Here is a 57,671-nt window from a genome sequence, read left to right on the forward strand (position 1 = left end):
GTAAGCCATAAGGATCCAGATTTCTACTTCGGTCTGTCGGCAATCCGCAAGGCATTTCCAGACGTAAAAATCGTTGCTACTCCGGCAACCGTGGAAGGAATTAAGGCAACCATCAAGATTAAGAATGACTTCTGGAGCCCAATCCTGAAAGAAAACGCTCCGACAGAGCTGATTGTCCCTGATGTCCTAGACGGTGATAAGCTGACAGTCGATGGTGAAACCGTGCAGATAGTCGGTCTCAATGGTTCTGATCCGTCCCATACTGTGCTTTGGGTTCCATCGAAAAAAACAATCTTGGGCGGCGTACCTATCTACGAGAACCTGCATGTCTGGATGGCAGACAACCAGACTCCAGAGAGCCGTGACCACTGGCGGGAAATTTTGAAGCAGATTCTTGATCTGAAGCCGGAACGGGTTATCCCTGGCCATTACCTAGGCAAGAGCTCCGAGAATACGTCCAGCGTCACCTTCACTCGTGACTATATTGCAAAATTTGAAGAAGCGGCTAAACAGTCCAAAAATTCAACTGAGCTGATTGCAGCGATGAAGAAAGACTATCCGAACTTCAAGAATACAAGTGATCTGGAAATGGGCGCACAAGTAATGAAAGGCGAGCGTTCATGGCCTTGATTTAACGTTTGTTTCATATAATATAAGGCCGTCATGCCGTCTTCATTCGGAGTACTCCACACCATCAGGTTAGCTCCATTGCAGCGGTATGGCGGCCCTTTTTTATGTAGTCTATTCACGATTCTGTCAGTTCAAAATACCACTCGAGGAAGGAATTAAAGCTTTTCCATTGCGAATCCAGTTTACCAGCATAAAAATCCTCCATTTGCTGACCCAATCCTAAGCCTATCACTTCGTCTGTGTTCTTATTATAAAAAAAACCGTATTCCCCTTCAAAGCTATCTAACGGAATATATTCTTCAGGCAGTTTTAAAACGGCATGAGCATTCTCCATTGCTAACATATAATCCGAAGAATTGATCATAAACCAACAAATCTGATAGATTTCATATCGTCTATTATAGAAAGTCGGCCCTTCCTCTGCATGCAAATAAAAAGCAGCAAAATCAGAACCCAGATCAATGCCTAACTTTACTAATGCGTTTTTATACTCCTCATCAATGTCTTCAAACCACCAGTTTTTGCTTCTGCAATAATTGACCACTTTTTCCGACAGCATCTCGATTGCTCCTCCGATATATTTATAAACTATCTAAATTATTCCCCTGAGTATATCACATCTCCTTTCGTTATCGTTGTTCGCGGCTTACCTAATTGTGCTTCAAAAGCAAGGCAGGTATGGTCGATAAAATGTTAACTGTTAAAAAGTTTATCGGAATGGGATATTTTCGAGCTCCCGATCGTGTTGTATATAGGAGGCGAAAAAATGGAAAGCAATTCTTTATTGCGTACGGATAAGGAATTGGCCGAACTCTATCAACGGCATGTAGATGTAGTTTACAGGCTGAGCTATATCTATTTGAAAAATCCCGCTGATGCAGAAGACGCTGTTCAATCTGTATTTATAAAACTTATTCAATCTCAGGTGGTATTCAATGACCATGAGCACGAAAAAGCTTGGTTTTTGGTAACCACCCGAAATTACTGTAAAGACGTATTAAAGCATTGGTGGAAATCCCGGCGCGTCGATGCAAAGTCCCTACCGGAGATTTCCTCTTGGAATGGTCAGGAGGCATCTGGCAAAATGCTCGCAAGGCTGCTGTCACTTCCCGAAAAGTATAAAACCGTGCTGTACCTTTATTATTACGAGACGTACTCGATAAAGGAAATATCAGAGATGATAGGATACAAGGAAAGCACGATTCAAACACAGCTAGCCAGAGGCCGGCAGCTCCTTAAAGCGGACTTGGGAGGGAATTATCTTGAGCGACAAACAGATTAATCGGCTATTTGAGGCTCTTACGCCTACATCGGAGCAAAAAGAAAAAATGTTTCATAACATTGTCGTACATAGCCAGAACGAAGCGAAAAGACAGAGCAGGGTTACTCCCGCGAGACGTTTAAGACCCGCGCTGCTGTTTGCCATCCTGTTAGGCTGCTTGACGACAACAGCTTTGGCAGCGGCCTATATCGGGTTAGATGAAGCATTTATAAAATTTCTGAAGCCCGCAAACCAGGAGCAGGCACAATTTTTATCAAATGGCGCCTATATCATCGATAAGCAAATAAAAAATGAAAATGGTACGCTTACGATGAAGCAAGTCGTCGGCGACAGTAATCGAACCTATATCCTCATGAACTTTACTGCTCCAAATGGGACTGTGTTAGATGCAGATGAATACCGTTTTGAAAGTACCTATCTTCGCTATGATAGGGCGGGGAAAGATAGGTTCGGATATAGTTGGGGGTTCGATGTGCTAGATGATGGACATCCGAATGACAATAACATCAGCTTGATCATGAAGATTACGACTAAACATTCATTAGCCGGACGTACATTTGATTTTGAATTCGAGAACTTGCAAATCAGAAATCCCGTTACAAAAGATTTTGAAACGATCATACCAGGAACTTGGAAAACCACTGTTCAGCTAGATTTCAAAGAATACTCTAGCGTGTATCAGATCAACCAAGACATCGACATGTATGGTTATAAGGCCGTGTTAAAAACGATCTCCATCTCGCCAATTTCAATTACGTTAAAGCTTGAGAGCAATTCGCTACGTGAGATTTCCAATACCGCTGACAGAGGGAAAATTGACGGTAAGTCATTGGATAACTTCCCTATCACAATAAACTATAAAGATGGATCCTCAGAGACGACAAACTTTTTTAGTGGATCAGATAATATGGATCTTATAACTGGGCAAATGTTTACGAACAAAACTTTTAAAAATGTTATAAATGATAAGGAAATCAAATCTATTGTATTCTTTAATAAAGAATTTCCAATCAACGACTAAAATTCCCTATTGGTTCAGTTCATAAAATTAACCCCCTTGACATTCAAGGGGGTCATTTTTTAATGATATGAATTTCGCAATATTGCAATCAATCCGACTTTGCATGTGTATTTGGCTAAGACCTAATTAGGAAGTGACGCTTGATACTGTGACCAAAGCGTCTGCACGTCTGTTCCGGTAATCAATTTAATTTGACGTTCCTTCCACAATCTTTTTTCATTTTCTCCTCCAATGTTGTAAGGGATCTGGGTCGCATTTAATTCACGAATGAAGCCTCGTTTTTTCGTATCCTCTATCCAGCGAAGGAAATTCGCTGTCCCCTGCTTCTCCCAGCTTCCTCCCTTTCTCGCGCTATAACGGTCATGGTAGCCCGCTCTATAGCGCAAGCTATCGGCTATTGCCTCTACATCAAAATTGCTATATTGATAAACATGACCGATTTCATGATAAAGGATTCCAATTATTTCGTCGCGCAGCGATTTGGCAGGGCTCTCTACAAACTTTTGCAGATACTGCGCACTGAAGCCTACTGTCTTCAGCGTGGCATCTCCCGATGTCCAAGCCACCCCAGGAGCGTCTACTATCGTAACTAATATTTTTTTGACATCTACAGGCGCATCGGCCGGACTCATGTATAACATCTCATGTACTTTACGTGCGACCGCCAATATTTCTTTCTCTGCATTGGGAAGAGCTTTCTTAAATAATTTACCTTTACTCGTTGAATCAAGGATCTGTACTTCGATTTTTGGGTTGATGGCATGCCCGACATCATTCGTACGCGAGAATTCGACTTCACCCAATTGCATGGAGTTTCCGCTGTGATTTTTCATATTGCTGAGTCTATAGTATTGATACGCTGCGGTATTGTTATCTAAAAGATAATACATGCGCTGATGTCGGACCTTGAAAACCTCATTGCTTTTCTTGTCTATACTAGTCCAGTTCTTATTATCGTTCGATCCTTGAAGAACCCAACTTTTAGGGTCGCGTTCAGGTCTATCATCAGCTGCCGTAAGCGAGTAACCATCAATCGTTACCGGTTCGCCGAAGTCGAATGTGAGCCATGCCGTATTATCTTTTGTAAACCATTTCGTAACGCTAGTCCCGTCCACCAGATTCTCTTTGGTTTGGTTAGGCTTTTTTTCTCCACTGGCCGCAACCTCGGGCTTGGTCGTACTCCATTTCTTTGAGCTGCCATCATATAGCTTGATTTCGGAGACCTGCAGCATTCCGCTTCCATTTTGATTATGAAAGTTATCGAATTTCACAAATTTATACGCTGTGTTATTGGAAAATGAATAGGTTTTCGTTTGATGCCGAGAGGTGAAGCTTTGATTCTGCTGTACGTCCAGTTGAGTCCAGCTAGAGCCGTCATTAGAACCTTTTAACACCCAGCTTTTCGGGTCTCGATATGGCTCGTCCTCCGCAGAAGTAATCGAGTATGAGGTTACGACTTTCGCGTCAGGAAACTCGTATTGCAGCCATGCCGGGCTGTTAAACGTCAACCATTTTGAAAAAATATCTTGATCGAATGCCTTATCCTTCCCTTGATCCGGCGCGAACTCCCCGCTTGCCGTTGCCTTCCCACCTGTAGCTAAATTCGTTGGGATTTTGATTGAAGTTTGTTCCGCTGCCGCTGCCTGAATATGTACGCTGTTGCTGAAGCCTGCTCCTAAGGTAGCAGCTAAAATAAGAATGCCAAATCTCTTCATGCTTCGCCATCTCCTCTTTACTTTGCATTGGGATTGGACCGAATTTAGATGGTTATAATTGCTAATTATACATCAAAAACACATACTGGTAAAATATACAATTCAGCCATTTACATAACCACACCTATTACATTTCACATGACGCAACTATCATGAACAAAATAAAAGAGAGCATAAAATAACCCCCTTAGCATTTAAGGGGGCTCCATCATACATGATATTATTTTCGCCAAAAGGTTGAGCAGTTTGCCTTATCCAAAATATTGAACGCAATCATTTCCTCAAGTAATGAGAAATGAACCGGACTACTCCACGGAATACGAAACAGCTGCTTCGTCTGTTCATAGCCAGCCTGCTCAATTTCATCAGAAAAATGAATAATCCCAGCTCTTTCGGGGCCAACAGCCAAATGATTTTTGGATACACTAAAGCCAATAATAAATGTGCCATGATCGGTAAACATAGGCTGATTCCACGCGATTTTAGGCATTAAGTTCGGAAATTTCTGAATGATCCAAGCCAAAACCTCTTCTGTTCGATCCCGATGCTGTGGGTGCTCAATTTTTTCTAAATATTCTGAAAAAACTTCCATGTCGCTCTCTCCTAAAATGAAAACTTATTTTTACATAACATTATTGTCAGTACACCAATTCCTATCCTTCAGTGCTTTGGTGACGTCCATTTATCAACTGTAGGGATTATTGTTCTATTACACTAGAAACGCTTTGCTGGATAATCATATCCAACAAGTTTTGATGTTGCAAATGTATGTCAAAATGCTTTCAGGGGATCTTTTCCATTCGACTGGTTGTATAGTATTCTAGCCATAGAAAGGAGTGAGGAAAAATCCATGGTAAAACAATTAATCGTCGGAGATGCCTTGCAAGAACTGGCCATTACACGCCGCATACTGGAGCGCTTACCCGAAGAGCATTTGACGTGGAAGCCGCATGTGAAATCGATGTCGTTAGGCGGGCTAGCCACGCACCTGATTAACCTGCTGAATTGGCAAATCGCAATTTTTCGTTACCCGGAATTCGATCTTTCAACCGTGCCGAATCGGCGAGAAGCTTTGGAAAGACGTGAAGACGTGCTGAAAGAATTCGATGCGAACGTCGTGGAGCTTGAAAGGTTGTTAGCTGAATGTGACGAGAACGCCCTTAGCGAGGAATGGACTTTGCGAAACGGTGACCATATCATCCTGCGCCAGCCGCGGGCGATCGCGCTTCGCACATTCGGAATAAGCCACATGATCCATCATCGAGCACAGCTCGGGGTTTATTTGCGGTTACTCGATATTCCGCTGCCAGGCCTCTATGGTCCCTCGGCAGATGAGGAAGGAAAATAAACGAAAATGTACCGAAAAGTCGCAGAGCATCGGCAAACCGCCGGGTAGCTCTGCGACTTTTTTTTGAGAATAGAGTTTTTGCCGGGCAGGTGTAAATAAAAAATATTTTTTCAGCCCAAAGCCGCATCCCTATTAGGATTGACCTTTAATTCTGGAAAATTTTCTTAAAAAAGGGGCTTTTCATTTTTAAAAGCTCTGTTATAATACAGATCAACGAATGACAAATCTGTATTATAACAGATAACCTAAATGACTCAGGAGGCGTTTGGAATGGACTGCTACTACTGTCATGGCAATGGAGAAATGGAATGTTTGGAATGCGAAGGACACGGAAAACAGGAGAGCGGCCACCAATGTGGCTCATGCCAAGGGCATGGCATCACGCCTTGCCTGCGCTGCAACGGAAGCGGCAGCCTGGATTACGAATTCAATGAACAAGACTCGATCACGAATATTTTGCAAGCCGCCTATTTGAGTCCGGCTTTCAGCAGAGGGAGGTAATTAGTCATGTCCAAAATGCCCGCTAACAATTGCAAGGAAATTGTTGTACTCGGTCACATGCCTGAACCGTACGCCGAGATTTTGACGCCTGGGGCACTCGAGTTCCTCGGAAAGCTCCATGAACGGTTCAGTGCCCGCAGATTAGAGCTTCTCTCTGACCGTGCCGAGCGCCAACGCCGACTGGATGCCGGCGAACTCCCCGACTTCCTGCCGGAAACGAGGCACATTCGGGACGGTGAGTGGAGCGTCGCCCCAGTGCCTTCCGATCTCCAAGACCGACGGGTGGAAATAACTGGCCCCTCCGGGGATGCAAAAATGGTCATCAATGCGCTCAATTCCGGCGCCAAAGGCTTCATGGCCGACTTCGAAGATGCCAATTCCCCGACATGGGACAATTCGATCCGCGGCCAAATCAATATGCGCGATGCCATTCGTCGTACAATCACCTTTACGAGCCCAGAGGGCAAAGCCTACCGCCTGAACGAACAAACCGCTTACCTGTTAATTCGCCCTCGTGGCTGGCATTTGGAGGAGAAACACATTCGCATAGGCGAAGAAAACGCCTCAGGCAGCCTTGTCGACTTCGGACTCTATTTCTACCACAATGCCCGTACCCTCATCGAGAATCAATCCGGACCTTATTTCTATCTTCCCAAGCTGGAGTCCCACCAAGAAGCAAAACTATGGAACGATGTATTCGTGTTCGCCCAACAGGAGCTGGGCATCCCTCAAGGAACGATTAAAGCAACCGTGCTCATCGAGACGATTCTGGCCACATTTGAGGCAGATGAAATTTTATACGAGCTGCGGGAGCATAGCGCTGGCTTGAACTGCGGTCGCTGGGACTATATCTTCAGCTTCATTAAGCGGCTGAACCGTCATAGACATGCGCTGCTCCCCGATCGTTCACAGGTCACGATGACCGTGCCGTTCATGCGGGCGTACACGCAGTACGTCATCCGTACCTGTCACAAACGCGATGCGCATGCCATGGGCGGCATGGCAGCCCAGATTCCAATTCGGCATGACGCCGAGGCTAACGCGAAGGCAATGGAGCAAGTGCGCGCCGATAAGCAACGCGAAGCAAATGACGGCCATGATGGAACTTGGGTCGCCCATCCTGGACTCGTTCCGATCGCAATGGAAATATTCAATGAACAGATGAAGGGGCCGAACCAGCTTCAGAAAAAACGCGAAGATGTCCGTGTCACGGCAAGCGACCTGCTCGCTATACCAGAAGGCACAATTACCGAGCAGGGACTGCGGACGAATATCAGTGTCGGTCTGCAATATATCGAAGCATGGCTGAGGGGATTCGGCGCCGTACCGATCTTCAATCTTATGGAGGATGCGGCGACGGCCGAGATATCGCGCACTCAGGTGTGGCAATGGATTCGTCATCCGGAAGGCCGGCTTACGAATGGAAACGACATCACGCTTGAGCTTGTGTTGAAGCTGACGGAAGAAGAAATGTCCAAGATTGAAGAGTCAATCGGCCAAGATGACTTCGCGGGCCGCAGATTCACTGAGGCGAAGCAATTGTTCGTAAATTTGATTAGCGAAGAAACTTGCAGCGAGTTTTTGACGGTGATGGGCTATGAATTGCTGGGATGAAATCATTGAATATGAGGAGATGGCTGCCGTGAAGGATAAGCATACGATTCAACAATTGGAGACGAAATGGAAAGGAGAACGGTGGGAAGGCGTAACGCGTACCTATTCTGCCGATGAAGTGATCCGGCTTCGCGGTTCTGTCCAGGTGGAGCATACGTTAGCCCAGATGGGAGCCGAACGGCTCTGGCATCTGCTGCATACCGAAGAATTCGTGCCCGCGCTTGGAGCATTGACGGGGAATCAAGCCGTGCAGCAGGTAAAAGCCGGCTTGCCCGCCATATACTTAAGCGGATGGCAGGTAGCCGCAGACGCCAACCTGTCGGGTCATATGTATCCCGATCAGAGCTTATATCCGGCCAACAGTGTGCCGCAGGTCGTAAAGCGGATTAATCAAGCCCTGCAGCGGGCCGATCAAATCCAACATGCGGAAGGTAAAAATGAAACCTACTTTTTTGCCCCGATCGTAGCAGATGCCGAAGCTGGATTCGGAGGGTCGCTCAATGTATTCGAACTAATGAAGGCGATGATTGAAGCAGGAGCCGCAGGCGTACACTTCGAAGATCAACTATCTTCGGAGAAAAAGTGCGGGCATCTCGGCGGCAAGGTGCTCCTCCCTACGCAGCAAGCCATTCGTCATTTGATCGCCGCTCGATTGGCTGCCGACGTTATGGGTACGGACACCTTGATTATCGCACGTACGGACGCCAATGCGGCCCAACTGCTGACGAGCGACGTCGATCCGTACGATCGGCCATTCCTGACGGGGCAACGTTCTCCGGAGGGCTTCTATTATACCCGTGCTGGGATTGAACAAGCGATTGCGCGCGGTCTCGCCTATGCGCCTTATGCAGATCTCGTCTGGTGCGAGACGTCCGAGCCGAACATCGATGAAGCACGGCAATTCGCCGAGGCGATCCATGCCAAATATCCAGGCAAGCTGCTCGCTTATAATTGCTCGCCTTCCTTCAACTGGAAGAAGAAGCTGGACGATAAGGCAATCGCGGGCTTCCAGCGCGAGCTTGGACGTATGGGATACAAGTTCCAGTTCGTGACACTAGCCGGTTTCCACGCGCTCAATTACAGCATGTTCGAGCTGGCGCAAGGCTACAAGGAGCGCGGCATGGCCGCCTACTCCGACCTGCAGCAGGCTGAATTCGCCTTGGAACAGCTCGGCTATGAAGCGGTTAAGCATCAGCGCGAGGTCGGCACAGGCTACTTCGACGAGGTGGCACAAGCGATTTCGGGCGGAATTTCATCTACAACCGCCTACACAGACTCGACGGAGGCAGAGCAGTTCACGTAAGGGGAACCGTTTCAAACCCATTTTTGAACATAGAGCTAAATTAACTAAACGCCCCGGTTTGCAATCACTCCCCTTTGCTGCCCGCTGCTCTGCAACCTCACCTTCGCTGCTATAAGCAGCTTTCGTAACACGAAGCTCGCTACGGAAGCGCAAAACCTCAGTTCCACCGCAACCTCCCCGGGGCATACAAGGATGGAGCCGTCTCACAGGTCATTGAACAATGACGCAGAGACGGCTCCATTTTTTCATTCAGCAGCCCCTTTCCCAAACGCATTTGTACCGTTTCCCTATCGTTGCTAGTGGATTCAGCCCATTCTTTACTCCCTTTTATATCTGCTTCTTTCGCACTCCTCGCTAATCAACTCTCCAAAACTATCACTGGATGACAAATGCTTCAAAAAGCTACTTACTAGCAAATATTTAATTTACATAGTTGTAAATAATAGGTTTATATGGTAAATGTAAAAGTATAACATCTTGCTAGCTGTCCCCCTCAACACGCCATTCCGTCAACACACCACAAAAATCTCCTTTTGTATCTTCATGAATTCAGCAATGCTAGAACAGAAAGAATAGCGGAATTTTGAGAGCAACTGTATTTGAAAGCGATTACAAAATTAGATAGGAGGCATTTTATGATCCGTAAACTGTCAAGCTGCATTTTGCTACTCTTTATTCTTTTTTACTCTATTCTTCCTAACAACTTGCCGTCTGTTCACGCGCAGGCCGACGATGCCATTGTCAACAATGCCATTGCTAACAATGACTTCCCTATCGTGCTGGTTCATGGATTTGGAGGCTGGGGAAGAGACGAAATGTTTTCGTTTAAATACTGGGGCGGATTGGGCGATATTCAAGAACAATTAAGGAAACACGGTCATTCCGTATATACAGCTGCGATAGGGACGGTATCGAGCAATTGGGATCGTGCCTGTGAGTTGTATGCACAAATTAAAGGGGGAACCGTAGATTACGGTCAAGCCCACTCGGAACTGTACGGTCACGAGCGATATGGCAGATCGTATAAAGGGATGTATCCATCATGGGGAGAGATCGACCCGAATACGGGGCGTCCGAAGCAAATTCATGTAATTGGACACAGCATGGGAGGACAAACTGCACGCATGCTGATTCATCTATTGGAAAAAGGAGATGCTGCTGAACGTGCTGTCACCGATGCATCTGATCTATCCCCGTTGTTCAGTGATCAACCACTTCCGTATGTTAGCAGCCTCGTTTCCCTCGCCGCGCCGCATGATGGCACCAGCTTTACGCATTTTGTAGAGGGAGTCATACCCTTCATCCACCAGCTGATTGGCTTGATTGCCGCAGCTTCTGGCAATGCCGAGCACCCCCTATATGATTTCAAATTGGATCAATGGGGATTGAAGCGAATGCCCGATGATTCCTTTTTCGATTATTTCCAACGGGTAATAAACAGTAAATTTTGGAGAATATCAAAAGACAGCTCACTGTGGGATTTAAGTCCTGACGGGGCCAAACAGTTCAACGAGCAAATACAGGCAAATCCGAGCGTCTATTATTTCTCGATCGCCACCAACAAATCATATCGTATCCCGCTATCGGGATGGCATGCGCCAAAGCTGCTCATGAATCCGTTATTGCTGCCGCCGAGCTATTTTGTCGGTTCCTTCTCGTACGAATCCCCAGGGCATGTAGTCATCGATGAGGAATGGTGGCCAAATGATGGGCTGGTAAATACGATTTCCATGGACGGCCCAAAAAACGGATCAAACGATCAAATCATTACTTACCAAGGAAAGCCGCAGATTGGAAAATGGAACTACTTAGGACTCATGGATTCCTGGGATCATCTCGATATCGTTGGATTGGGCCTAAAAAATACGGGAGATTTTTTTCTCGACTTAGCGGATATGCTGACCGAGCTGCCTCCGGCAGGCTGATGAAACAGATGTCTATAGGAAATAAAGTGTTACCTTGACTTCAATATAAAACCAGCGGCAGTCTCCAACTGAAAAATACAGTCTTAGGCTGCCGCTATTGCTTTTTAACACTTATCTTCCCCACAACCGCCAACGATCTCAGCTGGCTCCCTTGGAGTCGTAAAGCCCCCAAGCAATTCTGGACATACTGTTATCACTTGGTCTGCTTCTAACAATTGGAGTATCTTTGAATCTAAACAATGTGTACCATTATATCTCACCTCTAAGCCTGCTAAGCAAGAGCTCACTAATATCATTTATATCACCTCTATATATCGCGGAAAATAAGATTTCTGCATCCACGATTACTCCAACGATGTGTGGTTCGAAATTGCTTGAATAATCGTATCCCAATCGTCGAAGTGTATTTCGTGCCCCGTTCCATCAAGCGTTAATAAGGATGCATTCGGTATTTCCTCAGCAAGTGCAACACCATGTTCTAATGGAAGAATCGTGTCATCCGTACCGTGAATAACCAAAGCAGGCACAATGATTTCTTTTAACTTCCCTTCGTAGGCGTCATCACCTGTAAGCAGTGCGTGATTAAACATACTGAGCAGATTATTAGCTCGTTTGATCTCGCGCATTACTTGCTTATTCACTCTATTCTCATCGAAGTCATGCTTGGAACCACAAAGCAGGCTAGAGCCTTTGACCAGGTATTTTGCAACCGCCTCTTCATCCGACCAATCCAGTGCTGCTCCATCCGCATGATAAGCAAGTATCTTTTCATCCAACGGAGGCAAGCCCCTGTCGTTGTCATCAGATCCAAAAATAGATGAGGCAATCAAAGTCATGCTTAGAACTCTTTGAGGATATTTGACAGCGATTATCTGTGCAATCATGCCACCCAGTGACAATCCGACGAGATGCGCTCGGTCAATTCCGTATGAATCAAGCACCCCAACTGCATCATCAGCCATGTCTACCACGGAATATTGGGATCTCCCTGGCGGATAGGTCGTTGTACGTCCCACATCTCGGTTATCAAATCGAATCACATAACGGCCCGAGTCTGCCAAACCTTGGCAGAACTCATCATCCCAATAAACCATAGAACACATGGCTCCCATAATCAACAGGACGGGTGGATGAGTTGGATTGCCAAAACTTTCTGTGCATATCTCAATTCCATTGATTTTTCTTATCTTTTCACTCATGAGATACTCCTCATTTCATTCGAATAATTTAAAAAGATACACTCAAATAAACCCATACATTTTTCAATAAAATGATGAGAGTAGTTGAACTGTGCTTCAAATTAACGCAAACGAATGAACTCGATAATCATGAGAAGCTCTCTCCTTTATAAAAATTGGTTTTTGATACCAGTTTCGATTTTACCATATCCGCTGCAATATTTTCAGTATTTTTATCAAATAAGCACATGGACAATACCGATTATCATTTATAAAGAAGAACCTTCTGCCATAGGATACGCCTTATATGGATTGCTGAGTGTCGGCTTCGCAGTAGTGAGCTCAACCCGAACAATAGTTACGAACTATGGAACAATCTCAAACACAGTTCCTTGGTGACGATCAGCCACTTTTACAGAGCCATAAACCCCTAAATACAGTCTGGATTGACTCAGACTCGTTCCCAAACTAACATAATAAGCGGATTGAGACCCAAAATCATAATCGGTTTCAATCACACTAAAATCACTTTGTTTACAATCCGTTCTTACCCTGGTATAAGCTAAAACTCCTCTAACTGGAGGGGGAGATCCTTCATTTCTGGCGAGATCCGTAAACACAACACTTCCCGTTAAACCGGGGATTGCATTTCCCATATAGGTCTGAACCCCAGTCAGGGCAGTTCCTCCAAACTTATCGGCTCGGGGATCTTTATGAAAATAACTAATGAGAGGCGGAAGACGCCGCACTGAAGTCGTGATCGCTTCATCGTAATAAGAAATTGTCTTCTCAGCCAAAGCCGGATCTGCAGAACAGCCTGTAATGAACGAAGTAGGAAAAACGCCTTCCCACCCTCGCCAGCCAAAGTTAATAAATCCTTCTTGGTCAAGGACAGAATTCGTCAAAGTCGAAGAAGCTTGAACAAGCTGAGTAACCGGTATGGGTTTATAATGAATGAATGCAAAAATCGACTCTACGAGATCCTGTCCGACACTTCCTACGTATTTGATGTACTGATTATAAGATAACCTTTGAAATGCAATGCCTGGCAGATTGCGGCCCCCTTTGGCCATTACCGCAAGTGTTTCCTGAATAGACACAGGCAGCTCATTAAAACGTGTAACTACGGGCGGATTATCGATAAATGTAGGTTTGGAAATATTAATTTCAATGATTTTACCCGCGATTTCCATATCCGTTTGGCTTAAATTAAATGGATCATAGCCTGATCCGCCATCTCCGGTTGTCAAAATAAGTTTTCCTGTTTCAGGTGAGAAGTTTAAGCTATTGACGCCATTATGATTTAAAAATGGTCTTCTTATATTCAGTAATGTCCGCCGTTTTTGAGGTTGTCCATTCGCATGTAGAATCCATTCCTCAACGGTATCAATATGATCATAATACGTTTCTCGATTTAACCACTTCAAGTTTAAGGTTTTAGGATCACACGGGCTCGGCTTAAAAGATTCAAATTCACCTGGAAGAGAACCAGGGCCTTGGGTTCCAGCCACTGAATAATGGAGATAAAACAGACCATTAAAATAAAAATCAGGATGAAAGGCTAGCCCTATCAATCCCCGTTCATCATACCCACCATTAGAGGCACCTAGTGTTATGATTCTTGAGCGAATATCTAAAAAGGTTCTTATATCCCCGTCCCCTATGTAAAAGATCTCACCTACTTGAGTTGCAATAAATAATCTTTCAATTGATTCACCCGGAAGGATCGCTGTTTTCAAAACAGTGGGCATATTTAACTTGCTTACAATGGGCCGTAAGCCAACTTTAACTTTCATCAAATAGCTGTGCGCCCCCTTTTTATTGTTTTACTTTTGATATGAATATGTTTCGATCTGTTCTATTAGTACCGACTTAGGGCCTGGCATCTGACAAGGCATTGCACCACTTTCCGAGCCTGGCCGCGGCGTATACAAAAAGGGCTCTGCCTCCATTACGGAAAGCAAAGCCCTTCTCACTATCTGTGCTTACACATATGCCCTCTACTTAACCAAACTCCGGATATCCCCTTACTTAAGCTGTTCATTCAACACACTATCTTCTAAAACAGCAAACTTATCTCCATATACTCTCGTTAAATGCTTTTCACCCCATGCACATAGTGCACTTAGAATCCCTTCTAAGCTCTGTCCATATTCACTAAGCTCGTATTCCACTCTTGGTGGAACTTGATTGTACACGATGCGATTGATAACCCCATCCTCTTCTAGCTCGCGCAGCTGTTGGGTAAGCATTTTTTGTGTGATATTTGGCATGAGGCGCTTTAATTCGCTTGTCCGTTTTTTCCCGTGAGTCAGATGGCATAGAATCACACATTTCCACTTGCCACCTAAGACTTCTAATGTCGCTTCAACAGAGATATTGTATTTCTTTTTTTGCATCTTGGTTCTCCTCCTTCTTTATAGGCACTAAAAAGTACCTATATTACTTTTAGGTTTCTATATAACTTAAAAGTGCGTACTTTTCTTTATGGACGATATATCTCATAATAACATTTGCCGGCCGATGAATACCATACTTTCTTAAAAATCAATATAACATTTTGAGACGGATGCACTTCAAAATTTATTATTCGCTGGAAAGAAAGTTCCCATTTATATAACAGAAAAAAGGAGGAGATAATATGGAACTAAGTAAAAAGCAAAGCATGTTAGCATTGCTTGCCTTGGCTGTAAGTGCTTTTGCCATCGGAACAACTGAATTCATCAGTGTCGGGTTGCTGCCGCTTATTGCAAATGATTTACGTATTCCCGTAACAACGGCCGGATTAACGGTGTCCTTATATGCGTTAGGAGCAACGTTTGGAGCTCCGATTTTGACAGCTTTGACATCAAGTATGTCACGTAAGAAGTTATTACTTTGGATCATGATTGTCTTTATTATCGGCAATACTGTTGCTGCACTCTCCACGACAATCGGGATATTGCTAGTAGCACGTGTGATCTCAGCATTCTCTCATGGGGTCTTCATGTCAATTGGATCGACAATTGCAGCCGATTTAGTTCCAGAAGACCGCAGAGCTAGTGCGATTTCCATTATGTTTACCGGTCTTACTGTCGCTACGGTAACTGGTGTTCCATTTGGGACATTTATTGGACAGCAGCTAGGTTGGAGAACCGCCTTTATTACTATTGTTATCATTGGTGTTATTGCCATAATTGCAAATAGCATTCTTGTTCCATCTAATTTGCGTCAAGGAGTAAAAACTTCTTTTCGTGATCAGCTTAAACTAGTGACAAATGGTCGGTTATTGCTTTTGTTCATCATTACAGCATTAGGATATGGCGGAACATTTGTCGTCTTTACCTACTTATCACCTTTGCTTCAAGACATCACTGGGTTTAAAGAAGGAACGGTAGCTGTCATTTTGTTAGCTTACGGTATCGCGATTGCGATTGGGAATATGATTGGAGGTAAGTTATCGAATCAAAACCCAATTGGTGCATTGTTCTATATGTTTATCGTACAAGCAGTCGTCTTATTTATTTTGATGTTTACAGCACCATTTAAAGTGGCTGGATTGATAACGATTCTGTTGATGGGGCTGTTAGCATTTATGAATGTGCCGGGCTTGCAAGTCTATGTTGTGATACTGGCTGAGCGCTTTGTTCCTAGTGCAGTTGATGTGGCATCGGCAATTAATATTGCTGCATTTAATGCCGGGATTGCGATAGGTTCCTTTGTTGGCGGAATTGTTACAGACTCGATAGGACTTATTCATACAACTTGGATTGGTGCACTTATGGTATTAGCAGCTACAGTCTTAACTGGGTTTAGCAGAGCTATGGAACGAAAAGATCAAACAAGCAAAATCTAATAAAAATTTTTGGAGGTTTTCATTATGGTGGCAAAAAATTTGCAAGATACAACAACTTTGAATAACGGTGTGAAAATGCCTTGGTTTGGACTTGGAGTTTTCAAAGTCGAAGAAGGCCCTGAATTGGTTAACGCAGTAAAAACAGCGATTAAACATGGATACCGCAGTGTAGATACAGCAGCGATTTATGGCAATGAAGAAGGCGTTGGCCAAGGGATCCAAGATGGCTTAAAAGAAGCAGGCATTTCAAGAGAAGAGCTATTTGTCACTTCCAAGGTTTGGAACGCAGATTTGGGATACGAATCTACGATTGCTGCTTATGAAACAAGCTTGAAGAAACTCGGTTTAGAGTATTTGGATTTATATTTGATTCATTGGCCAGTTGAAGGAAAATATAAAGATGCTTGGAGAGCTTTGGAGACTCTTTATAAAGAAGGCCGCGTAAATGCAATTGGCGTAAGTAATTTCCAAATTCATCATTTGGAAGACTTGATGAAGGATGCTGAGATTAAGCCGATGATCAACCAAGTAGAATACCATCCGCGCTTAACTCAAAAAGAGCTTCAAGCATTTTGCCAAGCCAACGATATTCAGTTCGAAGCATGGTCACCTCTCATGCAAGGTCAGTTGCTGGACAACGAAGTTATTCAGGAAATTGCGAACAAGCATAATAAATCTATTGCCCAAGTTATTTTGCGTTGGGACTTGCAAAACGGGGTTGTTACTATTCCAAAATCAACAAAAGAGCATCGTATTGTTGAAAATGCAAATGTGTTTGACTTTGAACTGACGAAAGAGGAAATGGAGATCATTGATGGATTAAATCAGAACCATCGTGTAGGTCCAGACCCAGATAATTTTGATTTTTAATGAATAAGAACTCGGAGTCTGAGTTCTCAGAGTGTAGAGAAAGAGGTATTCTTTCTCTACACTTTTTTATGTTGATCAATGAAACAGCGACAGTCTAATACTTTATTTTCTGCTGACAGTAGCGCTCCCGCTTAAGGCGTAAGAGAAAAGGAATAAAATTCCCCTTCCTTATTGATCTTGCCCACGATTGTAGGCTGTTTGTCTTTCTTGAATGTATATTCATTAAATTTAACGGTAACTTTATATCCGGCCAAATTGACATTGAATATAGATTTAACTTTACCGCTTGCTGCAGAAATCGCTTGTTTTGGAGTATATTTGGGTTTGGCAAAGGATTTGGCAAAATCTTTGTCGCTCGTCCAATCCCTATAAATCGTATCGACTTCCAACACTTGATTTGTTATTGCGTCAATCTTGACTCTATGATGATCGTAGTAATCTTCAAAATGCCAAAAATAGCTGCTGGCGACTTCATCCTTTACCCGCTCCGCGTGAACAAGATTTACTTTTTCTCTACTTAATTGGTTAATTGCGTTAGCAGCTTTATTCAACAATTTTTTATCTACTTGGGCTGAGGAATAGCTTTGTCTGGCGATGATTTTGTTCCCTTTGTCGAGATCGATATCCAGCGATGCTGTCCCCCAGAATACCCAGTAATTTCGCGGCTCATTATCTCGATATGGCGATTTTACTCTCCATAATGCGTTGAACGTTAATGGATATTTCTTATCCTCGAACTTCGCGATGAAGGAATTCACCTTCTTAAGAACGGCTGGCTCCAACGCAAGATCCTTATCTTTGATTTGATAATAGATGGTTGTACTATACACTCGTTGTTTTTCCTTGTCGTAACCAACATTGAACCTTGCAGCAGGCTGGGACAACTCTCCTTCTAGATGAATATTGTCACTAGCATTCGCCATTACTTTGAGATCCGATTTCATCTCATTGCCTTTTGCAATATCCCCTAGAGCTGCTTTGACCTTCTATCTCCTTATTCAACAAAAAACAGGCGTCTTTGCACCGCTTATCTGTGCGAAAGACACCTGTTTAATTTTCTAACACTCTTTCAGTGACCTTTCCTATCAATCTGAGGTTCCACTGCGTTTATCCCACATTGTAACGCGGTTTTAGCACTTCTTGGTTCACTACTGGTTTCACTTCTTGGTTCTTCTTCGACTGATTACGTTGACTAGGTACGGAGATAAAGATCGCAATCAGGAACGAGAGCATACACAAGACTGCAATGACGGTAAAGGTAATATGGAAACCACCGAACAAAGCACTAAGGAACGAACCAGCCAAGGCACCTAACCCGAATCCTTGATAAATGATTCCATAGTTTTTGCTCTGGTTCTTCAAGCCGAAATAGTCAGCCACAATCGCCGGGAAGACCGTGATATTGCCGCCAAAACAGAATGCGATCACCGCGACACAGGTGAAGAAGATGCCCAGGTTCAAAGGTACGAAGTTTAAAGCCATGACTGACAATGCCGTCGCAAAAAGCGCTCCCGCTACAACTTTCATACGTCCTACTTTATCGGACAATGCACCGAGAATGATCCGGCCGGCCGTATTGAAAATCGCTACCATAGCTACCGCATTCGCTGCTGTGCTGACATCAAGACCGGCAAGCTGCACCCCGATGTCTTTGACGATACCAATCAGGTACAATCCACTCATACAAGCTGTGAATAAAATAAGGAAGAGCATATACGCTTCTTTCGTACGCAGCATTTCTTTCACTGTATAATTCCGTCCACTCTGCGACCCCGTATTTGCGTTCGCAGGTGCTTCCGTAATTACGGCTTCTTTGATTAAGAACGAACCGGCAATTACCATCACCATCACGATCAATCCCCAGACCAGAAATGCATAGGAGACACCCATCGTATTGATGAAATTCGCATTGATATATTTAAAAACCAAGCTGCCTGTCCCAAAAGCTCCTACCGAGATTCCCGATATTAATCCTTTGCGTTCAGGAAACCATTTAATTAAATTCGATAGTGATGTGATATATGCTGTGCCATCCGCAAAACCAACAACCACACCAGCAAGTAAGTATAACATCCACAACGATGAAACCTGAGAGCTAGCGATTAGCCCTGCACCGAGAACAGCACCTGCAATCATTGTCATACGCCGAATTCCGATACGATCCTGAATTTTACCGGCAAACAATGTCGAGAAAGCCAGTGCAAAACTAGTGATGGAAAATGTAATTGATACGGAGCTAAGCTCCCATCCAAACTTGTCAGCTAACGGCTGATTGAATAAACTCCACGTATATATGGTTCCTAATCCCATTTGTACAATGATTGTTCCAAGGACGATCATCCATCGATTTACTTGTGACCCAGTTGCTTGATGCGTTCTCATGATAGATCCCCTCTTTCCATTCTGCTATGATCAAGAGTTGTGTTTTATCTGCAGGGAAGTGAAAGCTCTTACGCTTTGCTTTTTACACCCTTATCTTACAAGATAAAACGCTTTCTCGAGCTATAAGCGACATGAAATGACGGGATTGCGGAATGAACTGCATTTATATATGCATCAACTGCCTAAATTCTTTAACTTTACTTCTGCTGACGGGCACTTTGGCATCCATATCACGTAGACGCAGCAGGTAGGTATTGTTGAACCATGGAACGATTTCATGAATTTGAGACAAATTGACGGTATAGGAACGATGACAACGATAGAATCGATCTTGAGGCAGCATGGCATGAAAGTCTGAAATACTCATCGGCATCGTGTAGGTACCGCTCTTCGTGAATACGTTCGTCACTTTCTCTTGTGCTTCCGCGTAGTAAATGTCATCGCTATCCGTTACGATATACTTATCATTTTTCAACAGATTAATGCGTTTCTCCTCAGATCTCTGCCTGCTGTCCGGAGGGTTTGAACTTCCACCTTGCTGCACATCCCGTTCGAAGGCGGTCTCCAGCTTACGCAGCATCGCGGCAATCCGGTTCTCGTCGTAGGGTTTCAAGATATAATCAAAAGCTTCCAGTTCAAAAGCTTGGGCTGCATGTTCCTTATACGCTGTTGTAAAAATAACATACGGTTTATGCGCGAACTTACTGATATTCGTCGCGAGCAGCATCCCATCCAGGGATGGAATGTTAATATCGAGAAAAATCGCATCGACTTCCTTCTCCTGCAGAAATTTGAGCACATCAAGGCCATCTTCGAATCGCTCCACGATTTCAATGCGGCTATGTTTGGTAATCAAATACTCCAGCTCTTCACTGGCCAAAACTTCATCTTCCACAATTATTGCTCTCATCGTGTCTCCTTCTGTATGTCAAAAAAGATATTCGTTCCTTGATCTAGCCGCTCCATTGTAACACCATGCCCGAAAATGAGCTTCACACGCTTATACACATTGAACAGACCAATATGATTCGGTGGAACGCGCTCCTCTATCACCTGATTGATGATATCTTCACGGATACCCACGCCAGTATCCCGCACGCCAATCCGAATGTACTCTTCTGTATCTTTGACATAGATAGTGACCGTTCCAGGTCCTCTCTCCTTCAATATGCCGTGGACAATCGCATTCTCCACTAACGGTTGAATGATGAGACTCGGAATCTTCACGGCGACTTCATCCACATCATAAACGACATGCAGCCGATTTCCGAAGCGTGCTTTTTCAATCTCTACGTAATTCCGAACCTGCTCTAGCTCCTTATGGATATCGATCAATTCATCCGTTAGCTCCAAATTATAACGTAAGTATCCTGATAAATTGACGATCAGTTCCCTCGCTTGATCCGGTCTAGTTCGGATCGAGGATCCAATCGCATTTAGCGCATTGAACAAAAAGTGAGGCTGAATCGTTGTCTGCAGCGCCTTGAGCTCCGCTTTATTCGCCATCTCCTTAATCTCTTCCACACGAGAAACTTCCATTAATGTCGAGATGATCTGGGACAAACCGACGGCCATAGTCTGCAGCGGATAGGTAATTTTATGCGCTTTCCGATAATAAATCTTCAAGGTCCCCGTCACTTCTTCCCGCTCTTTCAGCGGAATAATAAGCAAGGATTGAATGCCGGGCATCGCATCGTCCAACGCATGGTTGCTTATCATGAACTCCCCGCTCCGTATCGTCTGTTTGGTCATATCACTGATGATTTCATGCCGGAATTGATAGCGGTCTTCCCCAAAACCGACATAAGCGAGCACGCTCGAGGCATCCGTAATCGCCACTGCATCAGCTTGAATGTCTTCTTTAATAATGGAGCAGATCTTGTGCAAGGATTCGGTATTGATGGAACGGAAATAGGGTAAGGTCTTATTTGCAATGTCCAACGCCAACTTCGCTTGCTGCGCAGCGATTCCTTCCCGCTCACTTTCTACATTCTGAATCAACAAAATGATCAATCCCACATTCAATTGCCCGAGAATCATCGGTGTTGCAATTCTGGATACAATCTCGATCCCTAATGCTGCAGGCTGCGCCATGAAGATGATCAACAGCATCGTTAAAGCTTCGCAAGCCATTCCGGCAACAATCCCGATAAACCAACGCTTCGCTCTCGGTGTTCGAAGATGAATATACCCTGATACCAGACCCGCAATAATACTCGTAATAAGACATGGAATCGAGGTGACCCCGCCGATATCGATCAAATAACGATGGATTCCGGACACCACGCCCACAACAAGACCGACCCAAGGCCCGAACAAGATGCCCCCTGCCGTAATCACGATGATCCGTACGTTGACAAGCGATCCTTCCACATCAATGCCTGAGTAGGTACCGAATAATGCAAAGGTGCAGAACAGAAGCGTTACAACGGCGAACTCCTTCGTTGTCAGCGATTCTTTTTGCAAAATCTGCTTAAAGCTCGGAATACGAGTTAAGAAAAACAAAATAATGAGCAATAATGCTGCCCGCTCAAAGAGCTGAAGCAGCATTGTGAAATCTCCGTTTATTGGAAACTACCTCCCGTTATCTCAAGCTGTTGTTTGTTTATTTTATCAAAGTTTGCTCTGTTTTCACGTTCCAAATCCATACATCAAACAATCTACATACCCCATTAATCTTAATAACCTTAACCACAAAGAAAGAGCGTGTTTTGAAAAAGATTGATCAAAACACGCTCTTAACATACTCTATTGAATTATTCTTTTATTTAAGGTTTAAAGGATTACTACACAATATTAAATCACTTATTGTTCGTTATTTTCCATCCACTGAAAGTGAAAGCTTCCCTTTTGATCAAGCCGCTCGAACGTATGCGCCCCAAAATAATCCCTCTGTGCCTGCAGCAAATTAGCTGGCAGTCTCTCTGTCCGATAGCTGTCATAATAAGCTAAAGCGGAAGCGAAAGCAGGAACCGGAATCCCTCTGGTTACGGCGATCGATACGACTTTTCTCCAGGCTTCCTGATAGTTAGCAATAATCCCACTGAAGTATTCGTCCAACAACAGGTTTTTCAAATCCGGGTTCCGGTCATATGCATCCTTAATATTTTGTAGAAACCTTGCGCGGATAATACATCCTCCGCGGAAGATCATCGCAATGCCGCCATAGTTCAAATTCCAATTATACGCGTCGGAAGCAGCTCTCATTTGCGCAAAGCCTTGCGCATACGAAGCGATTTTGCTGGCATACAAAGCTTTGCGAACGGCTTCGATGAATTCATTGGGATCGCCGTCGTAGCTTGACGCCGCGGGGCCTTTCAGCTGCTTGCTTGCTGCCACGCGTTCTTCTTTCATAGCGGAGATAAATCGTGCAAAGACAGATTCAGTAATAATGGACAATGGAACTCCTAAATCCAATGCACTTTGGCTCGTCCATTTCCCCGTTCCTTTCTGTCCTGCCGAATCGAGGATGACATCCACCATTGGCTTGCCGGTCTCCGGATCAGTCTTCGAGAAAATATCGGCTGTTATTTCAATCAAATAACTATCCAGTTCGCCTTTGTTCCATTCGGAGAAAATGTCATGCAGCTGCTCGGTATTTACGTTCAATACATCTTTGAGCAGATGATACGCTTCGCCGATGAGCTGCATATCGCCGTATTCAATGCCGTTGTGCACCATTTTGACATAATGGCCGGCACCGTCTTCTCCGATATAAGTCGAGCAGGGATCGCCGTTCACTTTGGCCGAAATGGCGGTCAGAATTGGCTCTACCAGTTCATACGCCTCTTTTTGCCCGCCCGGCATAATCGCGGGGCCGTTTAGCGCTCCCTCTTCGCCGCCCGAGACACCTGCGCCAATAAAACGGAACCCCTTGGCTTGCAGCTCTTTATTTCTTCTTTGCGTATCAGGGAAATAGGCGTTCCCGCCGTCGATAAGAATATCCCCTTGACTCAGGTAAGGAACTAGCTGATTGATGGTATCGTCTGTCGGTTGTCCCGCTTTGACCATAATTAGAATTTTCCGCGGCGTCTCGAGCGATTGGACGAATTCTTCGACACTGTACGTGCCGACGAAATTCTTTCCTTGCGCCTCCTCCAGAAGCTCATTCGTTTTCTCTGGCGAACGATTGTATACCGCAACCGAGAACCCTTTGTTTTCTATATTTAAGGCCAGGTTTTTCCCCATAACGGCCAAGCCGACCACGCCGATTTGCTGTTTTTTCATTGCAATTCCCTCCCTGTCATTTCTCTCTCTTTGTAGATAAACGTTTGATGAGCCCGGCTTTCTGCGCTTCGAAACCAGGCTTACCCAGCAGCGCAAACATATTGATCTTGTTTATTTTAAGCGTAACTTAAAGCTTAGCTGTTTTTTTTCCAATCGGCAGCGAATTTATCCATACCTTGATCCGTCAACGGATGCTTGGAAATTTGTTCGATCACCGCAAATGGAATCGTGGCAATATGCGCGCCTGCCATTGCTACGCGAGTCACATGATCCGGATGGCGGACAGATGCCGCGATAATTTGCGTATCCAGGTTATGCACTCGGAACAATTCAGCGACTTTCGTGACGAGTTGGACGCCGTCTTCCGATATATCATCCAAGCGGCCAAGGAATGGCGAGACATAGGTCGCACCTGCACGAGCGGCCAGCAAAGCTTGATTCACAGTGAAAATCAGCGTCACGTTCGTTTTCACGCCTTTGTCGCTCAAGTAGCGGCAAGCTTCAAGTCCAGCGAGCGTCATCGGAAGCTTGATCGTGATGTTTTTGTCATTATTGTTGATTTTGATTAGTTCGTTCGCTTGCGCGATCATCTCTTCAGCTGTCATCGCATCAGGCGTTACTTCAGCGGAAACCGATTCAACTCCGGGTACTTCCCGCAGAATCTCGGCGATTCGATCTTCAAATTTCACACCTTCCTTGGCGACCAACGACGGATTCGTCGTAACACCGGATAAGATGCCGATTTTATATGCTTTTTTGATGTCTTCCACATTTGCAGTATCGATAAAGAATTTCATAGGTAAGTACCTCCTCCATTATTTTGTTGCTAATTTATTATTAATTCATTAATTCCTTCGCAAGGCGAACCACTTGATTGACGGAGAAACCAAAGTATTCCATAACATCCGTACCAGATCCGGATGCGCCAAATGTATCGATCGACAGTACTTTTCCGCCTTGCCCCGTGTAACGATCCCAGCCTAACGAAATGCCCGCTTCAATGGCCACCCGCTTCGTAACGGAATTAGGAAGAACACTCTGCTTGTACTCATCGGGTTGACGATCGAACAGCTCTCTGCTCGGCATGGCAACGACGCGTACGGAAATATTGCCCCGCTCCAACTCCGCCTTGGCGTTCATGGCCAGAGAAACCTCGGAGCCGGTTCCGATTAGGAGGACATCCGGCTGACCGCCCGTTTCGCTCAAGACATAAGCGCCTTTGGCTACCCCTTCAACATTGGCCTTGGTCGCTTCATATACAGGCAGATTTTGTCTGCTTAGCACCAAGGCTACCGGGCCTTCATTTTGCTGTAGAGCATACGCCCATGCGCTTGCCGTTTCATTGGCATCGGTCGGACGAATGACCGTAAGTCCTGGAATGGTGCGCAGCGCAGCCAAGTGCTCGACGGGTTCATGCGTAGGTCCATCTTCCCCAACAGCAATGGAATCATGGGTAAACACATAAATCACAGGCAGTTTTTGCAGTGCAGCCAAACGAATAGACGGGCGCAAATAATCGCTGAATACGAAGAAGGTGCTTACGAATGGTTTTACACCTCCATGCAGGGCCATGCCATTGCCGGCTGCACCCATAGCGTGCTCACGGACGCCAAAGTAGATATTGCGTCCCGAGTAAGACTCCACCGCAAACTTTTGCTCTCCTTTGATGTCCGTCATCGTCGAATGCGATAAATCCGCACTTCCTCCAAAAATCGAAGGAACGGTTTTTACGTAATGATTTATCGCTTCGCCACTTGCTACACGGGTAGAAATCGATTTGGAAGTGTCGAACGTAAGGATATCCGCGGCCTCAATCGACACGGAGCCGTCGATGACTTGCTCAAGCTCCTTACCCTCCGCAGGATATTGCGCTTTATAGGCAGTGACCAATTTGTTCCACGCTTCTTCTTTGGCCTCGCCCTTGCGTTTCAACTGCTCGAAATGCGCTTTGACTTCTTCCGGAACAGCGAACTCTTCCTCATACTTCCAGCCGTAAGCTTCCTTGGTCGCCTTCGCCTCTTCTTTGCCCAGTGGATTGCCGTGTACTTTGTTCGTTCCCGCTACCTTGCTGCCGTAACCGATAATCGTCCGAATTTCGATAAGCGTCGGCTGGGCATCATTTTGCTTAGCTGCCGCGATCGCTTCGGTAATCTGGGAAATATCATTGCCGTCCTCGACCCGGATATATTCCCAACTGGCCGATTCCGCTCTTTTTTGCATATTTTCGCCGAAGGAGAGATTAAGCTCTCCGTCCAACGAGATGTCGTTGGAATCATACAATACGACTAACTTTCCAAGCTTCATATGTCCTGCCATGGACATCGCCTCGTAAGAGATTCCTTCCATCAAGCAGCCGTCTCCCACAAGCGCATACGTATAATGATCGATTACTGGGAATCCGTCTTGATTGAATTTCGAGGCCAAATGTGCTTCAGCCATCGCCATCCCCACTGCCATCGCCAACCCTTGTCCCAGAGGTCCAGTTGTCGCTTCTACGCCATCTGTATGCCCATATTCGGGATGCCCTGGCGTTTTGCTGTTCAGCTTGCGAAACTGTTTTAAATCGTCAAGCGACACCTGATATCCCGACAAATGCAGCAGGCTGTAGAGTAAGGCAGATCCGTGACCCGCAGAAAGAACGAAGCGGTCGCGGTTAAACCATTTGGCATGGCTGGGATTGTGATTTAACAGTCTGGACCAAAGGGCGTATGCCATCGGCGCCGCTCCCATCGGCAGCCCCGGATGACCGGAATTGGCACGGTTGATAGCATCGATAGACAATGTTCGGATCGTATCGATGGATAATTGATCAATGGTTTCCTTGGTAAGCATATTGTTCTCCTTCTTCCGCTTTAATATTTCCTTCTGATTTGTCATCGAACCACCAATGATAGCCGTCCTGCGCCAACAACGCATCGGATTCGGCAGGTCCATAAGTACCCGCTTCATACCGATGAAGTGGAACCAGATTCTCTTCGAATGCTTCCAGGATCGGTTGAACCCATTGCCACGACAATTCGACTTCATCCCAATGTGCGAAGAACGTAGGATCTCCTTGCAATGCATCGTAAATCAAATTTTCGTAAGCCTCGGGAACATCGCCCTTGCTCTCATGAAAGTTCATCTGAAGGGGCTTGAACTCCCCTTTATGCAAAGGATCTCTTGTATTTAATTGCAGCGTAATGCCCTCGTTAGGACTAATTTCAAATACCAGAAGGTTAGGCGATTTTCCTTCTGTATTTGCCTGTGAGGACTTCGTCAACAGATCCTTGAACTCAATTACAATCCGCGTTGATTTCTCTTTCATTCGTTTGCCTGTACGGATATAAAAAGGAACGCCGCGCCAAAAGAAATCATTGATCTCCAATTTAGCGGCTATAAACGTATCGTTCATAGAAGTAGATGCGATACCTGGTTCGGAGATATAGCCAATTACCGGCTTACCTTGAATGGTTCCTGCTTTGTACTGCCCGCGGATAATGCTCGCGCTCACTTCCTCTTTTCGCAACGGCTCGACAGCTTCCATCACCTTTTTCTTCTTATAGGCCACCATTTCCGAGTCGCTGTTGATTGGAAGATGACTTGTCAGCATCATCAGTAATTGCAGCATATGGTTTTGGAACATGTCTCTTACGGCACCTACATGATCGTAATAACCCGCTCTTTCTTCTACGCCGACGGTCTCGTTTGCCGTAATTTGCACGTTGGCAATATAACGATTCGTCCATAAGGCATTAAGAACCGGATTTTGCTGCAAAATCTCAAGCTTCTGGATTAGCGGCTTGCCGAGATAATGATCGATTCGGAAAATTTCATGATCCGAAAAAGATTTGCTCAGTTGCTGATTTAATTCGCGAGCAGATTTCAAATCATGGCCGAAAGGCTTCTCGATCACGAGACGCTTCCAGCCATTCGCGGAACCAAGCCCGCTTTCCTTAATGCTCGCTGTGATCGTTTCAAAAAATTCAGGTCCGACAGATAAATAAAACAGGCGATTCGGTGGAATCTGCAGCTCTTCTTCCCTCTGTTCAATCAGTTGCAGCAGCTTCCTATAATCTTCTTTGCGATCTATATGAAGAACGCTGTAACGGAATAAGCTCACAAATTCTTTGATTAGCGCAGAATTGTTCGCTTCGCGTCTGGAAAAAGTACGGATAGACTGCTCGACATTTGCCTGAAACGATTCATCAGACAGTTCTCTTCTCCCAAGACCAAATAAGGAGAATGATTGTGGCAGCTTCCGATCGATATACAAGTTGTAAAGGGCAGGGTATATTTTTCTTTTGGCTAAATCCCCTGTCGCTCCAAACAAAACAAAAGTGGTCGGCTCCATGTTTCTCTCTCCTTCAAGCAGCGCTCTCTTAATCAAGCTCTGGTTTCTATTTCGTAGTTCCACTATAATACGAATATCATCTATACAAGTAATAAATATATTTCACAGGAGCTATAGACCACATCTATGAGTATAAATTACGAATTGTACAAGGTTTTTTATTGGGCTGCGAAGACAGGCAGCTTGACTCAGGCTGCCAAAGCCTTATACCTAACCCAACCTAGCGTCAGCCACGCCATCAAACAGCTTGAAAACAGCTTCGGCGTCACTTTGTTTTACCGGAATTCCAAGGGCGTTGGGCTGACGAGAGAGGGCACCATCCTGTATTCCTATATTGAGCAGTCACAGATCTTAATATCGCTGGCCGAAGAAAAAATGGAAGCACTTAAAAATCTGGACAGCGGCGAGCTGCGGATTGGCGGAAGCGATTCGCTGTTCAAGCATTATTTGCTCCCGTACTTGGAGGACTTTCATGAGAAGCATCCCGGGATCAGACTTCACCTGAATCATGGAACTACGCCGGAAATCATCTCCTTCTTAAAAGAAGGGAAAATTGATTTAGGCGTCATCCGTATGCCTATCGTCGATACCCAACTTGAAGTGAGGGAGACTTTCCAGTTGCAGGAATGCTTCGTAGCGGGGACACGTTATGCCGAGCTCAAGGATGCGGTTTTAACGCTGGATATGCTGCTCCAGTACCCAATTATCCTGTTCTCGCGCAATAGCAGGGCACGAATGACCATTACGGAATTATTTCAAAGCTACGGCTATAAGCTCGCACCTAAAATTGAGGTCGGAAGCGTGGATCTTCTCATCGAGTTTGCTCGAAAAGGACTCGGAATTTCATACGTGACGAGAGAATTTGTGTCGAAAGAGCTGGAGGAGGGTACCCTCTTCGAGATTCAATTGGACGTGCGGCTGCCGCCATCTCACGTGGGGATTATGATTATGCGCAACATGCCGCTTTCCATGGCAGCATGCGGGTTTATTGAGATGATTCAAACGTGTCCGCTATCAAAATAGGCACATTCAGATGCTGCTTTGCTTTGCAAGGTCTTCATCATCTGGCCCATGGCATGAACCAACGGTCTCTACCACTTTTAAAGAAAGAATAGAGAGTAAGGGAGAAGGAAAAATGAAAATATGTATATTGGGATCAACTGGGAGAGTTGGATCAGAGCTGCTGAAACTAGCATTACACGATTCGCATGATATTACGGTCTTAGTGCGTGATCAGAATAAGCTTGCAGTTTCGCATAGGAATCTACAGATCATCGAGGGAAATGTATTAGATGAACATGATGTGAAGAAGGCGTTAAAGGAAGTTGATATCGTTATAAGTGCTCTTGGAACAGATGGGAATGGCACGTTGTCGAAAAGTATGCAAACCATTATTACACATATGAAAAAAGAGGGGATAAGCCGAATCGTTACAATTGGAACAGCGGGTATTTTACAAGCTCGCACTAATCCGAAGATCTATCGGTTCCAATCGGAAGAATCAAAAAGAAGAAGTACCACAGCTGCCGAAGATCATTTAGCTGCTTATCTAGCCTTAAAAAATAGTGGGCTATGCTGGACGATTATTTGTCCTACCCATTTAATCAATGGCGAAAGAACGGGCATGTACCGAACAGAGGTAGATGTGCTGCCATTGAACGGATCGAAAATTACAGTGGGGGATACTGCTCATTTTGCCTGGTCTTTGATAAATAAAGAAGGATATGAGAATAGCCGTGTCGGCATCGCTTATTAAATACCGTCCCAAAGCCGTTGACTAGTTTTTTTATGGTAGTAATAGGTTTCCACAAGAAAAAAATTGTGCCGATCTGTAATTTTATTTGGTCGGCACAATTATATGGTTCCACTCTTTTTTACCAATGTTAATTTTGTCTCCGTATTCACTTTAGTTCCAGATCCATAAACACATCCGCTCTTACATAGGGCATGGGTCCGATCTGCTCGACAGGAACGCGCTTGAACCCAACCGATTCGTAAAGATGAATGGCGTCCGGCAGCTTGGTGCTGCTGCCCAAAAAGATCGATGTTGCGCCAAGTACGCGAGCACGGTTAATGGCGGCATGGATGATTCTCCGTCCGTATCCACGTCCTCGTAACTCGGGTATAACGCTCATCTTTGAGAGCTCGAACACCCCAGCACCAGTCGGCACAAGTGCAACGCATCCGACGATCGAATCGCTATCGCGTGCGATGAGCACGTCTCCTCCTCTATTCACGATGTTCTCCACCGGGTTATCGAGGATTGCCCGATCCGCCTCTTCGATGGTGAAGATTCGGGCAATCCATTCTTCGTTAAGTGTTTTGAAGGCCCGAGCTTCTTCGGGAGTCTGCATTGAAGTAAGCGTGAGCACTGTTTCAAGCATGCTAAGTTCCCTCCTCTTGTAAAGGTTCGTCGCCTACTGCACCTATCCTGTCATCAGATACACAGCGAGTCATTAAAGCCATCGCTTCTCATTTCATGGGCATGTCTTGTGGCCTACCTGCCTTGCGCCTTATCGCCCCTTAACGTCATACAAGTGCTTGAGGCATGAGCGATAAGTTTACCGTTCTCGTCAGTAATATCGCAGTGGATAAACCCGATGGTCTGTCCTCGCTTATACAGCGTAGCATGAGCCTTTATTTTGGATTTCCATACAGGTTTAAAAAAGTTTACTTTCATCTCGATCGTGGTAAAGGTTTCGTCTTCTTGCAAGGTAGAGCCGTAGGCAATCCCCATGGCCATGTCGGCAAGAATGCCGATGATGCCGCCGTTGCATGTGCCTTGCGGATTCGCGTGTTGTTTCGAAGCCTGCATTTCATACGTGGCCTCGCCCTCTTCTACGCTAATTAACTTCAGTCCCATAAGGCTCTCAACGGGAGACTGCTCCAATTCTCCGTTCAGCACTCTCCGATAATGCTCAAGAATGGTCATTTTGCATATTCACCCGCTTCTTTCCTCTGTCTCTGGAACAAATTATTCATCACTAGAGCGATGATCACGATGAATATCCCTGCCAACTGCAATCTTCCGACTTCAACTCCCTGGAGGGCACTGATCGTGACTGTCGTAACAGGGACGATATTCATAAATAACATGCCGTTCTCCGGCTTCAACATTTTATTGCCGACGTTCCATGTGAGCACGGCAAGTACGCCTGCGATCAGGATCATATACAGCAGTTCCGCCCCTGCGCTTCCGATCATCTTCGCGCTTGGCATCGTCAAGGCTCCGAAAACCGTTGCCGACAGCACGATTAAAATATTCATCAAGGCTCCGAAGCATGTTGTCATAGCAGTGTAACGAAGCGGCGACCAGCCTACAAATTTACTGCCACCCAACGTATAAATGACCCAGCATAGAGCACCGAGCATAATCAGCAGACTGGCGCCAATGTGCTCTTTGGTCTGTACGATTAGGGAGGAATCTCCATTCGTTATGACCAGCAGCGCGCCTGAAAGCGCAATGATAATTGAAACAAAAGTAGATAGCTTGGGTTTGCTTTTATGCACAGCCCAATTTACGCATGTCGTCATTAGTGGCATTAACGCCATGATAACGGAGGCAATGATTGCGCCTGACGATCCGCTGAGCTGTTGTCCGACAAAGGTAAGAAAGCCGAATCCTGAAAACCCTACAGCGCCAAAAAATAATAATTTCCACGATTGTCCCTCCAATCGGAGCACGTCCTTCCCTTCGAAAACGATCAGCATTCCCAAAAGAATGAGGCCAGCCCAAATGTAGCGAATCGTCGTGAAATAGAACGGATCGAGAACCTTCAAGGCAACTTGCATGACGGGAAACATGCCTCCCCACGCCAGCACAGGAATCAAACAATAGGTGATACCCGTTAATATAGTGTTTCTGTTCATTCCTAGAACCTTCTTTCATGAGCGTCGTGGTTTTTCCAGCAGAATTGATTAGTCTCCTCTTTTTTCATCATAAACGAAGGTGAACAGAACAGATCGATAAGACCAGAACAGAAGGAAGGAATTCCCTGTATAATAGAGACACACGCGCAAGTGCGAATTTCGGGTTAATGGGCCTGGGGGCAAAACATATGGGAAAAAAAGTTCTTTCAAGCGGATATGCAGGCAAACTGTTTGAACAAATCTATGACTATATTCTGGATCGAATCCGTCGCGGAGAATGGAAGCCGCATGAGAAACTCCCCTCCATCCGCTCGCTGGCGATGGAATTCAATGTACATCGACTGACAGTCTATAAAGCCTATCAGCTATTAAAGGAAAATCGGATCGTTGAAGCGAAGGACAAATCCGGCTATTATGTGAGACTGAACGGCAGTCTTCCTACGGATTCGCTGCATAATCCGATCATATCCGCTTACGTGCATGAGAGCCATCTTTCTGAAATTCATCAGGTGCAAGCCGAATATGTACTGTCAAAATCGCTGCTCGATCCGAACCTGCTCCCTAATCTTTATTTTTCGGAATATGTGAAGCAAGTGTTCGATTTGTATCCCAAAATGCTCGGCACCTACTTTACCGTGCAAGGAGACCAGGAGCTGCGGGTTGCATTGTGCCGTTACTTTACCGATTGCCACCGGTTTCACTTGTCAGCAGACGAATTGTTGATCACTTGTGGATCGCAGGAGGCCATGGATTTGGTTGCCCGAGCACTGGTCAAGCCGAGAGATGCCGTTATGTTGGAGCGTCCTACCTACAGCACGGCAATTGATATTTTCAGAAGACAAGGCGCAGCTATCGTTCCGGTTGAGATTCACCCGTACGGCTACGATTTGGAGCAGGTAGAGAAACTGATGCAAGCCTACAAGCCGCGGCTGTTTTATCTGAATCCCACTTTTCAAAGTCCAACAGGCTATGTCGTACCCGCCGAACAAAGGAAAAGGCTCGTTGAGCTTGCCGAGCGGTATCAATGTTTGCTACTAGAGGACGATCCTTACCGCGACATTTATTTTGGCGAAGAACCTCCACGGCCTCTTTTTGCTTACGATACGGCAGGATGGGTCATCTATCTTCGCAGCTTCAGCAAATATATCGCTCCGGGCCTCGGCATCGCCATCGTTGCGTGCCGCCCTTCCATCATGAACTACCTGATAAAAGCCAAATTGTTGTCGGACAGCGGGACGCCTTTGGTGAATCAGAAAATTTTCCTGCATTATTTTTTCTCCGAGCGGCTGCAGCAGCATATGGAGAAGCTTCGCATTGCGCTTGCGGTTCGCAAGGATATCGTAGAACAGGAGTTGTCCGCTACCGACTGGCAATGGAACTCCCCTGCAGGCGGATTCAACTTATGGGTGAAGCTTCCGGAAACGGTGGAGATTGAACGTTTACTCCGTACATGCATAAACCAATCAATCACCTTTGTACCCGGAGCGATTTGCGATCCGCTCAAGGAGTACAAATCATGGATACGCCTCAGCTATTCCTATCTGAATGAGCAGCTATTGAGAGAAGGCATCCAGAAGATTGTCGAATTATCACACGGGGATAGCCGTTCATCTAAGAAACAATAACAAAATAATTACCTTAATCATTATTTAACAACAAAGCAAAAACTCCATTTTGAAAAAGATTGATCAAAATGGAGTTGCTCTTTTTAGTTAACGATGAGATTTTTCCACACTATATCCAGTTTATCATTTAAAACTACTCAAATTATCTCCTAAAGCTACAACATGCCATTCGACCTTAGGACAAATGAGAGACGTTCAACTGATTAATATTATGCATAATTGCACTGTATAGAAAATCTGCTAAATCCTCATTGCTATATTGATTAATGTAGTTTTTGAATCGTGTATCGAATTTGTATGTATTGGCAATGCAAGCCAGTAACTCCGAATCACATGTCATGACTTGCATTAGACTTTTCTTCCACTCTTCGATTAATCGTTGCACCTCAACGGAGGAAGGAGACTGATTGATACAAGACGCAATTTTTTTGAATATTTCTTCCATGGATTGTTCAAATTCATAAGACCATTTCTCTTTTTCATCTAGTGATAATTTTTCCAACTTTTCATTAAACACTTTGTATGCCTCTGTTTCACCATAAATGAATCTCGCCTCATTTGCGTATTGTTCTTTCAATGGCAAAACGGAAGAATTGTTGAAAATATGCAAATTACTAACATCATTCCCCGAAACGTATTCTTCGAGAGCATCCATGATTGTTTCTAGTCTTTGTTTTCTCGATAATAAGATTTGTCTCTGTTTCTTTAGTAACTGTTTCTGTTCTTCCTTGGTCAGCTTTAAAATATCCGCTATTTCTTTCAAAGATAAATCCATTTCCTTTAAGAACAAAATGGTTTGAAGTTTTTCTAAACTGCTTCGATCATATAGGCGATACCCGTTTTCCGTCAGGTGTGACGGTTTAAATAAATGGATTCTATCGTAATAATGCAGAGTCCGAGCTGTAATGCCTGTAATCTGAACAATATCTTTAACAGCTAATAATGGTTTCTTCATCCCAAAATCCTTTTATTTCGTCTAGTATTTGAGCAGCTGGCGTTATTGTTGCCTCAAAGATCGTTTTTCCTGTTTCTCTTAAATAATATTGGATTAGATAATATCCGCAAGCGTAGCCAGCGCTATAAGGCATATTGACCGGTTTAAAGTTTTGAAGCTTTGCGATCTCGTCACCATAAAGATACGGAGCAAATTGATCAAACCCAGTTAATTGCAATTGCTCTCTAAGCACAGGCTTTATACGCCTGTTAAGTGTTTCTGCGTTTGTTTTCGTTACCCAAGGGCCGAGCAATTCTTCTCCAAACAAGAACGTAGCATAGTTTTCAGCCAATCCTTCACTTACAATTAGTTCGCCCAAATTAATGGTGTGATCCCACTGAATAAATTGATATCGCACATTATGGTTGCATTCGTGCGCCAGCGCAGCCTTCATTCGAGGAATCGTGTACTCATTTGGCACAAGTGTACACATGATAAAACCAGGAATCCCCCCATCGCCGCTATATCCTTCGCTTAACATTAAGGAACGACTTCCCGGATTCCCTAGCTGAATGGTAAACAAATAATCGGATACGGGGAGGCTTATTTCATGTTCTATAAATAGACGAAGGCTTTTCTTAACAGCGTGCTCACACTCTAACCAAAAAGAATCTGACGAAATCAACTCTATCTCAGGTAAAATCTGATGAGTAATCTGATCTGGGGATCGATTCATCATACTATTCAACATAATAACATCAAACCCATGCGGTTCATCAGCTTTAAAAGGAATCTGTTGGATTTCCCATTTTCTCATAAAGGGAGCCATCATTTCGTTTCTGAATAATTCAAGCTTTTCCTCGGGCGATGCTTGAGCAACTTTTTGATAAATATAATCTGAACGCATTGATTTTATGTTCATATCTCTCACCCCTAGTTATTTATAGTGAGAATTATGCACTATGACGTAACGTCATAGTCAAGTATTTTGGATCAAATATATTTATCAAACTATCCTGGTATTGCTTAGTGAGGCCAAGGCAGTCTAACACTTTATTTTTTCAGTTCCTTCGGACACCATTAATATTAATAACCTTGATAAAAGAACAACAAAAAAAGAGCGTGTTTTGAAAAAAGATTGTTCAAAACACGCTCTTAACATATTCTATTGAAAACTCACTTAGAAATTCCTTCAATCAAATGACCAGACTTGCATTGACGGCACTTCGTGGTGCGCTCGACGCGTAAGGTACGCAGATTTAGGAGATCGGGTCGGTTTCCACGATCACCTTGACATTTTGGATGTACCGATCTTCCGGCCCTTTCACCGGAAGCCCCACATCCACATGATCGACAATGTAATCGATGTTGTCCTGGGAGATCACTTCGCCCGGCAGCAGGATTGGAATACCCGGCGGATAGACATATATGAACTCGGCAATGATTCGACCGGCTGATTCCTTGAACGGAATGACTTCGGTATCTCCGTAAAATGCATCCCTTGGAATCAGGGAGAGATGAGGAATTTCCGGGATCTTCACGATTAGCTCATTTGCAGTGTTCACGTTGTAATACGTTCCAGCTAGCTCACGGAGAGCTGTAAGCAGTACCGACACCGTTTCCTCATTGTCGCCCGGGGTTACCAGGCAGAGGATGTTGTACATATCGCTGAGCTCGACCTCAATGTTATAATGCTCACGCAGCCAGTTTTCCGTTTCAAAGCCTGTAATGCCCAGATGGCGGACATGGATGGTGAGTTTGGTCGGATCATAATCAAAGGTGGCCTCGTCCCCAAGGATTTCTTCCCCGAAGCAGTACAGACCTTCCATTTCATTAATGCTGCGGCGGGCTTTTTGGGCAAGATCAATCGTTCTTTGCGCCATGTCATGGCCGTTAATCGCTAGATTGCGTCTGGATGTATCCAATGATGCAAGCAGCACGTATGAAGTAGAAGTTGTTGTCAGCATACTGATGATTGTCTGCACGCGCTGAGGATTCACATAGCCGTTTTTTGTATTCAGGTTGAGAACCGAGCTTTGTGTCATAGAACCCCCAAGCTTATGCACACTAGTTGCGGCCATATCCGCACCGGCTTCCATAGCGGACATCGGCAGATCCTCATGGAAATGGATAAGTACCCCATGCGCTTCGTCTACGAGCACTGGAACATGGCGGCTGTGGGCAAGATCGACGATTTCCTTCAGATTGGCGCATACGCCGAAGTATGTCGGGTTAATAACCAGAACCGCTTTAGCATCCGGATGGCGATCCAGTGCACGCTGTACGGATTTGGTTGTAATGCCGTGATCGATTCCAAGATTCTCGTCGCGAACCGGAGATATGAATACTGGCTTCGCGCCGGAGAAAATGATGGCGGACATGATCGATTTGTGCACATTGCGTGGTACGATAATTTTGTCCCCAGGCGAGCATGTAGACAAAATCATGGTCATTATGGCACCACTCGTCCCCTGTACGCTGAAATAAGTATAATCTGAGCCAAATGCGTCGGCTGCAAGCTTCTGCGCTTCTTCAATAACACCGGTAGGCTGATGGAGATCATCCAGCGGCGCAATGTTAATCAAATCTATGGATAGGGCACTATCGCCTATAAACTCTCTGAACTCACTGTCAGTTCCTACGCCCTTTTTATGACCGGGAATATGAAATTGTACGGGATTGCTCGCCGCATGTTCTTTCAGAGCTGTAAATAGCGGCGTGTTACGGTGGTCCATTTTATGCTGTCACAACCTTTCTAAGCAGTTCCGGCTCGAAATCTTTCCATTTTACGCCGAATAGCAGATACATGTCCTTTTGACCGACTTCAGCCAAGTTATATTCACGCTTAATTCCCGTTATTCATTAAGCTAGTCTCATCTTAAAATCCTGATAACCGAACTCGCGCACGACGCGGCAATTCCCATCCTTCTCCTGCACGGCGATGGCCGGCAGCGGCATGCCGTTGAAGGTATTGGTTTTGACCATGGAGTAGATCGCCATATCTTCAAAAACTAATCTGTCGCCGCTCTTGAGAGGCTGATCGAAGGAATAGTCTCCGATGACATCGCCCGTAAGGCAGGTCGGACCACCGAGTCGGTAAGCGTATGGCTTCTCCCCGAATTCGCCCGAACCGACCAGAGGTGGACGATAAGGCATTTCCAGAACATCCGGCATATGACAGGTAGCCGACGTGTCCACGATTGCAATCTCGATGCCGTTGCGATGGATATCCAACACGGAAGTGACCATATAGCCCGCGTTAAGCGCGATGGCTTCTCCGGGTTCGAGGTATACTTCCAAGCCGTATTTATTTTGCATTCGCGTTATGCAAGCTTCGAGCTTCCGGATATCGTAGTCTTCTCTCGTGATATGGTGACCGCCGCCGAAATTGATCCATTCCATTTGCGGCAGCCAAGGTCCGAACTTGTCTTCAACCGCATTCAGCGTGGTCTCCAAATCGTCCGAGTTCTGTTGGCAAAGGGTATGAAAGTGCAACCCCGAAACGCCTTCCAGCAGTTCCGGCTGGAAATCCTCCCGTTTGACGCCAAATCTTGATCCCGGCGAACAAGGATCATAGATCTCATGCCCCACTTGCGTTGAACATTCCGGATTGATACGAAGGCCAATTTTTCTGCCAGCAGCAAGAGCCTTCGCTTTATACTTTTCCAACTGGGAGAAGGAATTGAAGATGATGTGGTCGCAAATGGAAATAATCTCATCGATCTCATCTTCACGGTAAGCAGGGGCAAAGACATGATTTTCTTTGCCCATTTCTTCGTGACCCAGTCGTGCTTCGAATAATCCGCTCGCGGTCGTACCGCTTAAGTATTTTCCGATGAGCGGATACATCGCAGTCATGGAGAAAGCCTTTTGCGCCAGTACAATTTTGGCTCCCGTACGCTGCATAACGCCGTTCAATATTTTCAGGTTTTTCTCGATGAGTGCTTCATCGACTACAAAACAGGGTGTCGGTAATTCCTCGAACCGCATCTTAACGAACGAGCTCCGGCTCTTTAGCTTCCTCAGGCAAGGCGTCAACCAGCACAGGGTTGAAGTCTTCTACCCATGGAAGTCCCCATTTGTTCAGCTCCTCCATGAATGGATCCGGATTGAACTCTTCGACATTGTATACGCCCGGTTTGTTCCATTTGCCGGTGAGGATCATCGCCGCGCCGATCATGGCAGGAACGCCCGTTGTATAGGAGATGGCTTGGGAGCCCACTTCCTTATAGCACTCTTGGTGGTCGCAAACATTGTAGACATAGTACGTCTTGTCTTGGCCGTCTTTCTTCCCTTTGAAGATACAGCCGATGTTCGTTTTGCCTACTGTACGAGGTCCAAGGGAGGACGGATCCGGAAGTACAGCCTTCAGGAATTGAAGCGGAATGATTTGTTTTCCTTCGTATTCGATTGGTTCGATGGAGGTCATTCCTACGTTTTCAAGCGCCTTCAAATGCATGAGATAACTTTGGCCGAAAGTCATGAAGAAACGGATGCGTTTCAGACCAGGGATGTTTTGCGCAAGAGACTCGAGCTCTTCATGGTACAGCAGATACATGTCCTTTTGGCCGACTTCTGCAAAGTTATATTCACGCTTAATTTCCATCGGTTTTGTTTCGATCCATTCCCCGTTTTCCCAGTAGCGGCCATTGGCAGACACTTCTCGGATATTGATTTCCGGGTTGAAGTTGGTTGCGAAAGGATAACCGTGATCCCCGCCATTGCAATCCAGAATGTCGATATATTCGATTTCGTCAAAGTAGTGTTTCAACGCATAAGCCGAGAATACGCCGGTTACGCCAGGGTCGAATCCGCTGCCGAGCAGTGCTGTAATTCCTGCTTTTTCGAAGCGTTCCCGATATTCCCACTGCCATTTGTATTCGAATTTCGCCGTATCTTCCGGCTCATAGTTTGCCGTATCCATATAATGTGTTCTGGTAGCCAGGCAGGCATCCATGATCGTCAAATCCTGGTAAGGCAGAGCCAAGTTCATCACGATATCCGGTTTGACTTCGTTAATCAGAGCGATCAGCTCTTCAACGTTATTGGCATCAACCTGTGCGGTTGTAATTTTCGTTTTGCCGCCGTCCAGTTTGGCTTTCAGATCATCGCATTTGGACTTCGTACGGCTGGCGATGCAGATTTCTTCGAAGACCTCGCTGTTTTGAACGCATTTATGAACTGCTACAGATGCTACGCCACCGGCGCCAATGATTAGTGCTTTTCCCATTTTTCAATCTCCTCACCGAATTCAATTTTTTTCACTGTAAAAACGGCAACAAAAAAAGCAAGTGAAACACGCACCATGCGCATCACACTTGCTTGATATATTTAAAAAATAAGATATTCCCAATAAACATGACAGAACAAACTCCTAGCGTGCTTATCAGTCACCCCTAGGACTCATCGTTTCATGGAAGAGCTCTTATATTCAAATATATTTTGTTAGGATCAGAGTCTATATAGCAAATAATGCCTTTACCACTCTTATTGACCGTTTCACAAGTTGTGTGCGTATTGCACTGGTTGTAAAGTAACCAACTTATAAAATTTGAGCTTTTAACTCAATCAATAAGGCAACGAAAAGTTGCCAGTCGGCATTTGACCCGGCTGTCCGTATGGCCTTAACTTCCAGAGAGGAAGTGGTCAAAGTTTATCTGCTTGGAAAGATCCTACATATATATTGAATATTCGCTTTCCAAAATTAATGCTTCTTCATAATAGCAGGATCGGAATTAATGATCAAGAAGAAATTTCAAAAAAATCAAAGCGTCTTTCCTGCATACGTTGACAACTAATCATGGACATATGTGCATAAATTTGACTAAATCTATGTTTTGAATATCTTGCTTCCCGGTGCCAAGTGAAAAGACAGTGGTACTTGGCAGCCAGCTTCACCAATCCACACTGCACTTTATGACAGTTACGCTGGTATAAATTTCCCATGTAAAAATCCCCCCCATTAACCTATATTTTTCGTAAATAAAAAGAATCCATTTTAATAAAACATTGATCAAAACGGATTCATGCTTCGACCACGCTCATTGAAGAATAAGCGGTTATTAGGCAGCTTTCAGGTGAAAAATGTTTACCCTAATAAGGATGAATCCGGATTCCGTGGGATTCAGGCTTACTAAGGAAGAAGCTAGAAAGATTGCTACCCAGTTATTAATAGCAACTGAGGTATCCGATGAAATCTTTTACAAGAATCACGCAAGACCAATCGAGTTTGGTTGCTCGATATACTCGATATAATGGAGGTAAAAAGAATAATGAAGATGTTCAAGCATAGGATCACCGGGCAGTCTGAAGATATATAACATTTATTTCCTTAATAAATAAACAAATTAAGTAGAATATAAATATCAGGAGGTGACAAAACATGAACAATGAAAAGCAAAGAGATCCCCACCACCACACTGACCCGGCAGAGGGAAAATATTGTACAAATGAGGGAGAAAGAGTTTGTACTACTGGTGACTATTATTTAGTATGTGAAAATAATCATTGGAAAGCTGTACATGGATATTGTGAAAGCGATAAGGCCTGAGAAATCAGGTCTTTTTTACGGGCTATTGTTCTATAATTCTATTAGCTAATTCTACTGTTTTTGGATCACGCTTAGACTTTGCCCTTATAAACTCCCCAATCCGTATATTCATATTTTTACAATAAAAAAACTAAACTAAGAAGTCGGAACCGTACGCTCTAGCTGGATATTCATCATTGTATACTGGTAGGGATACTATTTCCGTAGCAAGTGTTAATGTCGAATCGGTCACATATTGAAACACTTGATTAATATAAATCATCCGTATTTCACCTTCTCTAAATTACCTTCATCAATACACTTAATATCAATTGTTTGCTCTAAATCAATCTTGCAAGTAAGTGATAAAATAGTGTAACGCCACTTCCAAAGGTAAGTGTGTATCTGTATCAAACTCATTAGTAATTTCACGGATACTTCGTGAATTATTCAATAGGCGATTCATAAGAGACATGGATAAATCCTCAATATTTTGGTCACCCATTTCTTGATATACATCATAGCTGCGGGTATCAAAAAAATCATAGATACAATTTAATATTTCTAACCATTATCTTATGAATTTCCTCCTCTATTACAGTTGCCCAATTAATGCTTCTTCGCTTCCAATATTCCCGTTCAATTTCAAACTTCTCTAACACACGTTCTTCTAACAGCTTATCTTTCATTTATATAGTATGAGCGACTTCAAATACACCTTGCCCCTTATCAACTGTTAATAAAAAGTCCATTGTCTGCCAGTTTTTATACCTTTTAATCTTGTTGACCGACCTAATGAGGAAACATCTTGAATTTTAAGCCAAGGCTGATATTCTGCCCCACTGCCAGTTCCTCGACCCTCTTTAATCCACTTATCAATTTTAGATGTTCTTTTTCTTTTCGACACAAAAACACCCCTTTAGATAATCATATCCAAAGGGGCAAAGCTTCGCAGTTTTTTTATAAACGTCGCGACTTTATTTTAAATCCACAAAATAATGTAGCTTTTGAACAAAGTTCGATTAAAAGTAAGTTGCAAATGCTGATTTTATATACGAAAGAAACCAACTGTTTTGAAACAAAGTTTGATCAAACAGTTGGTTCTTTATTTATCTAGTTTGATTTTTATAAAAAAGATTGATTATTTCTGGATTCGAATCTTCAATTAAAGCACCCGTTAGTTGAAGAAACGTATCTACTTAAATTCATTTGCAAATGCACCATTTTCGTTATGCAATAAATATCTTTTATCATTAACAACATTATGGTAATCAATCTCTAAAAAATATGTTGCTTTACTTAGAACGTCATAAAAGAAAGGAACAAACTCCAAATCTTTAAAAACATAAATTTCTATTTGTTCATCATTATTTCTATATGCTTCAAATATACGATGGTTTCCATTGATACAATAAGGTTTGTTGTTGGTTAAATATCGACTCTGAAGTACCATTACAGGATTTTTATGATTGGGTTTTATTCGGTTTGGGTCTTTATTTATGTTACCTTGGTCAACAGCTTCAATTATATTCGATGGAGAAGTCTTTATGGGTTTAATGTTTTTTTCTTTTATAAATGTAGTAGCCCCGTCTATGTCTAAGGTATACTCAAATACCCCAGTCGTGAACTCTGCATATAACGAGAATGTCTCCTGACCAATGGGATGTATCACTGGGTAAGTTTCATCTAGAAGAGTTTGGTTTAAAATATCAGTCCATTTTGAGGCAACTTCAGCCCCATAGCTGGATTCTTTCCGCATTACTTGAATGCGTGAAATAAAGTGTTTAAAAGGTTTGAATTCCTGAGACTCTTTTTCGAATAATTCTATTTCACTTACCATTTAATATCCCCTTTGCTATTTTATATCCTCATGCTTCCATACTTATTAGAAGGATGTGGAATATTAAAATCAGGAGAATAAGTTTGTTTTTCGAAAAGAATTCTTGCTACATTTCTATGTTGAACAGTCCAAAACTTTAAATCGATCTCTCCTCTGTGGCGTAATAATTAAAGTGCAGTTGGCAACACATCGTAGGGGGAAAGATTACCCCCAATGTTCGTTCATCAAAACTACTTTAGTTAATTTAAAAACCTCCTGAAAAGTAATATCACTCCACAAACTTAATCGCTTAAGTTAATGGTAAAATTATACTACACCAAACCTATTCGAACTTACAACCATTTTATTTATATTTTGATATAAAAACACTTCATTCGTTAAGTGACACTCTTCTACAGTCATATTGACATATTTGTTTATAAAATGTTAACCTTTGAGAAAATAATTACAATAAGGTGAGAAATCAAATGAAAAAGCCTACTATGAAAGATATTGCTCAAAGGGCTAATGTTTCAGTTGCGACAGTAAGCTATGTATTAAATAATGTCGATAATCAAACCATCCCTGAATCCACAAGATGTAAAATTACTCAAATCGCCAAAGAACTCGATTATACTCCTAACTTGACAGCACGTTCGCTTGCAAGAAAAAAACAGGTTTGGTAGGTATTCTTATCAATAAAGACTCTTACATGCCTTATTGGAAAAGGGCGAACCACTATTCAATTGTGAACAGCTTAGAGGGCTTGATCACAAATGCTGGATATCACACTCTGCTAGTTTCTTTGGATTTGTCGAATCCCTCACTAGATGTCATCATAGAGAGAAGCTTGGATGCTGTCTTTCTTATTAATGTTAAAGACGACATGTTCTATAGCATATCTTCCAAATTCGTTGAAGGAATTCCATTAATCGTTATTGATAGCCTTATCGAGGATAAACTCTTTAAGCAGGTCACATACGATTATCAATCAGCATTACAATTGGCCGCTAGTACGATCCAAACCCCGTATTGTTTAATAATGGAGAGTTATAATAACAATTCTTTGGTCAGTTATATTCAGAAAAGCTTAAACATAGCGGTTGAAGCCATTTTCACTGTAAACACTCTTCCAGATTTAAAAACTCTATTGAAACAGAATATGTATGAACATGCAATTGTTATAAACGAATTTATCGGTAACCATGTCGAAAAATTAAATCATTTTACTAGTTTGACAGTTATTTGTACCTGTAGTTGCCCAGAAATATTATCAAACAAGACACGAAAGATTACATTCCAAGAGGATAAATCCTCCGTATCATTTCGTAAGATGGAAGATATACTAAAAAATGTTGCATACAACACACAGAACGAAAATAAATATTTTCTTAAAGTAAATAATTAATTTTTTTAATCACTTAAACGTTTAAGTTCAGGGGGGGGGGGGTAATCTACGTGCATACACAAATTTCTGTAAGAGAGTCCGAACAAGCTGCTGTCAATTCGTTCCCTACTCTTTGGAAAAACAGACAATACAACTTATTGCTTATGGCCTTTACGCTTTCTTTATTCGGCAATTCTTTTCACAATATCGCACTAAACCTATGGATATTAACTAAGACTGGTAGTGCGAAGATGATGACTGTTGTTCTTGTGACTAACCTCGTTATAAGTTCGCTACTCGGTCCAATTGCAGGTACAGTCGCTGACAGATTTAATCGTCGGAAAATTATGCTAATCTCGAATCTAAATAGATGCGGGTTTGTATTAATCGCCGCCTTTTGCATATCCGTCCCAAATATCCCTATTTTCATTATTGTTATTCTAACTGGGCTTGTAACAGCTATAGGTTTATTTCACTCTCCAGCTTTTCATGCATCACTTGTCAATATCGTTGGCAAAGAACATATTCAGAGAGCTGTTGGATTGATGAATATTTCTGAAAACATTTCAAGAATAGTGGGGTTTGCAGTTGGAGGCATTTTCGTTACAGCCTTCGGTGGGGTTTGGGCTATCATCTTCGATGGTTTAACATTTCTTATTTCATTCGCTTTAATTTTTATTGCTGGTTCATTTCCAACTCCAACTTACAAAGAGTCTGAAAAAAAGAAATTTAATGAGGACCTAATCACTGGATTCCGTTATATTTGGAAGGATCCTTTTGCAAAAGCGGTTACTATACTTTCACCTGTACTCGCGCTGTTCTTTATGTCTTCGCTTATGTTAACTCAAGTCATGGCTGTTAAAGTATGGAATGCAGATCCTTTTCAATTTGGTTTAATTGAATCCTCGATTCCTATGGGATATATGTTAGGGGCGGGGATAATCGTAGTTTTTGGATCAAAATTAATAAAAAGAGGTAAGTTCGTAATAATAAATCTATTGCTGATGGGACCCGGTTACATATTTCTCTCTTTTTCTTCCTCAGTTTTGGTCGCTATTCCCATTATCTTATTAATAGGATTCATGTTTTCGTTTTGCACGATGTTAATAAATATAATCTTAAGGCTCGAAGTATCTGAAGAACTCCAAGGTAGAGTTTTTGGAATATTAGGTTCGTTAATGAGTGTCGCTCCTTCCTTAGGCTTAGGCTTAGCTTCTTATTTCGCTGATCTCTATGGTTCCGATTCAGTGATGTTTGTAATTGGATGTATGCTTCTGGTATTCGGTGGCATTTCTTCTATATGGTTAAAAAATATCAGAGAATATAATTAAACTTTAAAGAGCATTTTGCATAAACAGTGCTCCTTTCTAGACTAAGGATTTCTGAACAAAAGGGACTCCTCCTAGAATTAGAGTAATTATAAAGTTATGGAACTAGAAGACCGCGAGAGGAACACTATATAATCCAAAACGTCCATTTTCCTTTAAAGTGCTTTAAAAACTTGAATCCAAAGAAAGATTGCCTATCTTTGTTAACTCCATTGACTTACACCCCTATACCAAAGTATTGAGAAAAACTCGCTTCGAGATACCTGTGGTCATTGTAGGCAACTTTATGTGCTGCTTGCTGCACCGCTAGAGAACATGTTACATTCACTGTTCTGCGTTACCTTTTTGACATGGATCTTCGCTTTCGTTACCAGTGCAGACTTTGACTGATCGAAAGGCTCCATCCATAGCAACCTTAAGCCTTATATTTAACGATTTGACGAACAAATGGTTGGCCAAGCGTCTATTAGAAGAGCTGATCGTTAAGTCTGGGTGAGGAAACTGAATCATATCGAGGAGGCTTAATTGAGTACCGTCAGTCTCATTCTTTATTATCTCAGTCTACATTTTTATTTTTTTACTAGTCTACAACATAATTATTAAGTATAAAGCTTTATTTTCTTTGGACAGCTATCATCAAAGTTTCTTCAAGTGGGGGGAGTGAAAATTGCTCTCGAATATCCGATACCCCTTCTGAATAATCCAGAAGGGGTATCGGAAAAAAGCTCGTGTCGTCGGCCAGTAGTCCAACCTATGCCGCGAGTCGCTCTCCCTTGCGAGGGAACATCTTGAACACTAAGCCATGGAAGATAGTCCTTTCCATTACCTTGACCTGTTCCTTCTTTAAGAAATCGCTCTATCTTAGCTTGTGTAATCTCACGTTTCCGCTTAGCCATTCATTCCACTCCCAATCTATAAAAAAATGAGGCTACCTAAAGGTAGCCCCACAAAAAGAGGAGTCGTGTTGTTATTCTAGATGTCGAATCTAAGACTGTAGAAGAGCTACTAGTAGCAGTATGTCCGTATCTGTGAGTCTAATACTTTATTTTCTCAGTCTACAACTTTTTTTCCTAGTCTAATACTTTATTTTTCAGTCTAACACTTTATTTTCTTCTGACAAATAACTGTAGCTTTAAAATAATGTTTGATAATTTCATACTTAAAAACCCTTGATTCCCCATTAAACTAATCAAGGGTTTTAACAATTATGATTGATAAAAAATGCAGAAAACGCTTGATACTTAAGTAGTTTTTTAGAACAAAGTTTGATAAAATTAAAACTCAATTTTAAATTATAACAAAGCCTGATCAACTTATTACAAAAAAATCACTTTAATTCATCACTTTATAAAACTACGAGTCTACACTCTTTCTATCATTATTTTATTGAATGATTCAACTTTGGTTATTGCATTAGAGAAAAGTAACTCTCTTTCTTTTCGTTTGTTTTGAGCTGAGTACTGTAAAGAATATTGATACTGAGGAACATCTTTATAAATATCAATAATTGCTTGATGATGGTCATAAGTTGTTATCCAATGATATTCTCTTAACTCTATAATTGAGTTATATAAATCCACATGATCTTGATGCTCAAATGAATTTGTGTATAATTTATTTCCTTGCATATAATAAGGCGGATCAAAAAAAATAAACGTATTTTGAGGATCAAGATTTTTAATATTTTGATCAATTAATATATTTGCATCCTGATTGAATAACATTATTTGATCTTTCTTCGAAACAATATTCTGAATTTTCTGTATTAAATTCGGCTTATTGTATCGACAATCAATTTTGTATTTCCCAACTTGACTTCTCCCGCCTATTACTCCCCCCGAAATAATACCACTTCTATTAGTCCGATTCAAAAAAAATGTTGAAAAACCGTTTTCTATAGAATAAGGATCATTTTTGTAAATTTCGTTTATCTTCTTTTGTTTGTTCCAACTTTCTATCGTAACATCCGTATTCTCTATTAATGATATAAATAACTCGTGATAATTTAAAATGGAGTACCAAAAAGCATGAATTGAAGGGTCAATATCGTTGATAATAATTTTATCTACAATTCCCTTTAATAATAATGATATAGAAATTCCAGCTCCACCGGAAAATGGTTCAACATAAATTGTGTTATTTACATTGTTGATCAATAACAGATTAGTGACGAACTTTGATAATTGTGTCTTCCCCCCTGGGTATCTTAATGGTGTATCAGTTACCGGCATATTGTTCACTTATAAACAAACTCTTTTTATTCTTCCATGCTGAAGAGGGGATATTATATGCTACATATGTTTTTCGAAAAACAGCATGCAAATTATTATAAAAACCTTGAAGTTCATTTCTATTATCTTCATCTTGAACCCATTCGAGGAAAATCTTTTCAAAAATATTCTTGTGTCTACGATATAGCTTCTTGTTTTCTTGTCTTCTCATACCTTTGACAGAATCACCTCTCTCTTCCTTACTTGAAATGGTTTCTAACATAGTATCAATTTCATTATATATTTCTTTTGCAACATCAATTGTAAACCCATCATCCTTTACATGCGCTCTCTCTACACTCCAAAATTTCTCGTGTTTCGGGTCATTAATTAGTTTGCATAAATATGAAAATATAAGTTCTTCAGGATTCTTACCACCTGGCAAAATAACTATATTTTTACTCAAATCGTTTTGTGAATCTCCATCAAGAATACAGATAGCTTTCAGTACATTATCAGTAAGAAGAGAATCATTAAAGATACTTTTAAGATTATCACACCCCATGTTACCTTCTATCAAATGGAAATAATCTCGTATTTTAGTGAACTCTCTATCTAAATCTGAGTAACACATGAATAATATTTCAAGAAGATCTCTTGCTTCCTTATCTTCTGTAAAGATGGGAATTTTATTATTATCCATTTGTCCCTTTGTAATTTGTCTCAAATACATATTTATCGAAAACATATCTATATCATTAACAACGCTTACCTTATTTTGTTCATTTAATAAATAAATAACTTTTGCTTTTTGTTTTATTCCATAATCAATCAAAGTCAAGCTATGTGTTGTGAAAACTATCTGTATTCCGTAATCTGAGGAATACTTCTCCAATATTTTAAATAATTTTATTTGATAAGAAGGATGCAAGGTTGCATCAAGTTCATCAATTAAAAGTAAACTCTGAATTTCAGAGCTCTCATATATACTGTGTTTATGGAGTTCATCATAATAATATTGCAGCGATACTAATGCAGTAATTATAATGTATAAATTATCTTCTCCTGCTGATATCGTATTAGAATCAATACCAGTAATACTAGTAGAGAATTCTGCACGTTTCTTAAGATCTCCAATATTATTATAAGATTGATGACTAACTTTTACACTTGTAAAATCCTCATACAAATCATTAATGGTTTGTATGTATTTATCCGGCAATCTTTTATTTATTTCACTGATATAATTATTTTTTAATTCTCTTCTTAAAATTGATTTAACGCTTTTCAACGAAGCTTCATCTAACTTTTTACTGAGTTTTTCAATAATAGAATCTAAGTTAAGCTCATGATATTCACCATAGGAAATTAATCGAGATAGCCCTAAATAAATTACAGGTAATACAGGTAATGACTCCTTCTTATTTTTACCATAAGGGGGTTTAATAGCGTATCTTGAGTTTATAGATGAATTATGTTTTCTAAACTCTAATTTACTACCATTAAAATATTCAACTTCTAGTATTGCTCCCTTTGTATTATTAGTCGGGTCATTATACTCTTTGTCTCCTCTACTTAACGATTCAATTTTGGGATTCATTTTGTTATTTATTTTGTTTATAACATCTATGCAATCTTTGAGATTATGTGATCCTTTTAATTCTTGATATGAATTTGATAACAAATACAATATTGAGCTTTTACAAGTGCCATTAGTGCCAGAAATAATGTTAATTTTCGGTGAAAGTTCAAATTCAACATCAATTAGTTTTCTGTAGCTTTTGACATATAAATTCTTACTCATTCTCCTAGCTCCTTTATGATATTGCATTTCCTAAATTAGTTGCTATATTCGTAAATCATTTTCTAATCTCAAAATAACTTAATCGATATTTTTTCTCCCTAACCAATACATCTAGTAGTTCTACCACTCTATATTACCACGATATCGATTATAAGATAGTCCAAATTCACTATATAGCTTCAAGTCTTATGTAATAAGCATGATATGCTTAATAATTGTGTTCGATCTATTCTCCGGTTTATTTAAACCGTGCTTTAGTTTGGATATTTGTATTCCCATATCTCGAATAGAATCCAAAGACTTAGACAACCAACTTCCTTGATCATGAATGAGATTAGCTAATATCTTCTGAATTACACTTTTATATTCAGAAATGTTCTCAGAGTGAATGAACAAAGTTGATAAAGAATATAGTTCTCTTTCTATTTCCAACACATTTATAATCTTGCCATCCTGCAAAACAACTTCTGCCCATACATATCGCCTTCTAGTAACACCATCATTTAAATATTTAAATTTTCTTTCACCTCCAGTATCGGGCAAGATATCTACATGTGCACGTATGGACTTAATATTTTGAGCTTTTTCTAACAATTGTAGGGTTTGTATGAACTCGTCTAATTCGCCTTGTACTTTTATCTCATGAAGCGGTTTGTGCTCTAGAGCACGCGCTATCTGATAACCACCAATATCTGCAGTAGAACGTTTACCTTCATCGTCTAAGTAATACACTTTGGTATTCTCATCTTCAAATGAGCGTTGCTTATCGACATTTTTACGGATTCTCGTAATTTTAGGCTGTAAAGTGTACTCATGACTTTGGCTCTCCATATCTACAATATCAAAATCACTTGTTGTCCCATCGAATTCTTCACTGAGTTCAACTTCCTCGTTTTCAGCATATTTACTTTTATTTTTCAGAATGTACTTTTTAGGCTCATTTGAACGTTGATGATTATTTAATTTCGGATGTGTGAATGTAATTTCCTTAAACGGCATTTGCTTATTCATTACACCTAGTACGCGCAGAATGGTATATCCATAGGAGTTAGGCTTTACTAATGCTTTCACGGTTATAGATTGTTGAAATGCCCAGTCAAACATCAACTTACCGTTGTTCATATAACAGTGCTTAATACTCTCGAACACTTGCATAATATCAGGATTCGAAACTAACCAAGCAAGATGTAGTAAAAATTCTGGTCGTGTGTATTTGAATTCATAGAGTGAAGTAAATTGGAAATGGATTTTCTGGTCTTCAACATTGTGATGAAAATATAGCGGAAAGGAATTTGGGTCAAAGGTCTGATACAACAAAAATCGATTAGGTGCCAAAATACTTCGGATTACCTCAATTAAAGGGAGTGTATACTTTTCCCCCTCACATGTAACGGTAAAAGATTGTGAAACATCTTCATCTCTAGCCCCTTGGATTCTCCATTCTTTCTCTGAATAACGCACCGATTGAGGGTTTATCGTAACTTCAATAATTTCGGAATCATCAGGTGAGAATGCCTTCATTAGATTTCCATCTTGATAATAATGCTGTATAGCTAATAAAGGAAGAGTTCCCCAGTCAACTTCTATACACTTGGTAACTCCGTTAGCTCTAAAGTATGCTCTTATCATCTGCTTGCCATTTCTCTGAATTGGAGAACGAATCCAAATTAATTGCGCCAATTCCCCTTTGAAGAAAGGCCAGTTACCTTGCTTAACTGTTCTATAGCTCATCGGTGCACCATCCTTGTCTTATGTGTGTATATCTTTCAAGAAGTGGTTTTATTTGATGAAAATGATGGGTTTTTATGCCTCCAATTCTTTGAATTTTCCAAAGTAGAACCGGTTCCTGTTGAAGGATCATTTGATCAATAATCCTTTTACATCTTCTAATTTGAAACTGTTGAACACTTTCCGTAATTTCAGCGAGTAATTGTTTCGTCCGTGGCAGGTTATCTAATTTAAGGTTAAGCATTGTTGATTTACCGAGATTCCTTGCTAGAATGGATTTGGATATTCGAATAGAATGGTGATGCTGAAGCAAATAGTTATACAACTCTGTTATCCTTTCAAAATACTCTTCATCCCGCAAATTCCAATTGACTCGATAAGTCTTTTGTGAGTTTATTCTATTCTTCTTATCAGATCCCGCCGGGCTGGATCGGTCTGGTTCTGTATTAATAATTTCTTTATCCTTGTTGAAAAATACTTTCTCTTGAGATACATATTTCAATACAGTTTTACTATCTACACCTAACGTTCGCGCAATTGCTCTAATACTCATGGTGGTCGCTCTTAACTGCTGCAACTTATCCATCCATACTGATCCAAAATTTTTAACTCGTCCAATTCGATATCGATTTTGTTCGTTATGGTCAGGACCTTTGCGGGAATATACAAACCCACACGAACATGAGAATGTACCGATGGGATCGCCCGTTTTGTAATCTCTTGAAATTTGAATCTGCGTTATGACGTTGTCACTATAATGAGCTGCTGCCTTATTTAAACAGGGCCAGGGTTCCTGACCAAATATACCCTCTAAACTTCTAATATTCAGTAAACCCTCTATATCCTGACTAAGAAAAGACAACATGAGTAAATGTCGTAAAGGATGGACATGACGCTCACCTTTTCTTGTAAGGACCCGAAGCCAATTGTATTCATAATCCATGTCAATTTCAGACTCAAGCTTCTTTAGCAATGTTAATGGCATCTTTGAAATAAACATATGATGTAACTTATTCTGTCTGATTGACATAGATGCTGTTACTAAATTTCGCTCCCTTAATAAAAGCAAAAATTTAGTACGTATTTTATCCCGATCCAGCACATCAATTGGTACTTTCATTAGCTGGTCTGCCATTCGCGCAAGCTCAAGTTCGGCCTTAATATCAAGTTCAGAATTATCTGTTGGGCTATTGCTCAAATCCATTACAGTATGATTAAATCGAATGAGCGCAATTCGACTACCAATAGACCATGAAAGAGGGTACTTTCGTAACGCAAATGAATGTTTAGCACAATAGGAAATTCCCTCAAGCTGATGTTGTCGATGGATATACGTTTCTCCATACACTGCAACGTCATCTTGCACACATGCTGGACAATAAAACAAACCTTCCTTTTTACAAATGCCGCCTGCAACAACTCCTAGCCTTGTATACAGTCCTTGACCTTGACCAGCAACATCACATACAATAAGCTGCTGCTTTTCTCTAGATAAAAAAGGTGCATAGTACGGGTATATTGTATGCTTCTGTAATATCTCTCCAATTGTATAACTATTTCCAATTCGATTTATAAATCCTTCTAAATGAGTGCTTATTCCGACACTCGGAATAACATTTCTTGATCCGAATACTTCCTCCAACGTATCTTTCAAATCTAGATTTCCAATATAGTAATGATATCTAGCTACTGCTGAGTATAATAATTCATCGGGATAAGGATTGGTAAAGAAAGTAAGCAACCTGAACACTCCTAGCAACTTTAGATTTATTACCATTTTTTCTAAAGTTGCTAGGTTTTAATCGATCTTCAACATCAACTTCCTACTTGATGAAAAAATTCAACTAATGGATCTTTTATATAATACTTTGCCTTAAGTACTTCATACGGGTGCTCCTTCTTTTTTAATGCCTGTTCATATATATTGAGTAAGGGGAGAAGAGGTACTTTCACTTTTACTTTGTGTTGCATTTCTTTACAACACTTTGATAGCTCTTCTAAGCATTCCATCTTAAGAAGATCGTAGTTCGTATCAATCGGGTTACGTTCAACTATTTTCTTAACAATGATTTGAATTTCACTTGACTTAAGCGATGAAAACAAGCCTGCTGCAGCTAACTCAACAGCAATACGTTCACTAATATCCTTCTGTTTATATTCAACAGTGTTAATTCTCTCTTTAAGGGCGTTTCTTACTTTTCCTTCATATTCAATTCCTTGTTTATGCTGGAGCATAAGATCATCCAAATTAACCATTATGTCTTCATATCGAATCATATCCCTAACGTTATTTGTACGAATTGCCTTGATCATCGGCTGAATAATTTTCATATCAACTTTCGCTGTAGTACGTATGTCCAACGGAGTGATCACTTCATTCGGATTATTTTCGTCAAACAACACTCTTTCCTGAGTAAGAATGAACAAGTTAACAGCTATAGCGGTAATCCCTTGGCATTCGTAGTAAATTGTTTTCTTAATTTCATCTGTCAACTCCGTACGCGACTTCAAACATTGAAGCTCCCAAAGTGTCTCAATGAAAAACTCCCATTCTGCACTTTCTTCACTCATTCGATCCCAAACAATAGACCCATCACTTCCTGCGCGACGAGCTTGTCTAAAATTCCCCTTAAATAATTGTTGCGCTTTAGAAGTACCTATTAGTACCGTTGGGATTCCGACAGTATTAGACAGTGTAACAAAAAAGTTTAACATCTCTTCTTGATCATTCTTAGAATTCAATAAGTGCTGAATTTCATCAATAACAAGTACTCCAATGCCATACAAACTCGCTAAAGACGTCATGTGCAATAGCATCGAGGATGTAACTCTCGTCAAATACCCAAACTTATCTAGATATCTAGTACCTAAGATACGATCAATCTCTTCAAAAAAGCTTTTGCATAAAGTTGATAGGTTCCCATCATAAGGACAATCGATTTTCAGCCAAACAATCTGTGTTCGATTCAGAGGTATATCACGATAAAATTCATGCTTTATAACCTGTGGGTACATCTGTAATAATCGTTCTATTGCCGTTGTTTTACCTATTCCAGATATTCCAATAATCGATAAACTATCTGCTGTTGAGCCTATGTAAGTTAATCGATCTTTCATATACAAATGTCCTTGATCTTTCTCATCACGCATCTCTGCAAGAACTCTTAATCGTTCGAGAAAATTAATGTTTAAAGGATTTCTAGCCAAGTATCCTCTACGTATTAACGTAGACAATCTCCGTTCGACTAAAAAGTGAATAGGCAATGGCTGAATAAAACTCTTTACTCGCTTTAGTACATGATAGCGAAGGTTTTCTGGTGATGATCGATCAGAATCAGAAATAATCGGAGTATACATAAAGTGCTCTAACACATCATCTTCACTAAATATAGGTGGCATTGCCTCGAGGAATGGATTATTTGCATAGTCCTCTAATTCTTGCTCCTTGTACACAGCACGTTCCGCTACAATTTGATAAAGATAGTTATCGTTTTCCAAATTGTTCATCTCGCTTTTTCTTTAGTTTTTCCATTAAACGTGCATTATTAGAACGAGGTACCGATTGTTCGTCCGCTTGTACCCGTTTGCTTAATTTAATAACTTCAGCAGGCTTTTCCCTTATTGAATTTTTTGGTAGTAAATCAAACTTTTCACGGGATCTTTGAAGTTCCTTTTCGGCTTTACGGTTAACTCTAATACCTTTTAGCTTAGAAGCCTTGCTCAATAATCCATTATCATCCTGCTTTTTTTCTGATTCTGCTTGTCTGATAATAGTGGAAATTGCAATGTCCGTATTAATTGTCACTTCACTCTGCTTCGCTTGATCTGCTAACTTTGCCTCCTGAAGCAACTCTCGATAGAACTCTACTTCTTCTAATGCATCTCCTTTATACTCCTCATTTTTCGCCAGTAAATAGCACATATCATATGTTCGACCATTCTGATGAAGAATATATATTTGAGATACATCTCTAGGATCGTAAGCAATTTCTATACTTTTATTTTTTACTTTTAAGTACCACTGCTCCTGAATAGCCTTGTCAGAACTATAGGACAAACCTTTGAACTTAATGCCTGCTCGTGTAATACGAGCATTTCCCTTAGGCAGTAGATTAAGTCGATACACGTTTGGATCGGTAACTATTTGTAATCGGCCTTTTTTGTTTTCTTTTCCCCAGTTCCATAAGTGAATAGGAGTTGCAGTCAATCCACTTGTAATCATCCCTTTTTCAAGTGGATATTTCTCAATGATAGTTTGATTATGCTCCAACACTATGTGAATCACTATCTTAGTGAATTCCTTTAAATTAAGCGTAGCGTCTAAACGATAATCTCGATCGCCTCTTTGTCTAAACTCTTTCTGGATAGTCCCAGGAGAAGTTCGTTTAATTCTCCCATTCATTGTGCGAAAATGACGTTCAATGATTCCTTTAAGGTCACCTCGATAAGCAGAAGTATTTTCAATTTTAATTCTTAAATTATTTATCAACCCTTCAACTGCGTAGCCCTCAAACTCACCTCGATCAGCTAGTATAATATCTGGCAAGTGTTTTGCTGGCCATTGTGTTTCGTTAATAGGAATCTCATACTTTGAACAATACTCAACTTTATCTGTTATCATATTATCCAGGGCCATCATCGCTCCAACCCATGAAGGGCCCTCTAGTCCTACATAAATTCCTGTTACCATTCGTGAGTATACATCAATGACACCGTAAACCACTGGTCGACCAATGATTAATGAGCGATCAAACGAACTAACCAAATAGATATCAGCAATTGTCGCATCAACCTGATAACGAGCTCCAGGGCCATCAACTTCACTTAAGGAGTTACTCAGTAAAGGTCTTTTATTTGATTCAAAGTATTTTGTACTTTCTCGAAATAAAATATCTGCTTTATCGTCCTTATTTTTGTTATACCAATAATAAAACTGATGGTATGTAGGTATTCTTGTTCTATCCCATACCTTAAACTTTTTAACACTATTCTCGTAATAAACATCAGAATAAAAATCTCTCAAAAGAAGGTCATAGGTGTCTGCTAATGATTGTTTTTCCTTTTGTCTGTAATATTTCTTTATAACATGGAAAAACTGAAGTTTAACCTCTTCAGTAATATTGATACCTTGATTACCATCTTGAGATCCGTATTTCCTTGGCCTGCCAACTTTAACATCAGTCAGAACCCTTGTTTTTCCTTTACCGCCAGAGTAAATATAATCTGGTAACAAAGCATTTTTCACTAGACCTCTTTGCCAAAAACGTGTAAAGATACGCTTGATCTTTAACTTATTTGTGTTATGTTGAGCAGCTAATTGTTCGATTATTGCTTCTCTTTTCTGCTTTGTTAACAACTCAGATCTATAAGTATTCCAGCCATAACTAACAATATCCCATTCTGAATCACGCTTCTTAACGATAGTGAAGGATAAATTTCGGTCATCATAGTTCCTTGCATAAGGATCTGGAATAGGCAGCAAAGTTTCAGCCATAATTTCAATATCTAGAACAGATATCTCAACTTGTTTTGGCATAGAAGTATCACTGTCCAGATCTACAATATATGCATACGGCGAATTAAGCTCCACAACACGAAATCGATTATTTTTCTCAATATTTATGTACTGGTATACATGATTGAAATAAATCACATCGTGTCCTCCTTACTTGAGTAGTCTCGAACAACAGCAAGAATAGAAACAATCTTTCTGATATCAATAGCTTCTTTTAAATCTACCTGAATACATTTTCGAATTAATAGATGCTTGTACAATGAGAATGCCATTCCGATCCTTAATCCAAAGTCTTCTTCAACTTGGTTAAATACTTCCTTTAGTGATAGTGTCTCTCTAAGTAAAAGGTTGATCATATGAATGCTCATATCTATGATTTCAATTTCCTCAAGTTCTTGAAACCCTTCTATGTCTTTTAATTCATAGTAACAATGAATCAATGCGATATTTTGAGCTAAATTCTTAGGAATTTCCTCTTCCGTAACGATTCCCCAGTCAATACCTTGACGTTCCCAATACCGTCGCTCAATCTCAAACTTCTCTAAAACACGCTTATCAGCTAAGTCATTCTTATACTTTAAGGTTCTTGCAGTATGAAGTATTTGATCATTTCTTTGTGTGGTCACAATAAAGTCAGTCGTCATAATTATTGGTTCCTGTGTCTTAGGGTGTTTAGGATGGTCAAGGCTAAGTTCCTCTGCAATTATTAATGTATCCTCACCATTCAACGGGTACTGTTCTCGAATATCGACAACATA

At 41.8% G+C, this 57,671-nt stretch carries 49 protein-coding genes and 1 pseudogene (2 of these 50 only partly in view); 18 read left to right on the forward strand and 32 right to left on the reverse strand.

The features are described from left to right. Nucleotides 1-630, forward strand: partial view of an MBL fold metallo-hydrolase gene (locus PBN151_RS03330; RefSeq protein ID WP_072727645.1) — the 3' portion only. 303 nt of this gene lie to the left of the window's left edge; only the last 630 of its 933 coding nucleotides appear in the window; the start codon falls outside the window, past its left edge; its stop codon occupies nt 628-630. Nucleotides 631-745: 115 nt separating this feature from the next. Here the strand turns inward: PBN151_RS03330 and PBN151_RS03335 are convergent, their stop codons facing one another. Further along, nucleotides 746-1,189, reverse strand: a complete 444-nt coding sequence (locus PBN151_RS03335; protein ID WP_072727646.1) for a hypothetical protein — start codon at nt 1,187-1,189, stop codon at nt 746-748. Nucleotides 1,190-1,396: 207 nt separating this feature from the next. On the opposite strand from PBN151_RS03335, the gene PBN151_RS03340 reads away from it, so the two are divergent. Next, entirely contained in the window at nt 1,397-1,912 is a 516-nt protein-coding gene (locus tag PBN151_RS03340) for an RNA polymerase sigma factor (protein WP_072727647.1), read from the forward strand. After that, nucleotides 1,893-2,933, forward strand: a complete 1,041-nt coding sequence (locus tag PBN151_RS03345; RefSeq protein ID WP_072727648.1) for a DUF4179 domain-containing protein — start codon at nt 1,893-1,895, stop codon at nt 2,931-2,933. Before PBN151_RS03340 ends, PBN151_RS03345 begins: the two co-directional genes overlap by 20 nt. 122 nt (nt 2,934-3,055) lie before the next feature. Here PBN151_RS03345 and PBN151_RS03350 read toward each other — a convergent pair whose 3' ends face one another. Further along, the gene (locus PBN151_RS03350) at nt 3,056-4,648 is read right to left on the reverse strand and encodes a basic secretory protein-like protein (RefSeq protein ID WP_072727649.1); all 1,593 of its coding nucleotides are present in this window, start codon (nt 4,646-4,648) and stop codon (nt 3,056-3,058) included. A gap of 220 nt (nt 4,649-4,868) precedes the next feature. Further along, nucleotides 4,869-5,240 (reverse strand): iron chaperone, encoded by a 372-nt coding sequence (locus PBN151_RS03355; RefSeq protein WP_072727650.1) that lies wholly within the window; start codon nt 5,238-5,240, stop codon nt 4,869-4,871. Nucleotides 5,241-5,498: 258 nt separating this feature from the next. Between PBN151_RS03355 and PBN151_RS03360 the strand changes: the two genes are divergently transcribed. The 5 genes from PBN151_RS03360 to PBN151_RS03380 all read left to right on the forward strand — a co-directional run bounded on the left by PBN151_RS03360 (nt 5,499) and on the right by PBN151_RS03380 (nt 11,339). After that, complete coding sequence (locus tag PBN151_RS03360; protein ID WP_072727651.1) at nt 5,499-5,996, forward strand: DinB family protein; 498 nt, start codon at nt 5,499-5,501, stop codon at nt 5,994-5,996. Between the two features lie 270 nt (nt 5,997-6,266). Next, entirely contained in the window at nt 6,267-6,497 is a 231-nt protein-coding gene (locus PBN151_RS03365) for a hypothetical protein (RefSeq protein WP_021254037.1), read from the forward strand. A 6-nt stretch (nt 6,498-6,503) separates the two neighbouring features. Beyond that, nucleotides 6,504-8,111: a malate synthase A gene (gene aceB / locus PBN151_RS03370; protein WP_175560596.1), complete on the forward strand. Its 1,608-nt coding sequence runs from the start codon at nt 6,504-6,506 to the stop codon at nt 8,109-8,111. Nucleotides 8,112-8,130: 19 nt separating this feature from the next. Next, entirely contained in the window at nt 8,131-9,414 is a 1,284-nt protein-coding gene (aceA, locus tag PBN151_RS03375; RefSeq protein WP_072727771.1) for an isocitrate lyase, read from the forward strand. A 635-nt stretch (nt 9,415-10,049) separates the two neighbouring features. Next, on the forward strand, nt 10,050-11,339 hold the full coding sequence (locus PBN151_RS03380) for an esterase/lipase family protein (RefSeq protein WP_072727652.1): 1,290 nt from the start codon (nt 10,050-10,052) through the stop codon (nt 11,337-11,339). Nucleotides 11,340-11,452: 113 nt separating this feature from the next. On the opposite strand, the pseudogene PBN151_RS03385 reads toward PBN151_RS03380, so the two are convergent. From PBN151_RS03385 to PBN151_RS03400, 4 genes and pseudogenes are all read right to left on the reverse strand, one after another. Further along, nucleotides 11,453-11,635: pseudogene (locus PBN151_RS03385) on the reverse strand (2-thiouracil desulfurase family protein); the annotation flags it as partial. Between the two features lie 48 nt (nt 11,636-11,683). Continuing rightward, the gene (gene mle / locus PBN151_RS03390; protein WP_072727653.1) at nt 11,684-12,538 is read right to left on the reverse strand and encodes an alpha/beta fold macrolide esterase; all 855 of its coding nucleotides are present in this window, start codon (nt 12,536-12,538) and stop codon (nt 11,684-11,686) included. A 344-nt stretch (nt 12,539-12,882) separates the two neighbouring features. Next, nucleotides 12,883-14,316, reverse strand: a complete 1,434-nt coding sequence (locus tag PBN151_RS03395; protein WP_072727654.1) for a PQQ-dependent sugar dehydrogenase — start codon at nt 14,314-14,316, stop codon at nt 12,883-12,885. 228 nt (nt 14,317-14,544) lie between these two features. Further along, complete coding sequence (locus PBN151_RS03400; protein ID WP_072727655.1) at nt 14,545-14,916, reverse strand: winged helix-turn-helix transcriptional regulator; 372 nt, start codon at nt 14,914-14,916, stop codon at nt 14,545-14,547. A 242-nt stretch (nt 14,917-15,158) separates the two neighbouring features. Here PBN151_RS03400 and PBN151_RS03405 point away from each other — a divergent pair, with 242 nt between their 5' ends. Together PBN151_RS03405 and PBN151_RS03410 are read left to right on the forward strand one after the other, a co-directional pair. After that, nucleotides 15,159-16,352 (forward strand): MFS transporter, encoded by a 1,194-nt coding sequence (locus PBN151_RS03405; RefSeq protein WP_072727656.1) that lies wholly within the window; start codon nt 15,159-15,161, stop codon nt 16,350-16,352. 27 nt (nt 16,353-16,379) lie between these two features. After that, nucleotides 16,380-17,222 (forward strand): aldo/keto reductase, encoded by an 843-nt coding sequence (locus PBN151_RS03410; RefSeq protein WP_175560602.1) that lies wholly within the window; start codon nt 16,380-16,382, stop codon nt 17,220-17,222. 131 nt (nt 17,223-17,353) lie between these two features. Here PBN151_RS03410 and PBN151_RS03415 read toward each other — a convergent pair whose 3' ends face one another. The 8 genes from PBN151_RS03415 to zwf form a co-directional block, all read right to left on the reverse strand. Next, nucleotides 17,354-18,166, reverse strand: a complete 813-nt coding sequence (locus PBN151_RS03415) for a hypothetical protein (RefSeq protein ID WP_072727658.1) — start codon at nt 18,164-18,166, stop codon at nt 17,354-17,356. A gap of 163 nt (nt 18,167-18,329) precedes the next feature. Beyond that, the gene (locus PBN151_RS03420; protein WP_072727659.1) at nt 18,330-19,604 is read right to left on the reverse strand and encodes an L-lactate MFS transporter; all 1,275 of its coding nucleotides are present in this window, start codon (nt 19,602-19,604) and stop codon (nt 18,330-18,332) included. A 163-nt stretch (nt 19,605-19,767) separates the two neighbouring features. After that, nucleotides 19,768-20,514, reverse strand: coding sequence for a LytR/AlgR family response regulator transcription factor (locus PBN151_RS03425; protein WP_072727660.1), 747 nt, complete (start codon nt 20,512-20,514; stop codon nt 19,768-19,770). After that, nucleotides 20,511-22,154 carry a sensor histidine kinase gene (locus PBN151_RS03430; protein WP_072727661.1) on the reverse strand — a complete coding sequence of 548 codons (1,644 nt, stop codon included), beginning with the start codon at nt 22,152-22,154 and terminating at the stop codon, nt 20,511-20,513. The genes PBN151_RS03425 and PBN151_RS03430 overlap by 4 nt, the downstream gene beginning before the upstream one ends. A 255-nt stretch (nt 22,155-22,409) precedes the next feature. Continuing rightward, entirely contained in the window at nt 22,410-23,831 is a 1,422-nt protein-coding gene (gene gndA, locus PBN151_RS03435) for an NADP-dependent phosphogluconate dehydrogenase (RefSeq protein WP_072727662.1), read from the reverse strand. A 134-nt stretch (nt 23,832-23,965) separates the two neighbouring features. After that, nucleotides 23,966-24,628: a fructose-6-phosphate aldolase gene (fsa, locus tag PBN151_RS03440; RefSeq protein ID WP_072727663.1), complete on the reverse strand. Its 663-nt coding sequence runs from the start codon at nt 24,626-24,628 to the stop codon at nt 23,966-23,968. 40 nt (nt 24,629-24,668) lie between these two features. Next, nucleotides 24,669-26,663, reverse strand: a complete 1,995-nt coding sequence (tkt, locus tag PBN151_RS03445) for a transketolase (protein ID WP_072727664.1) — start codon at nt 26,661-26,663, stop codon at nt 24,669-24,671. Next, nucleotides 26,641-28,164: a glucose-6-phosphate dehydrogenase gene (zwf, locus tag PBN151_RS03450; RefSeq protein WP_072727665.1), complete on the reverse strand. Its 1,524-nt coding sequence runs from the start codon at nt 28,162-28,164 to the stop codon at nt 26,641-26,643. Before zwf ends, tkt begins: the two co-directional genes overlap by 23 nt. 126 nt (nt 28,165-28,290) lie before the next feature. On the opposite strand from zwf, the gene PBN151_RS03455 reads away from it, so the two are divergent. After that, complete coding sequence (locus PBN151_RS03455; RefSeq protein ID WP_072727666.1) at nt 28,291-29,187, forward strand: LysR family transcriptional regulator; 897 nt, start codon at nt 28,291-28,293, stop codon at nt 29,185-29,187. Between the two features lie 112 nt (nt 29,188-29,299). Next, entirely contained in the window at nt 29,300-29,920 is a 621-nt protein-coding gene (locus PBN151_RS03460) for an NAD(P)-dependent oxidoreductase (RefSeq protein WP_072727667.1), read from the forward strand. A 145-nt stretch (nt 29,921-30,065) separates the two neighbouring features. On the opposite strand, the gene PBN151_RS03465 is transcribed toward PBN151_RS03460, so the two are convergent. The 3 genes from PBN151_RS03465 to PBN151_RS03475 form a co-directional block, all read right to left on the reverse strand. After that, nucleotides 30,066-30,548, reverse strand: coding sequence for a GNAT family N-acetyltransferase (locus PBN151_RS03465; protein ID WP_072727668.1), 483 nt, complete (start codon nt 30,546-30,548; stop codon nt 30,066-30,068). A gap of 113 nt (nt 30,549-30,661) precedes the next feature. Then, nucleotides 30,662-31,096 (reverse strand): PaaI family thioesterase, encoded by a 435-nt coding sequence (locus tag PBN151_RS03470; RefSeq protein WP_072727669.1) that lies wholly within the window; start codon nt 31,094-31,096, stop codon nt 30,662-30,664. Then, nucleotides 31,093-32,034, reverse strand: a complete 942-nt coding sequence (locus PBN151_RS03475) for a DMT family transporter (RefSeq protein WP_072727670.1) — start codon at nt 32,032-32,034, stop codon at nt 31,093-31,095. Before PBN151_RS03475 ends, PBN151_RS03470 begins: the two co-directional genes overlap by 4 nt. A 188-nt stretch (nt 32,035-32,222) precedes the next feature. Between PBN151_RS03475 and PBN151_RS03480 the strand changes: the two genes are divergently transcribed. Further along, the gene (locus PBN151_RS03480) at nt 32,223-33,659 is read left to right on the forward strand and encodes an aminotransferase-like domain-containing protein (RefSeq protein WP_072727671.1); all 1,437 of its coding nucleotides are present in this window, start codon (nt 32,223-32,225) and stop codon (nt 33,657-33,659) included. Nucleotides 33,660-33,834: 175 nt separating this feature from the next. Here the strand turns inward: PBN151_RS03480 and PBN151_RS03485 are convergent, their stop codons facing one another. The 5 genes from PBN151_RS03485 to PBN151_RS03505 all read right to left on the reverse strand — a co-directional run bounded on the left by PBN151_RS03485 (nt 33,835) and on the right by PBN151_RS03505 (nt 39,823). Next, complete coding sequence (locus PBN151_RS03485; RefSeq protein ID WP_072727672.1) at nt 33,835-34,614, reverse strand: MerR family transcriptional regulator; 780 nt, start codon at nt 34,612-34,614, stop codon at nt 33,835-33,837. Continuing rightward, nucleotides 34,589-35,515: a DUF2268 domain-containing putative Zn-dependent protease gene (locus tag PBN151_RS03490; RefSeq protein WP_072727673.1), complete on the reverse strand. Its 927-nt coding sequence runs from the start codon at nt 35,513-35,515 to the stop codon at nt 34,589-34,591. Before PBN151_RS03490 ends, PBN151_RS03485 begins: the two co-directional genes overlap by 26 nt. Before the next feature lie 337 nt (nt 35,516-35,852). Then, complete coding sequence (locus PBN151_RS03495) at nt 35,853-37,328, reverse strand: aminotransferase class I/II-fold pyridoxal phosphate-dependent enzyme (RefSeq protein ID WP_072727674.1); 1,476 nt, start codon at nt 37,326-37,328, stop codon at nt 35,853-35,855. A 127-nt stretch (nt 37,329-37,455) separates the two neighbouring features. Further along, the gene (nspC, locus tag PBN151_RS03500; protein ID WP_072727675.1) at nt 37,456-38,583 is read right to left on the reverse strand and encodes a carboxynorspermidine decarboxylase; all 1,128 of its coding nucleotides are present in this window, start codon (nt 38,581-38,583) and stop codon (nt 37,456-37,458) included. Between the two features lies 1 nt (nt 38,584). Continuing rightward, the gene (locus tag PBN151_RS03505; RefSeq protein WP_072727676.1) at nt 38,585-39,823 is read right to left on the reverse strand and encodes a saccharopine dehydrogenase family protein; all 1,239 of its coding nucleotides are present in this window, start codon (nt 39,821-39,823) and stop codon (nt 38,585-38,587) included. Between the two features lie 1,152 nt (nt 39,824-40,975). Here PBN151_RS03505 and PBN151_RS30965 point away from each other — a divergent pair. Then, a complete protein-coding gene (locus tag PBN151_RS30965) occupies nt 40,976-41,143 on the forward strand; it encodes a hypothetical protein (protein ID WP_175560597.1) in 168 nt (55 codons plus the stop codon). A 521-nt stretch (nt 41,144-41,664) separates the two neighbouring features. On the opposite strand, the gene PBN151_RS31745 is transcribed toward PBN151_RS30965, so the two are convergent. Beyond that, nucleotides 41,665-41,811 (reverse strand): TnsA endonuclease N-terminal domain-containing protein, encoded by a 147-nt coding sequence (locus PBN151_RS31745; protein ID WP_227774335.1) that lies wholly within the window; start codon nt 41,809-41,811, stop codon nt 41,665-41,667. Between the two features lie 119 nt (nt 41,812-41,930). Here PBN151_RS31745 and PBN151_RS30970 point away from each other — a divergent pair, with 119 nt between their 5' ends. Further along, entirely contained in the window at nt 41,931-42,239 is a 309-nt protein-coding gene (locus PBN151_RS30970; protein WP_175560577.1) for a hypothetical protein, read from the forward strand. A gap of 78 nt (nt 42,240-42,317) precedes the next feature. Here the strand turns inward: PBN151_RS30970 and PBN151_RS03515 are convergent, their stop codons facing one another. Beyond that, complete coding sequence (locus tag PBN151_RS03515; RefSeq protein ID WP_072727677.1) at nt 42,318-42,962, reverse strand: hypothetical protein; 645 nt, start codon at nt 42,960-42,962, stop codon at nt 42,318-42,320. A gap of 467 nt (nt 42,963-43,429) precedes the next feature. On the opposite strand from PBN151_RS03515, the gene PBN151_RS03520 reads away from it, so the two are divergent. From PBN151_RS03520 to PBN151_RS03530, 3 genes are all read left to right on the forward strand, one after another. Then, complete coding sequence (locus PBN151_RS03520) at nt 43,430-43,627, forward strand: LacI family DNA-binding transcriptional regulator (RefSeq protein WP_072727678.1); 198 nt, start codon at nt 43,430-43,432, stop codon at nt 43,625-43,627. Between the two features lie 62 nt (nt 43,628-43,689). Continuing rightward, nucleotides 43,690-44,349 (forward strand): hypothetical protein, encoded by a 660-nt coding sequence (locus PBN151_RS03525; protein ID WP_139295263.1) that lies wholly within the window; start codon nt 43,690-43,692, stop codon nt 44,347-44,349. Between the two features lie 50 nt (nt 44,350-44,399). After that, entirely contained in the window at nt 44,400-45,659 is a 1,260-nt protein-coding gene (locus tag PBN151_RS03530; RefSeq protein ID WP_227774337.1) for an MFS transporter, read from the forward strand. A gap of 1,358 nt (nt 45,660-47,017) precedes the next feature. Here the strand turns inward: PBN151_RS03530 and PBN151_RS03540 are convergent. The 7 genes from PBN151_RS03540 to PBN151_RS03570 form a co-directional block, all read right to left on the reverse strand. Further along, on the reverse strand, nt 47,018-47,887 hold the full coding sequence (locus PBN151_RS03540; protein WP_072727773.1) for a DNA adenine methylase: 870 nt from the start codon (nt 47,885-47,887) through the stop codon (nt 47,018-47,020). Then, entirely contained in the window at nt 47,874-49,670 is a 1,797-nt protein-coding gene (locus PBN151_RS03545; RefSeq protein WP_072727681.1) for an AAA family ATPase, read from the reverse strand. Before PBN151_RS03545 ends, PBN151_RS03540 begins: the two co-directional genes overlap by 14 nt. A 186-nt stretch (nt 49,671-49,856) precedes the next feature. Continuing rightward, nucleotides 49,857-51,401, reverse strand: a complete 1,545-nt coding sequence (locus tag PBN151_RS03550) for a Tn7-like element transposition protein TnsE (protein ID WP_072727682.1) — start codon at nt 51,399-51,401, stop codon at nt 49,857-49,859. Next, nucleotides 51,391-53,139: a TnsD family Tn7-like transposition protein gene (locus PBN151_RS03555; RefSeq protein ID WP_072727683.1), complete on the reverse strand. Its 1,749-nt coding sequence runs from the start codon at nt 53,137-53,139 to the stop codon at nt 51,391-51,393. The genes PBN151_RS03550 and PBN151_RS03555 overlap by 11 nt, the downstream gene beginning before the upstream one ends. A gap of 74 nt (nt 53,140-53,213) precedes the next feature. After that, nucleotides 53,214-54,905: an ATP-binding protein gene (locus tag PBN151_RS03560; RefSeq protein WP_072727684.1), complete on the reverse strand. Its 1,692-nt coding sequence runs from the start codon at nt 54,903-54,905 to the stop codon at nt 53,214-53,216. Next, nucleotides 54,883-57,051 (reverse strand): Mu transposase C-terminal domain-containing protein, encoded by a 2,169-nt coding sequence (locus PBN151_RS03565; protein ID WP_072727685.1) that lies wholly within the window; start codon nt 57,049-57,051, stop codon nt 54,883-54,885. Before PBN151_RS03565 ends, PBN151_RS03560 begins: the two co-directional genes overlap by 23 nt. Further along, nucleotides 57,048-57,671, reverse strand: partial view of a heteromeric transposase endonuclease subunit TnsA gene (locus tag PBN151_RS03570; protein WP_072727686.1) — the 3' portion only. Its footprint extends 213 nt past the window's final position; only the last 624 of its 837 coding nucleotides appear in the window; the start codon falls outside the window, past its right edge — the gene reads right to left on this strand; its stop codon occupies nt 57,048-57,050. The genes PBN151_RS03565 and PBN151_RS03570 overlap by 4 nt, the downstream gene beginning before the upstream one ends.

Source organism: Paenibacillus sp. NAIST15-1 (assembly GCF_001894745.1).
GTDB lineage: Bacteria > Bacillota > Bacilli > Paenibacillales > Paenibacillaceae > Paenibacillus_B > Paenibacillus_B suaedae.

Bases quoted from the DNA above. Each gene is read 5' to 3' on its own strand.
- PBN151_RS03335 (WP_072727646.1), bottom strand. From the start codon at position 1,189: ATGCTGTCGGAAAAAGTGGTCAATTATTGCAGAAGCAAAAACTGGTGG.
- PBN151_RS03520 (WP_072727678.1), top strand. From the start codon at position 43,430: ATGAAAAAGCCTACTATGAAAGATATTGCTCAAAGGGCTAATGTTTCA.
- aceB (WP_175560596.1), top strand. From the start codon at position 6,504: ATGTCCAAAATGCCCGCTAACAATTGCAAGGAAATTGTTGTACTCGGT.
- PBN151_RS03505 (WP_072727676.1), bottom strand. From the start codon at position 39,823: ATGGGAAAAGCACTAATCATTGGCGCCGGTGGCGTAGCATCTGTAGCA.
- PBN151_RS03540 (WP_072727773.1), bottom strand. From the start codon at position 47,887: ATGCCGGTAACTGATACACCATTAAGATACCCAGGGGGGAAGACACAA.
- PBN151_RS03460 (WP_072727667.1), top strand. From the start codon at position 29,300: ATGAAAATATGTATATTGGGATCAACTGGGAGAGTTGGATCAGAGCTG.
- PBN151_RS03515 (WP_072727677.1), bottom strand. From the start codon at position 42,962: ATGGTAAGTGAAATAGAATTATTCGAAAAAGAGTCTCAGGAATTCAAA.
- PBN151_RS03420 (WP_072727659.1), bottom strand. From the start codon at position 19,604: ATGAGAACGCATCAAGCAACTGGGTCACAAGTAAATCGATGGATGATC.
- PBN151_RS03380 (WP_072727652.1), top strand. From the start codon at position 10,050: ATGATCCGTAAACTGTCAAGCTGCATTTTGCTACTCTTTATTCTTTTT.
- PBN151_RS03405 (WP_072727656.1), top strand. From the start codon at position 15,159: ATGGAACTAAGTAAAAAGCAAAGCATGTTAGCATTGCTTGCCTTGGCT.
- PBN151_RS03350 (WP_072727649.1), bottom strand. From the start codon at position 4,648: ATGAAGAGATTTGGCATTCTTATTTTAGCTGCTACCTTAGGAGCAGGC.
- PBN151_RS03365 (WP_021254037.1), top strand. From the start codon at position 6,267: ATGGACTGCTACTACTGTCATGGCAATGGAGAAATGGAATGTTTGGAA.
- PBN151_RS03495 (WP_072727674.1), bottom strand. From the start codon at position 37,328: ATGGACCACCGTAACACGCCGCTATTTACAGCTCTGAAAGAACATGCG.
- PBN151_RS03560 (WP_072727684.1), bottom strand. From the start codon at position 54,905: ATGAACAATTTGGAAAACGATAACTATCTTTATCAAATTGTAGCGGAA.
- gndA (WP_072727662.1), bottom strand. From the start codon at position 23,831: ATGAAAAAACAGCAAATCGGCGTGGTCGGCTTGGCCGTTATGGGGAAA.
- PBN151_RS03550 (WP_072727682.1), bottom strand. From the start codon at position 51,401: ATGAGCTATAGAACAGTTAAGCAAGGTAACTGGCCTTTCTTCAAAGGG.
- PBN151_RS03425 (WP_072727660.1), bottom strand. From the start codon at position 20,514: ATGAGAGCAATAATTGTGGAAGATGAAGTTTTGGCCAGTGAAGAGCTG.
- PBN151_RS03355 (WP_072727650.1), bottom strand. From the start codon at position 5,240: ATGGAAGTTTTTTCAGAATATTTAGAAAAAATTGAGCACCCACAGCAT.
- PBN151_RS03470 (WP_072727669.1), bottom strand. From the start codon at position 31,096: ATGACCATTCTTGAGCATTATCGGAGAGTGCTGAACGGAGAATTGGAG.
- aceA (WP_072727771.1), top strand. From the start codon at position 8,131: ATGGCTGCCGTGAAGGATAAGCATACGATTCAACAATTGGAGACGAAA.
- PBN151_RS03485 (WP_072727672.1), bottom strand. From the start codon at position 34,614: ATGAAGAAACCATTATTAGCTGTTAAAGATATTGTTCAGATTACAGGC.
- PBN151_RS03340 (WP_072727647.1), top strand. From the start codon at position 1,397: ATGGAAAGCAATTCTTTATTGCGTACGGATAAGGAATTGGCCGAACTC.
- PBN151_RS03415 (WP_072727658.1), bottom strand. From the start codon at position 18,166: ATGAAATCGGATCTCAAAGTAATGGCGAATGCTAGTGACAATATTCAT.
- fsa (WP_072727663.1), bottom strand. From the start codon at position 24,628: ATGAAATTCTTTATCGATACTGCAAATGTGGAAGACATCAAAAAAGCA.
- PBN151_RS03545 (WP_072727681.1), bottom strand. From the start codon at position 49,670: ATGAGTAAGAATTTATATGTCAAAAGCTACAGAAAACTAATTGATGTT.
- zwf (WP_072727665.1), bottom strand. From the start codon at position 28,164: ATGGAGCCGACCACTTTTGTTTTGTTTGGAGCGACAGGGGATTTAGCC.
- PBN151_RS03475 (WP_072727670.1), bottom strand. From the start codon at position 32,034: ATGAACAGAAACACTATATTAACGGGTATCACCTATTGTTTGATTCCT.
- mle (WP_072727653.1), bottom strand. From the start codon at position 12,538: ATGAGTGAAAAGATAAGAAAAATCAATGGAATTGAGATATGCACAGAA.
- PBN151_RS03490 (WP_072727673.1), bottom strand. From the start codon at position 35,515: ATGAACATAAAATCAATGCGTTCAGATTATATTTATCAAAAAGTTGCT.
- PBN151_RS03360 (WP_072727651.1), top strand. From the start codon at position 5,499: ATGGTAAAACAATTAATCGTCGGAGATGCCTTGCAAGAACTGGCCATT.
- PBN151_RS03430 (WP_072727661.1), bottom strand. From the start codon at position 22,154: ATGCTGCTTCAGCTCTTTGAGCGGGCAGCATTATTGCTCATTATTTTG.
- PBN151_RS03480 (WP_072727671.1), top strand. From the start codon at position 32,223: ATGGGAAAAAAAGTTCTTTCAAGCGGATATGCAGGCAAACTGTTTGAA.
- PBN151_RS03465 (WP_072727668.1), bottom strand. From the start codon at position 30,548: ATGCTTGAAACAGTGCTCACGCTTACTTCAATGCAGACTCCCGAAGAA.
- nspC (WP_072727675.1), bottom strand. From the start codon at position 38,583: ATGCGGTTCGAGGAATTACCGACACCCTGTTTTGTAGTCGATGAAGCA.
- PBN151_RS03400 (WP_072727655.1), bottom strand. From the start codon at position 14,916: ATGCAAAAAAAGAAATACAATATCTCTGTTGAAGCGACATTAGAAGTC.
- PBN151_RS31745 (WP_227774335.1), bottom strand. From the start codon at position 41,811: ATGAAAGATAAGCTGTTAGAAGAACGTGTGTTAGAGAAGTTTGAAATT.
- PBN151_RS03455 (WP_072727666.1), top strand. From the start codon at position 28,291: ATGAGTATAAATTACGAATTGTACAAGGTTTTTTATTGGGCTGCGAAG.
- PBN151_RS30965 (WP_175560597.1), top strand. From the start codon at position 40,976: ATGAACAATGAAAAGCAAAGAGATCCCCACCACCACACTGACCCGGCA.
- tkt (WP_072727664.1), bottom strand. From the start codon at position 26,663: ATGCTTACCAAGGAAACCATTGATCAATTATCCATCGATACGATCCGA.